At 41.9% G+C, this 57,518-nt stretch carries 57 protein-coding genes and 1 tRNA gene (2 of these 58 only partly in view); 33 read left to right on the top strand and 25 right to left on the bottom strand.

From position 1 onward, the window contains the following. On the top strand, window positions 1-429 hold the 3' portion of the coding sequence (locus tag OCU77_RS21745; RefSeq protein WP_048897547.1) for an oligopeptide:H+ symporter. It extends 1,068 nt beyond the left edge of the window; the window shows 429 of its 1,497 coding nt (coding positions 1,069-1,497); its start codon lies off the left edge, out of view; the stop codon is at window positions 427-429. A gap of 113 nt (window positions 430-542) precedes the next feature. On the opposite strand, the gene OCU77_RS21740 is transcribed toward OCU77_RS21745, so the two are convergent. The 6 genes from OCU77_RS21740 to rbsD all read right to left on the bottom strand — a co-directional run bounded on the left by OCU77_RS21740 (window position 543) and on the right by rbsD (window position 6,672). Then, on the bottom strand, window positions 543-1,550 hold the full coding sequence (locus tag OCU77_RS21740) for a substrate-binding domain-containing protein (RefSeq protein ID WP_107302597.1): 1,008 nt from the start codon (window positions 1,548-1,550) through the stop codon (window positions 543-545). A gap of 54 nt (window positions 1,551-1,604) precedes the next feature. Then, a complete protein-coding gene (gene rbsK / locus OCU77_RS21735) occupies window positions 1,605-2,525 on the bottom strand; it encodes a ribokinase (RefSeq protein WP_107302598.1) in 921 nt (306 codons plus the stop codon). Between the two features lie 186 nt (window positions 2,526-2,711). Next, a complete protein-coding gene (gene rbsB / locus OCU77_RS21730) occupies window positions 2,712-3,590 on the bottom strand; it encodes a ribose ABC transporter substrate-binding protein RbsB (RefSeq protein WP_107302599.1) in 879 nt (292 codons plus the stop codon). A gap of 96 nt (window positions 3,591-3,686) precedes the next feature. Next, complete coding sequence (gene rbsC / locus OCU77_RS21725) at window positions 3,687-4,679, bottom strand: ribose ABC transporter permease (protein ID WP_048897548.1); 993 nt, start codon at window positions 4,677-4,679, stop codon at window positions 3,687-3,689. Further along, window positions 4,676-6,190 carry a ribose ABC transporter ATP-binding protein RbsA gene (rbsA, locus tag OCU77_RS21720; RefSeq protein ID WP_107302600.1) on the bottom strand — a complete coding sequence of 505 codons (1,515 nt, stop codon included), beginning with the start codon at window positions 6,188-6,190 and terminating at the stop codon, window positions 4,676-4,678. Before rbsA ends, rbsC begins: the two co-directional genes overlap by 4 nt. A 62-nt stretch (window positions 6,191-6,252) precedes the next feature. Continuing rightward, window positions 6,253-6,672, bottom strand: a complete 420-nt coding sequence (rbsD, locus tag OCU77_RS21715; protein ID WP_048897549.1) for a D-ribose pyranase — start codon at window positions 6,670-6,672, stop codon at window positions 6,253-6,255. Between the two features lie 450 nt (window positions 6,673-7,122). Between rbsD and OCU77_RS21710 the strand changes: the two genes are divergently transcribed. Further along, entirely contained in the window at window positions 7,123-7,383 is a 261-nt protein-coding gene (locus OCU77_RS21710; RefSeq protein ID WP_048897550.1) for a hypothetical protein, read from the top strand. A 687-nt stretch (window positions 7,384-8,070) separates the two neighbouring features. On the opposite strand, the gene OCU77_RS21705 is transcribed toward OCU77_RS21710, so the two are convergent. After that, window positions 8,071-8,862 (bottom strand): TOBE domain-containing protein, encoded by a 792-nt coding sequence (locus OCU77_RS21705; protein ID WP_107302601.1) that lies wholly within the window; start codon window positions 8,860-8,862, stop codon window positions 8,071-8,073. 236 nt (window positions 8,863-9,098) lie between these two features. On the opposite strand from OCU77_RS21705, the gene OCU77_RS21700 reads away from it, so the two are divergent. The 4 genes from OCU77_RS21700 (at window position 9,099) to OCU77_RS21685 (ending at window position 13,357) form a co-directional block, all read left to right on the top strand. Continuing rightward, window positions 9,099-10,814, top strand: a complete 1,716-nt coding sequence (locus OCU77_RS21700; protein ID WP_048897551.1) for an NAD-dependent malic enzyme — start codon at window positions 9,099-9,101, stop codon at window positions 10,812-10,814. Between the two features lie 138 nt (window positions 10,815-10,952). Beyond that, the gene (gene arfB / locus OCU77_RS21695) at window positions 10,953-11,366 is read left to right on the top strand and encodes an alternative ribosome rescue aminoacyl-tRNA hydrolase ArfB (protein ID WP_048897552.1); all 414 of its coding nucleotides are present in this window, start codon (window positions 10,953-10,955) and stop codon (window positions 11,364-11,366) included. Between the two features lie 188 nt (window positions 11,367-11,554). Continuing rightward, window positions 11,555-12,526 carry a DUF4382 domain-containing protein gene (locus OCU77_RS21690; RefSeq protein WP_048897553.1) on the top strand — a complete coding sequence of 324 codons (972 nt, stop codon included), beginning with the start codon at window positions 11,555-11,557 and terminating at the stop codon, window positions 12,524-12,526. A gap of 138 nt (window positions 12,527-12,664) precedes the next feature. After that, entirely contained in the window at window positions 12,665-13,357 is a 693-nt protein-coding gene (locus OCU77_RS21685) for a DNA alkylation repair protein (RefSeq protein ID WP_048897554.1), read from the top strand. Window positions 13,358-13,494: 137 nt separating this feature from the next. On the opposite strand, the gene OCU77_RS21680 is transcribed toward OCU77_RS21685, so the two are convergent. Then, the gene (locus OCU77_RS21680) at window positions 13,495-13,866 is read right to left on the bottom strand and encodes a YybH family protein (protein ID WP_048897555.1); all 372 of its coding nucleotides are present in this window, start codon (window positions 13,864-13,866) and stop codon (window positions 13,495-13,497) included. A 100-nt stretch (window positions 13,867-13,966) separates the two neighbouring features. On the opposite strand from OCU77_RS21680, the gene OCU77_RS21675 reads away from it, so the two are divergent. Together OCU77_RS21675 and OCU77_RS21670 are read left to right on the top strand one after the other, a co-directional pair. Further along, entirely contained in the window at window positions 13,967-14,860 is an 894-nt protein-coding gene (locus tag OCU77_RS21675) for a LysR family transcriptional regulator (protein ID WP_048897556.1), read from the top strand. A gap of 227 nt (window positions 14,861-15,087) precedes the next feature. Then, window positions 15,088-15,894, top strand: coding sequence for a DUF4349 domain-containing protein (locus OCU77_RS21670; protein WP_048897557.1), 807 nt, complete (start codon window positions 15,088-15,090; stop codon window positions 15,892-15,894). A gap of 62 nt (window positions 15,895-15,956) precedes the next feature. Here the strand turns inward: OCU77_RS21670 and OCU77_RS21665 are convergent, their stop codons facing one another. Further along, complete coding sequence (locus OCU77_RS21665) at window positions 15,957-16,652, bottom strand: MaoC family dehydratase (RefSeq protein ID WP_048897558.1); 696 nt, start codon at window positions 16,650-16,652, stop codon at window positions 15,957-15,959. A gap of 444 nt (window positions 16,653-17,096) precedes the next feature. On the opposite strand from OCU77_RS21665, the gene OCU77_RS21660 reads away from it, so the two are divergent. Genes OCU77_RS21660 through OCU77_RS21645 form a run of 4 tightly spaced genes read left to right on the top strand, consistent with a single transcriptional unit; the run spans window position 17,097 to window position 20,572 of the window. Further along, window positions 17,097-18,257 carry a serine hydrolase domain-containing protein gene (locus OCU77_RS21660; protein WP_239685841.1) on the top strand — a complete coding sequence of 387 codons (1,161 nt, stop codon included), beginning with the start codon at window positions 17,097-17,099 and terminating at the stop codon, window positions 18,255-18,257. Between the two features lie 37 nt (window positions 18,258-18,294). After that, window positions 18,295-18,558: an alternative ribosome-rescue factor A gene (locus OCU77_RS21655; protein WP_084711699.1), complete on the top strand. Its 264-nt coding sequence runs from the start codon at window positions 18,295-18,297 to the stop codon at window positions 18,556-18,558. A 57-nt stretch (window positions 18,559-18,615) separates the two neighbouring features. After that, window positions 18,616-19,617, top strand: a complete 1,002-nt coding sequence (locus tag OCU77_RS21650) for a phosphotransferase (RefSeq protein ID WP_107302602.1) — start codon at window positions 18,616-18,618, stop codon at window positions 19,615-19,617. 1 nt (window position 19,618) lies between these two features. Further along, a complete protein-coding gene (locus OCU77_RS21645) occupies window positions 19,619-20,572 on the top strand; it encodes a 3'(2'),5'-bisphosphate nucleotidase CysQ family protein (RefSeq protein WP_048897559.1) in 954 nt (317 codons plus the stop codon). Here OCU77_RS21645 and OCU77_RS21640 read toward each other — a convergent pair. Together OCU77_RS21640 and OCU77_RS21635 are read right to left on the bottom strand one after the other, a co-directional pair. Then, window positions 20,546-21,031, bottom strand: a complete 486-nt coding sequence (locus tag OCU77_RS21640) for a hypothetical protein (protein WP_048897560.1) — start codon at window positions 21,029-21,031, stop codon at window positions 20,546-20,548. The genes OCU77_RS21645 and OCU77_RS21640 overlap by 27 nt on opposite strands. Then, on the bottom strand, window positions 21,015-21,839 hold the full coding sequence (locus OCU77_RS21635; RefSeq protein WP_048897561.1) for a winged helix-turn-helix domain-containing protein: 825 nt from the start codon (window positions 21,837-21,839) through the stop codon (window positions 21,015-21,017). The genes OCU77_RS21640 and OCU77_RS21635 overlap by 17 nt, the downstream gene beginning before the upstream one ends. An 896-nt stretch (window positions 21,840-22,735) precedes the next feature. Here OCU77_RS21635 and exaC point away from each other — a divergent pair. The 3 genes from exaC to tpx are packed head-to-tail and all read left to right on the top strand — an operon-like array spanning window position 22,736 to window position 25,097. After that, complete coding sequence (exaC, locus tag OCU77_RS21630; protein ID WP_048897562.1) at window positions 22,736-24,241, top strand: acetaldehyde dehydrogenase ExaC; 1,506 nt, start codon at window positions 22,736-22,738, stop codon at window positions 24,239-24,241. Window positions 24,242-24,301: 60 nt separating this feature from the next. Continuing rightward, on the top strand, window positions 24,302-24,577 hold the full coding sequence (locus tag OCU77_RS21625) for a hypothetical protein (protein WP_048897563.1): 276 nt from the start codon (window positions 24,302-24,304) through the stop codon (window positions 24,575-24,577). A 19-nt stretch (window positions 24,578-24,596) separates the two neighbouring features. After that, window positions 24,597-25,097 (top strand): thiol peroxidase, encoded by a 501-nt coding sequence (tpx, locus tag OCU77_RS21620; RefSeq protein WP_107302603.1) that lies wholly within the window; start codon window positions 24,597-24,599, stop codon window positions 25,095-25,097. Between the two features lie 149 nt (window positions 25,098-25,246). On the opposite strand, the gene OCU77_RS21615 is transcribed toward tpx, so the two are convergent. Then, entirely contained in the window at window positions 25,247-26,770 is a 1,524-nt protein-coding gene (locus OCU77_RS21615; protein ID WP_084711701.1) for a phosphoethanolamine transferase, read from the bottom strand. A gap of 265 nt (window positions 26,771-27,035) precedes the next feature. Here OCU77_RS21615 and OCU77_RS21610 point away from each other — a divergent pair, with 265 nt between their 5' ends. The 4 genes from OCU77_RS21610 (at window position 27,036) to modC (ending at window position 30,405) form a co-directional block, all read left to right on the top strand. Next, on the top strand, window positions 27,036-27,746 hold the full coding sequence (locus OCU77_RS21610) for a CerR family C-terminal domain-containing protein (RefSeq protein WP_144414882.1): 711 nt from the start codon (window positions 27,036-27,038) through the stop codon (window positions 27,744-27,746). A gap of 127 nt (window positions 27,747-27,873) precedes the next feature. After that, on the top strand, window positions 27,874-28,647 hold the full coding sequence (modA, locus tag OCU77_RS21605; RefSeq protein ID WP_239685858.1) for a molybdate ABC transporter substrate-binding protein: 774 nt from the start codon (window positions 27,874-27,876) through the stop codon (window positions 28,645-28,647). Further along, entirely contained in the window at window positions 28,637-29,329 is a 693-nt protein-coding gene (gene modB, locus OCU77_RS21600; RefSeq protein WP_048897567.1) for a molybdate ABC transporter permease subunit, read from the top strand. The genes modA and modB overlap by 11 nt, the downstream gene beginning before the upstream one ends. Next, the gene (gene modC / locus OCU77_RS21595; protein WP_048897568.1) at window positions 29,323-30,405 is read left to right on the top strand and encodes a molybdenum ABC transporter ATP-binding protein ModC; all 1,083 of its coding nucleotides are present in this window, start codon (window positions 29,323-29,325) and stop codon (window positions 30,403-30,405) included. The genes modB and modC overlap by 7 nt, the downstream gene beginning before the upstream one ends. 67 nt (window positions 30,406-30,472) lie before the next feature. On the opposite strand, the gene OCU77_RS21590 is transcribed toward modC, so the two are convergent. After that, a complete protein-coding gene (locus OCU77_RS21590; protein ID WP_048897569.1) occupies window positions 30,473-31,522 on the bottom strand; it encodes a hypothetical protein in 1,050 nt (349 codons plus the stop codon). Window positions 31,523-31,946: 424 nt separating this feature from the next. On the opposite strand from OCU77_RS21590, the gene OCU77_RS21585 reads away from it, so the two are divergent. Further along, window positions 31,947-32,588 (top strand): CAP domain-containing protein, encoded by a 642-nt coding sequence (locus tag OCU77_RS21585; RefSeq protein ID WP_048897570.1) that lies wholly within the window; start codon window positions 31,947-31,949, stop codon window positions 32,586-32,588. Here OCU77_RS21585 and OCU77_RS21580 read toward each other — a convergent pair. Together OCU77_RS21580 and OCU77_RS21575 are read right to left on the bottom strand one after the other, a co-directional pair. Beyond that, window positions 32,555-33,877, bottom strand: coding sequence for an LssY C-terminal domain-containing protein (locus OCU77_RS21580; RefSeq protein ID WP_048897571.1), 1,323 nt, complete (start codon window positions 33,875-33,877; stop codon window positions 32,555-32,557). The two genes, OCU77_RS21585 and OCU77_RS21580, sit on opposite strands and share 34 nt — an antisense overlap. Window positions 33,878-33,900: 23 nt before the next feature. Continuing rightward, a complete protein-coding gene (locus OCU77_RS21575) occupies window positions 33,901-34,629 on the bottom strand; it encodes a glycosyltransferase family 2 protein (RefSeq protein WP_048897572.1) in 729 nt (242 codons plus the stop codon). A 450-nt stretch (window positions 34,630-35,079) separates the two neighbouring features. On the opposite strand from OCU77_RS21575, the gene OCU77_RS21570 reads away from it, so the two are divergent. Then, on the top strand, window positions 35,080-35,316 hold the full coding sequence (locus OCU77_RS21570; protein WP_048897573.1) for a PH domain-containing protein: 237 nt from the start codon (window positions 35,080-35,082) through the stop codon (window positions 35,314-35,316). Between the two features lie 56 nt (window positions 35,317-35,372). Here OCU77_RS21570 and OCU77_RS21565 read toward each other — a convergent pair whose 3' ends face one another. Together OCU77_RS21565 and nadS are read right to left on the bottom strand one after the other, a co-directional pair. Next, entirely contained in the window at window positions 35,373-36,863 is a 1,491-nt protein-coding gene (locus OCU77_RS21565; RefSeq protein WP_048897574.1) for a SulP family inorganic anion transporter, read from the bottom strand. Between the two features lie 316 nt (window positions 36,864-37,179). Next, on the bottom strand, window positions 37,180-37,380 hold the full coding sequence (gene nadS, locus OCU77_RS21560; RefSeq protein ID WP_084711714.1) for a NadS family protein: 201 nt from the start codon (window positions 37,378-37,380) through the stop codon (window positions 37,180-37,182). A gap of 225 nt (window positions 37,381-37,605) precedes the next feature. Between nadS and OCU77_RS21555 the strand changes: the two genes are divergently transcribed. Beyond that, complete coding sequence (locus OCU77_RS21555) at window positions 37,606-37,851, top strand: hypothetical protein (RefSeq protein ID WP_048897576.1); 246 nt, start codon at window positions 37,606-37,608, stop codon at window positions 37,849-37,851. Beyond that, window positions 37,841-38,128, top strand: a complete 288-nt coding sequence (locus OCU77_RS21550; protein WP_048897577.1) for a helix-turn-helix domain-containing protein — start codon at window positions 37,841-37,843, stop codon at window positions 38,126-38,128. The genes OCU77_RS21555 and OCU77_RS21550 overlap by 11 nt, the downstream gene beginning before the upstream one ends. A gap of 128 nt (window positions 38,129-38,256) precedes the next feature. On the opposite strand, the gene OCU77_RS21545 is transcribed toward OCU77_RS21550, so the two are convergent. The 5 genes from OCU77_RS21545 to OCU77_RS21525 form a co-directional block, all read right to left on the bottom strand. Next, window positions 38,257-38,526, bottom strand: a complete 270-nt coding sequence (locus OCU77_RS21545; protein ID WP_048897578.1) for a hypothetical protein — start codon at window positions 38,524-38,526, stop codon at window positions 38,257-38,259. Between the two features lie 228 nt (window positions 38,527-38,754). Then, on the bottom strand, window positions 38,755-39,834 hold the full coding sequence (selD, locus tag OCU77_RS21540) for a selenide, water dikinase SelD (RefSeq protein WP_084711702.1): 1,080 nt from the start codon (window positions 39,832-39,834) through the stop codon (window positions 38,755-38,757). Window positions 39,835-39,857: 23 nt separating this feature from the next. After that, the gene (selB, locus tag OCU77_RS21535; RefSeq protein WP_048897579.1) at window positions 39,858-41,666 is read right to left on the bottom strand and encodes a selenocysteine-specific translation elongation factor; all 1,809 of its coding nucleotides are present in this window, start codon (window positions 41,664-41,666) and stop codon (window positions 39,858-39,860) included. Beyond that, on the bottom strand, window positions 41,663-43,030 hold the full coding sequence (gene selA, locus OCU77_RS21530) for an L-seryl-tRNA(Sec) selenium transferase (RefSeq protein WP_048897580.1): 1,368 nt from the start codon (window positions 43,028-43,030) through the stop codon (window positions 41,663-41,665). The genes selB and selA overlap by 4 nt, the downstream gene beginning before the upstream one ends. 230 nt (window positions 43,031-43,260) lie before the next feature. Further along, window positions 43,261-43,352 (bottom strand) — tRNA-Sec (locus OCU77_RS21525). Window positions 43,353-44,207: 855 nt separating this feature from the next. On the opposite strand from OCU77_RS21525, the gene selD (OCU77_RS21520) reads away from it, so the two are divergent. The 3 genes from selD (OCU77_RS21520) (at window position 44,208) to grdB (ending at window position 47,961) form a co-directional block, all read left to right on the top strand. After that, window positions 44,208-45,251 (top strand): selenide, water dikinase SelD, encoded by a 1,044-nt coding sequence (selD, locus tag OCU77_RS21520; RefSeq protein WP_084711703.1) that lies wholly within the window; start codon window positions 44,208-44,210, stop codon window positions 45,249-45,251. Window positions 45,252-45,358: 107 nt separating this feature from the next. Next, window positions 45,359-46,651, top strand: coding sequence for a glycine/sarcosine/betaine reductase component B subunit (locus tag OCU77_RS21515; RefSeq protein ID WP_048897582.1), 1,293 nt, complete (start codon window positions 45,359-45,361; stop codon window positions 46,649-46,651). Between the two features lie 14 nt (window positions 46,652-46,665). Further along, window positions 46,666-47,961, top strand: a complete 1,296-nt coding sequence (gene grdB / locus OCU77_RS21510) for a glycine reductase complex selenoprotein B (RefSeq protein ID WP_084711704.1) — start codon at window positions 46,666-46,668, stop codon at window positions 47,959-47,961. Window positions 47,962-48,094: 133 nt separating this feature from the next. Here the strand turns inward: grdB and OCU77_RS21505 are convergent, their stop codons facing one another. After that, complete coding sequence (locus tag OCU77_RS21505) at window positions 48,095-48,511, bottom strand: GrdX family protein (protein WP_048897585.1); 417 nt, start codon at window positions 48,509-48,511, stop codon at window positions 48,095-48,097. A gap of 308 nt (window positions 48,512-48,819) precedes the next feature. Here OCU77_RS21505 and OCU77_RS21500 point away from each other — a divergent pair, with 308 nt between their 5' ends. Further along, window positions 48,820-49,182: a DsrE/DsrF/TusD sulfur relay family protein gene (locus OCU77_RS21500; protein ID WP_048897586.1), complete on the top strand. Its 363-nt coding sequence runs from the start codon at window positions 48,820-48,822 to the stop codon at window positions 49,180-49,182. A gap of 130 nt (window positions 49,183-49,312) precedes the next feature. Here the strand turns inward: OCU77_RS21500 and OCU77_RS21495 are convergent, their stop codons facing one another. Both OCU77_RS21495 and OCU77_RS21490 read right to left on the bottom strand, forming a co-directional pair. Further along, window positions 49,313-50,794, bottom strand: coding sequence for an oligopeptide:H+ symporter (locus tag OCU77_RS21495; protein ID WP_107302604.1), 1,482 nt, complete (start codon window positions 50,792-50,794; stop codon window positions 49,313-49,315). Window positions 50,795-50,818: 24 nt separating this feature from the next. After that, a complete protein-coding gene (locus tag OCU77_RS21490; protein WP_048897587.1) occupies window positions 50,819-52,216 on the bottom strand; it encodes an aminopeptidase in 1,398 nt (465 codons plus the stop codon). Between the two features lie 916 nt (window positions 52,217-53,132). Here OCU77_RS21490 and trxB point away from each other — a divergent pair. The 6 genes from trxB to grdD form a co-directional block, all read left to right on the top strand. Then, complete coding sequence (trxB, locus tag OCU77_RS21485) at window positions 53,133-54,344, top strand: thioredoxin-disulfide reductase (RefSeq protein ID WP_048897588.1); 1,212 nt, start codon at window positions 53,133-53,135, stop codon at window positions 54,342-54,344. A 10-nt stretch (window positions 54,345-54,354) separates the two neighbouring features. Continuing rightward, window positions 54,355-54,681 carry a thioredoxin TrxA gene (gene trxA, locus OCU77_RS21480; protein WP_048897589.1) on the top strand — a complete coding sequence of 109 codons (327 nt, stop codon included), beginning with the start codon at window positions 54,355-54,357 and terminating at the stop codon, window positions 54,679-54,681. A 214-nt stretch (window positions 54,682-54,895) separates the two neighbouring features. Continuing rightward, window positions 54,896-55,363, top strand: coding sequence for a glycine/sarcosine/betaine reductase complex selenoprotein A (gene grdA, locus OCU77_RS21475; protein ID WP_084711705.1), 468 nt, complete (start codon window positions 54,896-54,898; stop codon window positions 55,361-55,363). 14 nt (window positions 55,364-55,377) lie between these two features. Then, window positions 55,378-55,842, top strand: a complete 465-nt coding sequence (gene grdA / locus OCU77_RS21470) for a glycine/sarcosine/betaine reductase complex selenoprotein A (RefSeq protein WP_244915165.1) — start codon at window positions 55,378-55,380, stop codon at window positions 55,840-55,842. Window positions 55,843-55,920: 78 nt separating this feature from the next. Next, window positions 55,921-57,462, top strand: coding sequence for a glycine/sarcosine/betaine reductase complex component C subunit beta (gene grdC / locus OCU77_RS21465; RefSeq protein ID WP_048897592.1), 1,542 nt, complete (start codon window positions 55,921-55,923; stop codon window positions 57,460-57,462). A 12-nt stretch (window positions 57,463-57,474) separates the two neighbouring features. Beyond that, window positions 57,475-57,518, top strand: partial view of a glycine/sarcosine/betaine reductase complex component C subunit alpha gene (gene grdD / locus OCU77_RS21460; RefSeq protein WP_048897593.1) — the start only. The gene runs 1,120 nt beyond the window's last position; only the first 44 of its 1,164 coding nucleotides appear in the window; its start codon is at window positions 57,475-57,477; its stop codon lies off the right edge, out of view.

Below are 57,518 nucleotides of genomic sequence, written 5' to 3'. Positions count from 1 at the left end.
GCATTTTTGTGTCTATCTTATGGCGCAAGCTTCATGGCTGATGAAGCGGGTCGAGTTTCAGCATTTTGGCTGATCTTAACGCACTTATTCCAAGGATTAGGGGAACTACTGATCAGTGCGTTGGGTATTTCGGTATTGGCGCAACTAGTACCTAATCACATGATTGGCTTCACACTTGGGTTTAGAACCTTAACATTGGGGATTTCGGCAATAATTGCGGCAAACCTTGCGGTGTATATTGCAGTACCTGAATCATCAGGCAGTGTGGATTCGTTACAAACTTTACCGGTTTATGCCAGTTACTTTCTGAAGGTTGGTATAGGGGCGTTGATCATGGCGGTATTGATGTTAGTCACGGCGAAAAAATTGAATAACCTGATTACTGATAGTGACGCTGAAGACAAAGAGCAGGTTGAGGCGACGAGTTAATATCGCAAGGAGTTCAATCGTTGATCTGATCTAGAAGAAAAGCGTTGATGTGTCATTCAAAAGAGCCCGAGATACCTGAACTGGGCTCTTTTGCTTGAAAGGCATTGCTTTGATTAGCTAATTAAACTTTTGACACTGTCACGCTCGACCAAAGTTGGTTCAAGTTGAATCACTTTATTCGAGGTGGTTTTGTGATTAATTTTATCTAGTAGTGTATCAACCGCTTGCTGACCTAAACGATGCTTGGGCTGATGAATCGTCGTTAGCGATGGTGTGATGTATTTTGCTAGCTTAATGTCATCGTAACCCACAATTGAAAGATCGTCAGGTACAGAGATACCTTTTTTATGGGCGGTATTAATAACTCCCATGGCCATCATGTCATTACAGACGAATAGCGCTGTTGGTAATTCTCCATTTCGGCAAATGGCGTTAAAGGCTTGTTCACCCCCTTCACACTCAAAGTTGCCTGAAGCAATCCAGTCTTTGTTGATGGTTAAGCCTGACTCTTCCATAGCTTGTACAAAACCGGATAGTCGCTGTTGAGCGGGCAGCTTATCAAGCGGCCCTGTTAAACATCCAATTTTTGTATGACCTTGGGCAATCAAATGCTTGGTGGCTAAATACCCGCCGTGATGAGAGTTGTCTTGGATTTTGTCACTCGGAAAATCAATCGGGCCCCAATCCATTACGACAGTTGGTACGGGTTGGTGACGGGAGAATAAATCAAAGGCGTTGGTTTCGACTTCACTGCACATCAATAAAAGGCCATCGACACGCTTTTGTAAAAGCATATCGAGGTTGGAATGCATGCGCTCTAGGTCGCCTTCTGTATTGCATAAAATAAGGTTGTAACCTTGTTCGTAACAGCGGCGTTCAACGCCTTTTACAACTTCACCAAAGAAGGGGTTGGTCGAAGTGGTCACCAGCATGCCGAAAGTGCGTGTGTGATTAACCTTAAGGCTGCGTGCTAATGCTGATGGGGCGTAGCTGAGTTCTTCAACGGCTGCACGAACACGCGTAGAAATATCTTCACTGACAAATCGTGTTTTATTGAGTACGTGGCTGACGGTGGAGGTAGATACTCCTGCATGTTTTGCAACATCTTTAATGGTCGCCATACGATGTCCCTGTATGTGTTTTAGCCCTGCGGTAACACAGGGCTAGGGGATGAATTAACTGTGTTCAAGTAAGAAACGTTTTACTTCATGACGGTGTGGTATTGATGTTTGAGCGCCTAAACGGGTAACCGAAATAGCGGCCGCGGCATGTGCAAAGCGAATTGCATCATTTAAGCTTTTACCTTCTTGTAGGCCTGTTAACAGTGCGCCATTGAAAGTATCACCTGCTGCTGTAGTGTCTTTCGCATCGACACGAAAGCCTGTAACTTGCTCACCTTGACCGTTTTGGCTGATCCACACACCTTGGCTACCCAATGTGATCATCACGGTCGGGATACCTTTGTTGTGTAGAACGTCTGCCGCCTGTTGTGCAGAGGCCATATCAACCACTTTTACGCCAGTTAATAATTCAGCCTCAGTTTCGTTGGGCGTAATCATATCAACAAGTTGCAATAAGTCATCACTTAATGTTTGCGCGGGAGCAGGATTGAGCACCACCTTGGTGTTGGCTTCTTTGGCAACACGAGCCGCTGCAGTAATAGTTTCAACCGGTGTTTCAAGCTGCATTAGCAGGGTGTCGGCATGGGTGATTAGCGTATGATGCGGTGCGAGACGGGCTGGTGTTAAACATGCATTTGCTTCTGCTGAAATACAAATGCTGTTCTCACCTGTGGCTGCAACTTGGATCATTGCGATCCCTGTTGGTGTGTTTTCTTCAACTAATACCGCATCAGTATTAATGCCATCGTTAGCAAAGGCTTCACGGATATTAAGGCCAAAGCTGTCGTCACCCACGCAAGCAATAAAAGCGATATCAGCCCCTAAACGTGCTGCTGCAACGGCTTGGTTTGCGCCTTTACCACCAGGAATAACCGAGTAACTGTGGCCGTGTAGCGTTTCACCAGGGCGAGGAAAAGATGCCACTTGAAGAACATGATCAGCGTTAACGCTACCTAGAACAACTAACTTATTCATATCGAGACCTTTTTGTTTCTACTTGAGCCAATAGTGTTATGGCGGTCAAAATGCATGGGTTAACGGAGACGTTAAACAATGAACTTTGTCGGGAATTACAACTGGCAACGTGAAGAATGCCTGGGGTGAGTGCTCGGACATTGAGGAGAAGCGCTTAAGCCCTTCTCCTCAAATAGCGACAGGTGATTACTTAGTCACAACCTTTAGGTCAACAGGAATATAAGCATCCACTTTTTCACCTTTAAGCACTTTCGCAGCCGTTTCTACGCCTAGTGCACCAATTAGATCTGGCTGTTGTGCGATAGTCGCCCCAAGGATGCCACGCTTAACAGCGGCAACACCATCCTCTGTACCGTCGAAACCAACAATCAGCACGTCTTTACCAGATGCTTGTACAGCACGCAGCGCACCTAATGCCATTTCGTCGTTTTGGGCAAATACGGCTTGAACATCTGGGTTCGCCGCTAGCATGTTTTCCATCACGTTAAGGCCTTTCGTACGGTCAAAATCAGCAGGTTGGCTAGCAAGTAGATCCATGCCTCCACCGTTAACAGCCTTCATGAAACCTTCGCCACGCTCGCGTGCCGCAGAAGTACCAGCAATACCTTCAAGTTGGATAACGCGTGCTTTTTCGCCCACTTTTTCCATGATGAATTTACCCGCCATTTCACCACCGGCAACGTTGTCTGATGCAATGTGACTTACGACTTCACCACGGCTAGCGCCACGGTCTAGTGTAAGGACTGGGATTTTAGAGCGGTTTGCCATGCGGATGGCGTTAGAAACAGCGTCTGAATCTGTAGGGTTAATCAGAATTGCTTTCACGCCACGAACAGTAAGGTCTTCAATGTTAGAAAGCTCTTTACTTGGATCGTTTTGAGAATCAAGAACAATGAGTTCATAACCTAGCTCTTTGGCTTTTGCTTCAGCACCTTCTTTCATTGTTACGAAGAATGGGTTGTTCAGCGTAGAAACGACCATTGCCATGGTGTCTTGTGCTGATGCTGTAGTGCTGAATGACGCTGACAGCACTGCCGCTGAGATTAGGGTTGCTAACTTTTTCATTCTGTATTCCTTTTAGTTTCAGGTCAGGGTACCGAGCGGCGACATCAGGGGGAACACCGCTCGGTGTTTCAGTCAAAGATTAAAAAGATTCAAGTGTTACTTATTTTTGTTATCGACCAGTACTGCCAGCAAGATAACCACTGCTTTAGCAATCATTTGGTAGTACGAAGACACGTCTAACAGGTTTAGTGCGTTGTTAAGGAAGCCGATGATCAGTGCACCAATTAAGGTACCCATGATTCGACCTTTACCACCGGCAAGGCTAGTACCGCCAAGTACAACAGCTGCAATCGCATCCAGTTCGTACCCCATACCTGCAGTAGGTTGAGCCGAAGACAAACGAGATGTGACGATAATGCCTGCTAGTGCTGCCAATAGGCCGCAGATTGCGTAGACGCCAATCTTGACGCGATCTACGTTGATGCCTGAAAGGCGAGTTGCTGATTCGTTGCCACCTAGTGCGTAGATGTAACGACCAAAGCGGGTGTGGTTGAGTAGGTACCAGACAGAAGCAAATACGATAACCATTAACCAGATTGGAACAGGGATACCCATAGCGTAGCCTGTACCAAACCATGCAAATGAGTCTGCAACGTCTGTAAAGCCTGTAGAGATAGGGCGGCCATCGGTGTAAACCATGGTTACACCACGCAGTAATGTCATAGTTACTAGGGTGGCGATAAAGGCTTGAACCTTACCTTTTGCGATAATCATACCGCTGATAGCCCCTAGCGCGGCACCGGCAAGTAAGGCTGTTGGTACTGCCACGATAACGGGCATTTCCATGCCAATCATGGTGGCGGCAAAGGCGCCACAAAGTGCTAATACGGAACCTACGCTTAAATCAATCCCCGCCGTTAAGATAACCAGCGTCATACCCACCGCAATGATGGCATTCACTGAGGTTTGGCGCAGAATGTTTAAAATATTGTCGACAGTAAAAAAGTTTGGATTCAAAAATGATACGACAACGATCAGTAAGATCAGTGCGATCAGTGATTTTTGCTCAATTAACCACTCTTTGGTGAACAGCTTGTTTGCTGAGCCTGTGGTTGGTGTTTGTTCTTTGTTCATCGCCTTGCTGCTCATGCTGTTACCTCATCGTTCTGCGCAATAGTTTTACCAACAGCGCAGGCCAGTAATTTTTCTTGATCGGCATCTTTCGCCATAAATTCACCGCTAATGCGGCCTTCGTGCATAACCATAATGCGGTCACTCATGCCGAGAACCTCTGGCATTTCTGATGACACTAAAATGATGCTCATGCCTTCAGCTTTAAATTGGTTAATAAGCTGATAAATCTCTTTTTTCGCACCTACATCAACACCTCGAGTTGGCTCATCAAGGATCAGCACTTTTGGACGAGTCATTAAGCCTTTAGCAATGGCGACTTTTTGTTGGTTACCACCAGATAGGTTGCCAATGATTTGATCGCGAGTCGGCGTTTTGATATTGAATAGGCGGATGAAATCTTCTACTGCGGTGACTTCATCATAGTGATTCAGTTGGATACCCTTCGACAGTTGCTCTAGTGAGCACAACGACATGTTTTCTTTCACCGATAAGCCAAGGACTAAACCGTCACCTTTACGGTCTTCTGAAATATAAGCGATGCCGTTTGCTAAGCCATCTTGGGGGCTGATTGGGTTGATTTTTTTACCATCAAGTTTAATCTCACCGGACTCACTTTGTAGCGCGCCGTAAATCACTTTCATCAGCTCGGTACGGCCAGCCCCCATCAAGCCTGAAACACCGAGGATTTCACCACGATCTAGTTTGAAGGAAACGTCGTGAACACCCGAGCCAGTTAAGTTTTTGACTTCCAGGCACGTTGTACCGTGTGTGACGTCAATGCGTGGGTATTGTTCGTCTAAACGACGGCCTACCATCATTTCAATCAAACCATCTTCGTTGGTTTCTGCCACTACACATTGACCAATGAATTTACCGTCGCGAAGGACAGTAATGTCGTCACAAATTTCAAAGATTTCTTTTAGGCGGTGAGAGATGTAAACAATGCCACAGCCTTCGTTACGTAACTCATTAATCACTTTAAATAGCGACTCAGTTTCCGTATCAGTGAGGGCATCGGTTGGTTCATCCATGATGATGACTTGCGATTTAAACGATAGTGCTTTGGCTATCTCAACCATTTGCTGTTCACCCAAACTCAGCTCACCGAGCAGCTGGCGAGAATGGTGTTTTACGTTCAAACGTTTTAGCAGAGCATCGGCTTCACGGTACATTTCTGCCCATTTAATGCCACCAAACGCATTGGTTTGCTCACGGCCAAGAAAGATGTTTTCAGCAATAGTCAGCTCAGGGATGAGGTTCAGTTCTTGGTGAATAATACTGATGCCAGCTTCTTGAGAGTGGCGAGGCCCATTGAAGTTGACAGGTTTACCTTGGTAGCGAATTTCACCGCTATCCATGGCATAAATACCTGTTAGCACCTTCATCAGTGTCGATTTTCCTGCACCATTTTCACCCATCAGCGCCATGACTTTTCCGGGATAGACATTAAGGCAAGCATGATCCAAGGCTTTTACGCCTGGGAAGGCTTTCTCAATGCCCTGTAGTTCGAGGATTGGCTGATTCATGTTTATTCCTTACGATTTCAATTTAGCTGCTTAGCAAATAAGTGGCTTAAAAAGCTGGCGACTTAAAAGACAACGCCGGATTGGAAAATCACGTTGGCATAAGGGGTGCATTCACCAGTACGAACTACAGCCTTACTGTTTTGCGTGTGCACTTTGAATGCTTCGTGTGGAATGTAGTTGATCGCGATAGTTTTGCCACATAACACTTGTTCGTGTTGAATCAGCTCAATGAGAGCAGCATGGTGTTCTGGGCTTACTGTTTTGAATTCTTCAGCAATGATGACGCCTTCGATTTGCATTTCACCTAATACGGCTTTCACTGTGGCGATAAAGGTCGGAACACCCGGAATTAAAGCTAAGTCGATGCGTTGTGCTTCATCTGGGATGGGTAAACCAGCATCGCAAATCGTGATTTCATCAGTGTGACCAAGCGTTGCAATTACGTATGACAACTCGGCATTGATGAGTGCGTTTTTTTTCATGGGGTGCACCTTAATTATAAATAGTGGTGATGCTCTAACATGTTTTCTAGGAATATTGTGTAACACGTCAAATTGAATTTTAGCCCATCGAAACGTTTACGCAAACGTTTCGATGGCTGAAATGTAGTGATAAAAGAGCTGATTTGCACTTAATTTGGTAACGAAATGTGAGATCGATCGGGTTTGAAATGCTTGCAAGCAATAAAAAGCGATAAGGCTCACAGCCAGCTATAATCCTGTTTGGATGTTGATGTGCAGCAGGGTTAATATCGGTTTGATAATGGGTTGTTGAGGAAGATTTAGTGCGGATCTTTTGTCAGAGTAGTGTAAAGCTTTGAAAATATCTGATTCAATCTTTGCTTGTTGCAGTAAAAAGCGATTATTATTCTGCTTCTGAATGAACGTTTGTTCATTACTTATAGTTCATGATTTAAATTTGGTCATAAAAACGTGTCGATTCTCGCTTTAACTGTCAATGTGTGGGTCATTGCACTAACTGTTGCGCCTGTTTCTATGGTGGCGTTAGTGTATGGAATGAAAAAGAAAATTTCGTGGCTGTCAGTCGGTGCTGTAATAGGCTTATTATTATCCGTTCTACTATTGATTTTGTCTCAGTACACAGATTATAAAAAGTTTGAGCAATGCTTAATGCGTGGAGAAGGCTACAGCCCTTTTTCAGGTTTATGCGTAAAGTCAGGCCAACGAGATTAACTGTTTTTATTGATGGCTCAACCTACCTCACATGAATAAACGCGCCTTGCTAACACTAGGCAAACTTGAACTTCCTGATTTAATCTTTGTTTCTTGCTTACTATTTCACCTACCTTATGTCGTAAAAATGCTTCTAACTTGCCTGTTGCCGGTCATAAATACATGATCGATCAGTCGGCTCGTCTTGTGTGGGTGATTTTTGACTGGTATCTGCACCGTGAAAACCATGAATGTGTCAATAGTTACCCTTCTTGAATTATTTCAAAACGTGAATTAATTCAGTAGATTACATTATTTTGATTCGGGTCAAGTTAGGCACTTTGCATACTGTAGTTATGCGGCTAATTGTGTAAGCTATTAATAGCTTAGCGTTCTTATTGTGCGCGGCTCAATTATAAATAAGTTGGAAATAGGTTGTAATTAGCGGTATGTGCAAGAAATGTGACTGTAACAATGTACAAAAGGTAAAGCGGCACTGGTGGGAAAAACTATTTTGTAATGCAAAGTATCAATGTCGGGAGTGTTTGCGAATTATTCGCTTGTAAATAATAAACGACATATTAAGTTAACAATGACAGTAAAAGCGCTTCATTTTTGAAAATAAGCATGATGGGATTTATTTACTCTTTATCGATGGCAAGATGAACAGTGTGAATTCAGATGAATCATCGGCCATTGAAGCGTATTTTAATTCAGTGTCGCAAGGATCACTTGGTTTGAATGAAAGTGCGCAAACCAAGTGGCACCTACAATATTTGAGTTACTCCGAGCGTCGTCAGCATGCTCATTGATCGCACATAAGCTATCGCCTCCTGCCAACGTCAGTTGATACTCTGAAGCATGCTTTTCATGCAGTACAGAGCTAACTGTACCTGAAAGAATATTATCGTAATATTCGCTGGTAGATTCAGATGAAAGGGTAACAGCAGGGCCTTTCACGAGCGCAACAACATCTTTGCCTTCAACTAGCCCTAAACGTTCAGTGCTGCCGTGCGTAATTGTGGCGAGCAGGGTTTGCTGGCCTTTTAATTCAACGCTGATGATATCGTGTAGTGCATGGTTTTCGATTTTTGTTATTCTGCCGAAAAGCTGGTTGCGGGCACTGGTTTGTAATGAGAACTTACTCATCACCCCCAGTAAACTGTGTAGCGGAGCGTCTTCATCATTTAAGGCCTTTAGCCCCATATCTTGTATTTGGTCAAGTAACTCATACATTTGTACTAATCGCTTACCTGTGTGGGTGAGGGTTGCACCACCACCACCTTTCCCACCTTTTTCACTGGCAATCACTGGATGTTCAGCACGGCTATTCATATCTTTAATGGCATCGTGTGCAGCTTTGTAGCTGATCTCAGCAAGTTTTGCAGCTTGGCTGATCGAACCTGTTTGAGAGATGGCTTTTAGTAATGCGATTCGGCGAGGGTTCACATACATTTTTTCATTGTCTAAAAGCGTTAGCTGCGCGTCGAAGTTCATCATAAATATGAATTAAATCAGTACGATTAAAGGTGAAGTCAGTGTATAGCTTAATGGCTAAGATTACTAATCTTTGCAACCTCGCGATGATATTCATTTGTTTGCTTTTAAGATCACGTTAGTCCCTTTTCATCATAGGTAACCTTGCTAACTCGTTATGACGTCACGTTTTTCATGCTGCCATAGGCATAAGATGATGGCTTCTTAACCACAAGTCGTTAATCGCGCGGAGGGATACCATGACCATAGGCAAATACCTAAGGTGGAAAGATGAGAACGGCAACGAATTTCGCCCAGTTTCACTCACAGGCACCGAGTTACTAAATGATAGAACATTAAATAAAAGCACGGCATTTAGCTATGAAGAGCGTGAAGATTTCCAACTCACGGGACTGTTACCGCCAAAAGTGCAAACGTTCGATGATCAGCTGAACCGTGTTTATGATGGTTTTCGTAATGCTTCGACAGATATTGAAAAGTATTTGTTCTTACGTGCGTTGCAAGATCGTAATGAAACCTTGTTCTATGCTTTAGTGTCTCGCCATGTTGAGGAAATGACGCCAATTATTTATACCCCAACGGTGGGTAAAGCCTGCCAAGAGTTTAGTCACCGTTATCAAAAAGCGCGGGGCTTGTATGTTACCCAAGATAACGTTGAGCAGATGAGTGATCTTGCCCGTCACTTTCAAGGTAAAGACATTAAAATTATCGTGGTCACGGATAGTCAGGGCATTCTTGGACTTGGCGATCAAGGTGTTGGTGGTATGGGAATCCCGATTGGTAAGCTGTCACTTTATACCTTAGGGGCTGGTATTCATCCTGCGCATTGTTTACCGATAGCGCTTGATGTAGGTACTGATAATCAAGATCTGCTCGATGATCCTATGTATTTGGGTGTGCCGAGAAGACGAATGCGCGGCGAAGAGTACAAGCAGTTTATTCAGAAGTTTGTTCATGAAGTGAAGCGTAATTTTCCTAAGGCAGTTTTACAGTGGGAAGACTTCAGTAAGTCGAACGCCTTTGACAATTTGACTGAGTACGAAGAGTATTTGCCATCTTTTAATGATGATATTCAAGGCACTGGTTCGGTTGTACTAGCGGGTATCTTAGGGGCCGTGAAAATTAAGCAAGAAACACTGGTGGATCAAACTTATGTCGTTTATGGCGCAGGTGCGGGTGGTGTAGGGGTTGCTGACCAAATATTTGCAGGGCTATTAAAAGAGGGCTGCTCCCATAGTGCAGCACGTGACAAAATATTTGTACTCGACTCACAAGGACTTGTCTTTGATGATCGTGAAGGCTTAGATGACTATAAAAAACGGTATGCTAAGCCAAGAGCTTTGGCGCAAGGTTGGCAGAGCGAGCATGAAACCAAGGTGTCATTAACCGAGTTGATTAACAACCATCCTGTGACTGTATTGTTAGGGACAAGTGGCATTGGTGGTGCATTCAAAGCTGAACATGTTCAAAAAATGATGGAATACACCAAACGACCTATGGTGTTCCCACTCTCTAATCCAACCGCAAACTGTGAAGCTCTACCTGAAGACATTTATCAATGGAGCGACGGCCAAGCGATTGTTGCTACAGGCAGCCCTTTTGACAATGTAAATTACAATGGTTGCGAATACCGTATTGGCCAAGGTAATAATGTGTTTATTTTCCCTGGGGTTGGCTTAGCATCGATTGTGGCACAATCACAAAAAATCACCATGGATATGTTTACTACTGCGTCTTATGCGCTGGCTGATGCTGTTTCCCAAGAGGATCTTGATAAAGGATGTGTTTATCCAAGGATCAGCGAACTCAGGAATGTGTCAATTACCGTCGCTAAACGTATTCTTGCGAATATTCAGGCGACCGACCCTCATCATCAATTAGGGGAAGTCGATGTAGAGCAGGCATTGGCTCACCATATTTGGGAGCCAGTGTATTTACCTTATCGCCGAGTGTAGGTGACATTCACATCATGAAATAGAGGTTGTAACCTCAATGAGAATACAAGCGGCTACTAAGGCCGCTTTTTCTGACGCGAATTCTGGCGATTAATCACTTATAATGCAGGGGTACACTCGTTTTTAAATGGCATCTTCATGTTAATAATCTCTAACACTGTTCAACTGGCTGATTGGGAAATTGAACTCACAGCGATTCGTGCGCAAGGCGCGGGTGGACAGAACGTCAATAAAGTTTCTAGTGCTATTCACCTTCGCTTTGACATTAACCGCTCAACGCTACCTGCGTTTTATAAAGAACGTTTGTTGAAATTGTCTGATAGCCGGATTACCAAAGAGGGGGTAGTCATTATCAAAGCGCAGCAGTTCCGTACGCAAGACATGAATAGGGAAGATGCGCTTAATCGCTTAAAAGAGCTTATATTATCGGCTACTGTGGTGCAAAAAAACCGCCGTGCCACTAAGCCTACGCGTAACTCACAAAAGCGTCGTATGGATAAAAAAACACAACGCGGACAAACTAAATCGTTGAGAGGAAAAATCAACGTTTAAGCTTTTTATATGTGGGGGTTATCTCAGCACTACTATCTGTTTTTTTTAACTTAAATGTCTATTTTTCAATACGATAATTCATCCTTTTGTGAGTTTTATGTCAGGAATGATGCCTTTTAGATACAGCTACTATGCTTTGATTATGTATGCATTACTCTGTGTAGATTGATAGTTGTTAGGTAAATTTCATGAATAAAATGCTGATGGTAAGTGCTCTTGGACTCGCGCTTGCTGGTTGTGGTGGCTCAGACTCAAATACAAGCAACGAAGGTACTTTTTCATTGGCCTTCTCAGATGCTCCTGTTGATGGTTTAAATAAAGTTTGTGTCGCTTTTGATAAAATTACGGTAAAGCATAATAACGGTTCTGAATCGGCATGGAGTACGACATCGTTCGCAGCAGATCAAAGTTCACCGGGATGTATCCCAAATGGACTTGAAATTCCAAAAGATGCTGCAGGTAACCCGCTGTTTATGGTGATCGATCTGTTGGACTATCAAGGTGAGAATGCACTGCAAGTACTTAGTGATGAAAAACTAGAGGCGGGTCAATATAGCCAAATGCGCTTATCCGTACTGTCTACATGGAATGATAGCTCAGGTGTGTATACGGATGGTACGCCGTATTCTCATGTAGAAGAGATCGCAACAGGTGATAAGCTTGATATTCGCGTGCCTAGTGGTGAGCTTAAACTCGATGTTTTTGATGTAACAGCAAATGCCACTCAAGCGTACACGCTTGAGTTCGATTTACGTAAAAGTATGGTTTCTAATGCTCACGGTTATCAGTTAAAACCCCGTGGCTTACGTTTAGTAAAAAATGAGAATGTCGCCACGCTTCAAGGAATAGTTGCACAAGGTTCATGTGCTGCCGAAGGTGATCTCACTCAGGCATATGCGTATATCTATCAGCCAAGAACAGATGATAACTATGGTGATCTAGGGTCATCGACTGAACCTTATACGTCGGCTAAAATTGACTCAAGCACAGGCAAATACAGTGTTGGTTTCCTTCCATTAGGGCGCTACGATGTTGCGCTAGCATGTGATGGTGCTGCTGATGATCCAGTACAAGCTGGCGATGCCATTAACTTAATGAACCCTGTGGTTAAAGATCAGAATTTGACAGAAACAGGTTTAACCGTCGATCTTCAATATTAATTAAGTCAGCTATAGCATGCCTAAAAAAGCCAGTTTGATAAGGGAACTGGCTTTTTTACGCTTTAAAATTCTTTCCAAAATAGGCCGAAGCCATTTAATATAGCACCATAAAAACTATATAAAGTAGAAAGAAAGTCCATGTCTCTAATGATCCCTATGGTCATTTTCATGCAGCAGCGCTTAGTAGAAGTATCGGATAAAGATGATGCAATCGCCATGCAAGCATACATGAAAACCCAGCAGCCATTTTATGGTGTAAAAAGTCCCGCCCGAAAAGAAGTGTTTAAACAGGCCAGAGCGCATACAAAAGTTGAGGATTTTGCTAATTATCGTCGACTTGTGCTTTGGTTATGGTCTGGAACGCATCGCGAAGAGTTATATCTAGCGATGGATGTCGCTGAATACTATAAAAAATTCCATACTAAAGAAGCATTTGAAGTCTATGAAGAAATGTTAGAAACGGCTGATAACTGGGATACTGTAGATAAGCTTGCTTCAAACTTAATTGGTGGATTAGTGAAAGAGCACCGCGAGTTTGAAACTAAGCTGGTGGCTTGGCGTACCAGCAAAAATATGTGGTTGCGTCGAGCGTCTTTACTCGCGCACCTTAAGCACAAAGGCGATATCAATCTGCCCTTGCTTGAAGAAACAATTTTGATGTTAGCACATGAAAAAGAGTTTTTTATTCAAAAAGCAATTGGTTGGGTATTGCGTGAATACTCAAAAACAGACCCTGTTTATGTGAATACATTTATCCGTGAACATCATGCCGTGTTGGCGCCGTTGAGCCAGCGTGAGGCGCTAAAGATTGTTGCTCAAACCTCCTGTTAGTCACTCATGAGAGGTATCATAAACACCGTGCCCTGCATTGCTGGCTAGAAAATATATTTAGTCAAATGCAGCTAACGGTGTTTATGTCTATTTACTCAATACGCTAAGAGCGTTAGGTAAAGGCTGTTCTCGCGCTATTAACGTTCACCTTGTACTTCAAAGTCATCAGTGACTAAACGTGCTTTACCGTCCGCTTGAATTTGCCAATACTCACGGTGCACAGCACCAAATGCTTTATTCATTGTCCATTTTGCAGTGAGAATGAAGCCATCATCGCCCTCTGCCTCCCAAGTAACATCCGTGTAATCTACGTCTTTAAACCCTTGGTCCATGATGTTTTGCCAAAATGCTTGAATAGCCTCACGCCCTTCAAATCGACCGAATGGTCGTGCATCCATCACAGAATCTGGTGTGTATTGCTCGGCACAGCCAGCAGCATTTTGGCTGTTAAAGGCAACCTGCCAACGTAAAATAGCCGCGTTGCACTCGTTTAGAACTGAATTAGTCATGGTGTTTTCTCTTGTTTGTTCGTTTTAACTAACTTTAGCGTTAGTATTAGAATGGAAAAACAAAGTAATCAGAAAATACTGTTTGGGAAAATAGAACAATATGTCTCGATATCGTCAAATGGCTGTGTTTCAAGATATTGTTGAAACGGGCTCTATCACTAAAGCGGCCGATAGACTCGGGCTATCGAAATCTGTTGTGAGCCAGCATTTAAAGCAGTTGGAGTTGGACTTGGGTGTGACGCTTCTGACTCGAACAACACGCAAGCAGCATCTGACAGTAGCTGGTGATGCCTTTTTTCAGCAATGTTGTTTGATGCGCACGATTGTTGATAATGCTTGGCTAGATGCACAAAATCAGCAACAAGTTCCAAAAGGAACCCTGACGGTGACAGCGTCTAACGCGATAATGGATTATCTTGTTATTCCTGCGCTGGCCGATTGCTTTCGTTCATTTCCAGCCGTTAAATTCAATCTACGTTCTGACGATGGCAAGACAGATCTAATCCAAGAAGGGATTGATTTAGCCATTAGAGTAGGGGAGTCACCAAGCAGTAATTTAAAGCAAAGAAAGATAGGACAATTTCGTGACGTGTTATGCGGGCACAAAACGTTACCTGAAGGACCTATCGAGTTACAGCCGTACATTGCTCATCATTGGCAACAGGATAAAATACATCATTTTGCAATGCGCAAAGCAGATACTGACCTTAGAAAGGTGGCTGAGCCAACCCTGTCGTATGACTTTATCGCCACGCATCGAACGAATAACTATCATGCGTGTTTGGGGCTATTGAAACAAAGTGTTGGTATAGGGATCCTGCCTGAGTTTATCTTTCAACTGCATCAAGCGGACTTAGTTGATCTGCTACCCCATTATCAACTCGCGCAAAGTAATGTGTATGCGCTACATGCGTATCATGGCGGGATGCCTGTCGCTGTTCGCATGGCACTTGATGCAATAATGGAACGTTTATCACTTTTGTCATCATCATAAAACGCCTTCAGGTAGGGAAACCTAGTATCAAATCAAACCTGCTTCTTGTGAGAGAGAATATTTGCGTTGGATGAGGGAGTATATCTTTCCTTTCATATGCATGCTAACATCAATTATACACTGTTCAATATATTCAAATGTTGAATAAAGCTGATTAGATTGATAACGGCATAGCTGGCTATAACAGGGCTATCTATAAGCCGACTAGCTAAAGGGAAGCGATAAAAATGAAGAAATCAGTATGGGTTGTTTTAGGTCTTTCTTTGCTAAGTTTGATGGGATGTGGGGATGAAAGCCAGCCATACCAGTCAACAACGCCTCAAGTATATAGTGAACAAGGTGACGCGGCAGATGATTCAACACTTGCTTATTACCACAGTGTCTCGGTTGAGCTTGAAAGGAAAGATGTTGAGCCACGTTATCAAGACTTGCTGGATAAATGCCAACAAGTGACTGAGTATCAATGCACACTAACAAGTAGTTACTTAAATACAGATCGCTATATACAAGCCAACGTTGAAGTCAGAATTTTACCAGCTGGCGTAAATGACTTTTTGGCGCTCGCTTCCTTAGAAGGTGAAACTAAAAACCTTTCTACAACGAGCGAAGATTTGACGGGGGCGATTGTCGATAATGATCAACGTTTAGTGATGTTGATGGACTATAAAAAAGAATTGCTCGACCTAAAAAAAATATCAGGACAAGATGTGAGTGCACTTGTCCAAATCGCGAGTGAACTTGCGCAAGTACAGTCACAGATAGAAACGGCGCAAGGTGAGCAGGCAAAGTTAAAGCAGCGGGTTAATTTAGATGTTGTGTCGGTAAGTTTATATTCGTATGAACCGACATCATTTATGACTCCGATAAAAGATGCAGGTAATGGTTTTATTACTAATCTATCAGAAAGTATTGGGCAAGCGATTACAGCGGTGGCTTATCTTTTGCCTTGGTTACCTATTCTTGCCATTTTTGTTTATGTATTGCGTAAAGCTTGGTTTTTTGCACGTCGCGGAAAGCAAAAAGAAAATAGTTAAAGGTATGAAAATGACAAAGCCGAGATGATATCTCGGCTTTTTAGTTTGGTGCGATTCAGTGCTTAGAAGTATAGGCGAATCACGGATTCAGCTACACAGCCAGGGCGACGACAACCTTCGATTTCGACTTTGATTTCTTGAACAATCTCGAGACCGCGTTTAATCGGCGTAACAGACTGAATCGAAGTGCGAGCACGTACGCGTACACCCGCTTTTACTGGGTATGGAAAACGAACTTTGTTCAAACCAAAGTTAACTGTCATTTTAGCAGATGGAAATGTCTGCTTCGTTGGATCAACACTGTCAGTTAGAACAGACAATAAAGACAGGGTTAGAAAACCATGTGCGATGGTTGTTTTAAAAGGTGATTCTTCCGCTGCACGTTCAGGGTCGGTGTGAATCCACTGGTGATCTTCAGTGACTGCGGCAAACTGGTTAATACGGTCTTGATCAACAATAAGCCAATCGCCTACGTGAATTTCTTCACCCAAGTTTGCTTCAATCTCTTCTTTCACACGTTGAGCTTCTTCAGACAGCTCGATTGGTGCCGGCTGCTTGATCTCTGGTTCTGGTGCAATCGCATCATTAGATGCTGCAATTCTTTGATCACGCCCCCAAGCAACAAGTTGGCTGTTGTTTGCTTTATCTAGGAACTCGCTCCAATAATCACGGATAGATGGAGATAGCCAGTCTTTAAGTTCAAACGGATTGTGCGCTAGAGCTTCACGCTTTTGCTTAAGAAAATCGACTACTTTCATGAATATGAACCTTGTTAGAAATCATGTCACCTCGACAGAGCCGGGTATTATAATGGCTTACAATCAATATCAAAAACCATTTTGTGCGTTAGATCTCATTTAAAAGCTCATCGGATGAGTGATAACCTTTTAATATCAGTGTGATAGATAATGTTAAATATTTGACTGAAAATGATGAGTATTATTGGTTTAGTCAATTTGTAGCCATTTTCAGCGTACACTTGTGAGTCGAATAAAGCACTGTTCACTAAATTCATATTAGAACTTATCAGCAATATTAGCCATAAAAACTGTCGTTAAATTGGTACTTTTTTGTCTCGCGTTATGCCCTTCGATGAGTAAGTAATAGTGCTGGGTTGCAATATTAAGACAGCTGATGCCTCGGTAAAAATCGATTAACACCTAAACTTTCTACTGCACATTGTGTCGTTGTAGGAGTGTGTGGTGCAAAGCTTAAAATGTGTTCGCTTTGGGATCATTTTATTAGTGATGATGCTCGTCTCGGGCCCTGCTGCGAGTGCACCAAAAGATGAAATCGTCTATGCGCTTGATGATTGGGTAAAGCAGGCCGTTCGTACCTCCATTCCTGGCGCATCTCTAGCTGTCGTAGTAAACGGGCAAATACGTTTACTACGGGGCTATGGTGTCGCAAAGGTAGGGGCTAAGCAGAGGGTAACGTCTTCGACACGTTTTCCGTTGGCATCTATCTCTAAAACCTTTGCATCGGCTGCAACATCGTTATTAGTTGATAAGCAATTAATCGATTGGGATACTCATGTTGTTCCTTACTTGGAACACATTGAATTTAGTGATCCCCAGCAGGGAAGCGCAGTTACGTTACGCCATTTGCTATCCCATACTTCAGGGCTTGTCCCCCAAGCCTATTCTGATTTGCTTGAAGATAATGTTAGCTATACCCGTATTGTACAGATGATAAAACGCATAAATTTTGTTTGTGAACCAGGGGATTGTTATGGCTATCAGAATATTATTTATAACTTATCCGCAGAGATGGTCGCGCATGCCGCAGGGCAAGATTATCCTACTTTTGTGAAAGAGCAGCTTTTCATTCCGTTAGAGATGGATCATGCAACCTTTGGTATTGATGGTTTTACTAGCCATGAAGATAGGGTTGCTCCGCATGTAAAAACAAAATCTGGTTGCGCGGCCGTTAAACCACAAGAGGCCTATTATCAAGTACCCGCAGCAGCGGGGGTGAATGCGAGTGCGCAAGATCTCGCCAAGTGGATGCTGGCGCAATTTGGCCATCAACCTACGGTGCTTAACCCTGCTTTACTGTCGATAATGCATAAGCCGCATATTCGGGCGAACCAGATGCGTTATAAAGCTAAATTAAGTAACGTTTATTATGGTCTCGGCTGGCGTACGTTTGATTATCAAGGGCTGTCTGGCTTTATTCACCATGGCGGTTGGGTTAAGGGGATCCGCACTGAAATGCTTTTTAATACGGTGACCCAGACAGGCGTGGTGTTTCTTATTAATTGTGAGCAAAACAATGTTGCTAGAGGCATGGTGCTCGAGTTTTTAAAATTATATAAAAAGTATATGGTGGATAAGGTACAATTGGTTACACCTGAGTCTTAACCTCAGGCTGAATTTTCCTTTATAAAGAGGCAATAACATGGTGTCTAAAAAGCGTAAAGTGAAGCTGCAAGCGCGTAATAGCCAAGAGGCTGATTTGGTGCAATTACCAACATCAGTGAACAATACAGCAATAGAATTAGGGCGTGGAACGATTCAGGACAATGCACTGAAAGCTGCGGTAACAAGTAAACTTTTCACCACTCGCGTTGTGAAAGCGAAGAAAGGTAAGGGTAGCTTTAGCCGAAAAGATAAATTTAAAGGCCGAGAGCCTTATTCAATGGTATTCGCTGTCGCAGCATAATGTCATTGAATAAGGTTCTTTTTTAATTCGTTCTTGTTTTCTTGTTAGCCATTGTCCATGCCAGTTTCTCCGCAACTTTTGTCATCCATAGCTCAGTTCACTCAAGCGAGCAGTGTTTCTCGTACTCATGTTATCCAAACATTATGGGGAGGCTACGGTACGTTATTTCGTGCATACTTGAATGATGCAGAGGTTCCTTCTGTGGTGGTTAAGTACATCGCATTACCTCAACCTAAAAAGCACCCCAAAGGATGGAATACTGTCACCTCGCATCAACGAAAACTAGACTCATATCAGGTTGAGGTGAATTGGTATCAATATTTTGCCAATAACAGTCATAACGAATGTTTTGTTCCGCATTGTGTATATGTGGAGCGGCTAGATGATGCGATTTTATTAATTTTAGATGATCTCTCTCCCGCAGGTTATAGCGAAGTGGTGACTTCGGTACGCCAGGTACATATTGAATCTTGCTTGTCGTGGCTCGCCTTCTTTCATGCACAATACCTTCATACTAATTGCTCAAGCTCAGCAATATATAACGGACTTTGGCCATCGGGAACGTATTGGCACTTAGCAACGCGACCTGATGAGCTTGATGCATTAGAAGATCTGCGATTGAAAAATGCAGCTGACTTGATTGATCAAACGTTAAATGATGCTCAGTATCAGACCCTTGTTCACGGTGATGCTAAGTTGGCTAATTTTTGTTTTACACCAGAAGGCACTAAGGCTGCAGCGGTGGATTTTCAGTATGTAGGGCAAGGCTGCGGTATGAAAGATGTCATTTTGTTGCTAAGCAGTGTGCTCGATTTTTCGAAGGCGGCAGATCAAGCACCAGTGTACCTAGACTATTATTTTGCGCAATTATCAACAGCGCTTGCCACGCTTCAGCCGCAGCTGAATGCACATAGCGTAGAACAAGAATGGCGTAATTTATATCCTATTGCTTGGGCTGATTTTCAACGTTTTGTTAAAGGCTGGAGCCCAGAACATTGGAAAATCAATGATTATACCGAAGCGCTGACGGTGCAGGCACTAGAACAACTGGGGGCTTAATGTGCAGTTAAATCGTGCGGATTTAGAAGAATTATTACAGTTAGCCACGCAAGCAGCCCTTGCTGCTGGTGAATATATTACCCAGTTTGATCGCACGCAGCTTGAAGTGGAGAGCAAACATGTTGGATCCAGCCTGAGTGCTCAAGTGGTCACGCAAGTTGACCTCGATAGCCAAGCCGTGATTCTGTCGGTACTAGCGTCAAGTATTACACAGTACAACTTGGGTGTATTGAGTGAAGAGAATGCCGATGAAGCACAAGCTGCGCATCATGAAAGGTTAACGAGTGAATATTTTTGGTGCATAGATCCGTTGGATGGAACATTACCTTTTATCGAGAATACGTCAGGGTATGCTGTTTCTATAGCATTAGTGTCTCAGTCGGGGAAGCCAGTGTTAGGTGTTGTTTTTAATCCGCCGTCAGGAGATTTGTACCAAGCAATTAGCGATGGCAATAACAGCAAAGTTATTAAAAATGGCCAACCTTGGTTAACTCAAGTATCTGACACTTTGCTGGAACAAAAAGGCAAAGTGCCTGCAGCCTCATCTGCTGTTTTCACACTTTTTATCGACCGTAGCTTTCATCAAGATCCTCGTTATAACCCCTTACTTGAAGCTATAGCGGAACAGCTAACATTGGTGGGTATACATGAGCTGGAAATTATCAATACATCAGGCGCAGTGATGAATGCTATTGGTGTACTTGAAAGTGCACCCGCTGCGTATATTAAGTTGCCTAAACCTCAAAAGGGTGGAGGTAGTCTTTGGGATTTCAGTGCGACAGCTGCAATTTTTGAAGCATTAACACAGCAAGGTTTGCCTGTTGTTGTCTCGAATATCCATGGCGCACCACTTGATTTAAACCGTCAAGATTCTTACTACATGAATCATGAAGGTATATTTTATAGTGCGTACTTAATACGTATGCCTTTAATAGATCGTTTTACTACAATTTAAAAAATTCGTGTTTAAGCTTGTGCTGCACATTATTTTCCCTTTGTTATAAACAACCTGAAAGTATTCTTCATGAAAATACTCCTCAAGATAGGCTTGGGATGAGCTGTGATCGTCTGCTTTCTTATTATCTAGCTTGTTATCTTGTAATTGGATCGAGAATAATTTATCACTCCAAATATTAAGAGAGTAACGGCTATTGTAGCGCTCACCCGAAAGACCATTAGTGACGCTGGAGTTTATGGTATAAAAGCCAAGTGCATTAGTATCTATGACCGAAGATTGCTTAATATTTTCATATCCTTTGTCGTGAATAACAATTCTTTGGCTAAAAAAGGTTTGATTATTTTTATCTTTAATTAAAGCTTCATTACATGCTTTATTAGAGTAAAAGGTGTAAATAAAAGCAAAAATCGAGCTTAGTATATAAATTAATAAGCTATATTTAACGGCAATTCTCATTGATCAAACCTTTCATTTGGTCGAATGGATATTTTATGGGAAGTGTGAAGTCTAGAGTCAAATCTTCACCTAGTTTATCTGATGTATAAATACATGAAAGGTAAAGTTGCTGTGGATTAGATGAAATAAATATATTACTGATATTATCCGCTATCTTGACTTTTTTATCTTCGAAGAAGGCTAAAATAACACTGCTTCTAGGGTCGTTTTTCAGATGGACACTGGTATTGTTAATGATTGTTTTTGACCATGTTTTTTTCTCGACTGTATTCTTTTTTAAGAATACAGAGTAAGTCCAGAAATTCACGAGGGTAACGCTGATTACGATGAGGCTGATGGCCGCATATAACGCTATTTTATGGTTTGAAAAGTACGAATAAAATGCTTTAAGGTTACTTTTGCGTGTGGTGACTTGTGACGGTATTTCGATTGACTTTAGATCTTCTTGATGAAGTTCTTTTGATGGTTTGAACTCTTCTGTTGTAGTGAGAACGGCTTTTAAAGGTACAAGCTGTACCAAATGCGGTAATATCATGTAGCCCTTTCTGGGTAGGGTTTTGATGACTCTTTGTTCTTTTCCACTATCACCTAGCATTAAACGTAACTGAGCGATCGATTGTGTGAGGCTAGATTCAGATACAATACGTCCTTCCCAAACGCTAGACATAATGTCTTCTTTGGATACCGCTTTACCTTCATTTTTGATAAGCAATTCTAAAATTTGGCAATCGGTTGATTTTAATTTTTTGTGAATGCCAGCTTCATAGTTTGATAATTGCGAGCGTTTTAGCGGATTTAGTAACCACATTTATTTACCCATCTATTAACACAAATGTGTGAACCTTATTTAAGGGCAAAGAATTATACACTTGAGGTATAAAAAAACCATGTATAACTTTACATGTATATTTTTTGCTTGTTATTTCATAAGAATGAAAACCATTGCATTTATAGTATTTCTTTCATTGTGTTTAATGTTTTTTCATTTGTATTTAGTAACTTATCAACAGTTAAGGTAAACATGTATGTTTCCATTGGGGGATTCAGTGTTGATGCTGGTGTCTAATTGATTGTATGAAAAAGAAGACACTTTGCTTGTTTTTAACACAAAGTAACGGTCGAGCAGACTGAAGTGATCATGTGAAAAAATGATCTCTGTAATAAATGTGAGCATAATCGGTTCTTAGCATGCGGCCCTTGATATATATAATATTTATCTGAAGCAAAGAAGCTGCGGGTCAGTGAGTCTTTTTCTTGGGTATTCGCTTAGCTTCATATTGGGTTCGTGCTTTTATTGGACCATTACAGTGTCTGTGTATGCTTACTAAATTCTTTATGCCTCATCCCTTTTGCTGTCTTTCTTGCGCCTTATTATCGCCATTCTAGGGGGTATTAGTCGCTTTTGATGGCTGGATGTACAGTTGTTAGAGTAATTACTTTGATGTAAATAATTGGTTTTTAATGGATTTATTTATTCAGTAAACTTCATTTCTTATTTTTCGCACTTGTCGTTATATTTTTGTCTCATTTGAAAGTTGAAATAAAACTACTTACTTAATGACTTTAATTAGGGATGGTATCGAGTCGTTAATGCCATAAAAGAGTTCATTGAGTTTTACTGCTTTTTGATTAAGGACACTAATTTTGACAAATAGATGTTCACAAAACAGACAAGTGCAAGAAATAGAGTTAGAAGAGGTTTCCATGTTATATCCCGTTCCTGGTAGTGAGTGTTCAAGCGTGCACTTTAAACCTAAATACGAAAACTATATTAATGGTTGTTGGGTTGCACCGCTAAATGGTGAATATTTTGAAAATCATTCACCTGTTGATGATTCGTTAATTTGTCTTATTCCACGGTCTACCTCAGATGATATCGAACTTGCACTTGATGCGGCTCATGATGCAAAAAAAGCATGGGCAGCAAGCAGTGTAACAGAACGATCCAACTTGCTTTTAAAAATAGCCGATCGTATTGAGTTGCATAGTGAAAATTTAGCTGTTGCTGAAAGTTGGGATAATGGTAAACCTGTTCGTGAGACATTGGCTGCGGATTTACCGTTAGTAATTGATCATTTTCGATACTTCGCTGGTTGCATTCGTGCTCAAGAAGGGTCTGCTTCTGAATTGGATAGCACTACTGCGTCTTATCATTTTCCTGAGCCTGTTGGTGTTGTCGGTCAAATCATCCCGTGGAACTTCCCATTATTGATGGCTGCTTGGAAACTGGCACCAGCACTAGCTGCGGGTTGCTGTGTTGTTCTTAAACCAGCAGAACAAACTCCAGCCTCAATTTTGTTATTGGCAGAAGTGATCGGTGATCTTATTCCTGCTGGTGTACTAAATATTGTGAACGGTTATGGTCAAGAAGCAGGGCACGCGCTTGCTACAAGTCCTCGCCTCAATAAACTAGCTTTCACAGGTTCAACGGAGGTGGGTAACCATATTCTTAAATGTGCTGCTGATAACTTAATCCCTTCGACAGTTGAGCTAGGCGGTAAGTCACCGAATATTTTCTTTGAAGATATTTTTGCAGACGATGATAATTACTTGGACAAATGTATTGAAGGGGTATTACTTGCCTTCTTCAACCAGGGGGAAGTGTGTACTTGTCCATCTCGTCTGCTGATTCAAGAATCAATTTACGAGAAATTTATCGAGCGTTTACTTGAGCGTATGAAGACGATTAAACAAGGTAATCCTCTGGACGTAAATACTCAGGTTGGCGCCCAAGTTTCAAAAGAGCAGTTCGATAAGATCCTTTCTTATATCGAGTTGGGTAAGTCTGAAGGTGCGGAAGTTCTTGTAGGTGGTGAAGCTGCAGAGAAAGAAGGCTTCTACATTAAGCCGACTATCCTTAAAGGCCATAACAAGATGCGTATCTTTCAAGAAGAGATATTTGGCCCTGTAGTATCAGTAACAACTTTCTGCGATGAAGAGGAAGCACTTGAAATTGCAAACGATACTGAGTTTGGTCTAGGTGCGGGTGTATGGACACGCAATGCTAACCGTGCATACCGTATGGGACGTGCAATTGAAGCTGGTCGCGTATGGATTAACTGTTACCACGCTTACCCAGCGCATGCAGCATTTGGTGGTTATAAGAAATCTGGCATTGGACGTGAAACACATAAAATGATGCTAGAACATTATCAAAATACCAAAAATATGTTAGTGAGCTATTCAGATCGCCCATTAGGGTTCTTCTAATCTGACCCTATTATTAGGGCTGTTATCTTATAGTGAATAGCAGCCCTTAACAGGCCAACCATGATAATTTTTGATATTAATTCAATTAACCATTTAATCCCTATACTTATAGGTAATGCGGCTTCCTTTCGTAACGAACTCTTTTTTAATCAAGATAGCAAACTGTATGAAGTGCTTCAGTTTATCGAGCATACGGCCACTATTGAAGAAAATGGAAGTTTTATAAATGAAGTGACAGGCTACAGTATGCGGTTAAGTGAATTTCAAGAAGTGCGATTGAAAGTCAATGGTACTGAGTTAGTTGTTATTTCAAATACGTTATCTCATTCATCATAATAAAATTAAGTAGACAACGATGAATACGATTCAATTTCAGCAACAATCGATACCTGTTCTGGGCGCTTTTTTAAAAAAAGGGGATAAAGCCCGTAAGTTTGAATTATTGACCGATAACCTATCGCCGATTACGAATGATAACTTTATGGGTAAAAATGTTATCCTAAACATATTTTTAAGTATTGATACACAGCTATGTGCTAACAGTGTTCGTGAATTTAACCGATTAGTCGCGAGAGTACCGAATACAGAAGTACTTTGTATTTCGATTGATACACCGTTTGCAATGGTGCGTTTTTGCGAGATGGAAGGGCTTGATTACGTCACAACGGCCTCCTGTTTTCGCTCTCCTTCTTTTCAATTTGATTATGGTGTTCAATTATCAGACTCAATTTTAGAGGGGTTTACGGCTAGGGCTGTGGTTTGTTTAAATACTGTAGGTGTTGTCGTTCACAGTGAACTAGCCCATGATTTAGCGGCTCCCATTGATTACCAAAAAGCCATTCAATGCTTTAAATAATGCCGATAAAGTGAAGGTGTTTGCCTCTAAATCCTTCACTTTATTCAGAAGTTAAGTATTTGTGATGTATAAATCAACATTACATGTAAATTCATTATTTGAAAATTTAGAGTAAGGAAGCCTTACTTAGCAGGCTTCCTTTATCATACTTAGATATGGTTTCTTTTATCGTAATTATAATTTTGTACTTTGTTTTTCACATCAAGCACAGTAGGTTGTGTTGTCGATAATTGTGAAACATCTAAATCATATCCAAACTTAGACATCATAAATTCCATAACTCGCTCAGTGTTAAATAGATTGTTTGCTCGCATAGCCTCTATTTGTTCAAGGTTGTTGTTTTTTTGTGAGTCATAGATGAAGAAAGGTATTTCATATTGCTCTGGAGACATCTCTGGTAATCCATGTCCAACATTTACTTCTTCACCATGGTCTGAAAAGTAAATCACAAGTGATTTTTTATCTTCAAATGATTTTTCTATAACGCTTTTTATGACTCGATCTGTTTTTAATATTGTAGCATCATATTCAGGTGTCTTTGACCCCATTTTAATTGCGTTATCCAAATCACCATCTGAGAAGTTATTGTAAGGTAGGTGTGAACCCGCGAGGTGTAATATGAAAAGCTGCTTGGCTTCAGAACGATAATTTTTATTAACCAAGTCAATTAATGTTTCATCATTGCTGTTATTAAAAATACTAATGTCAGATGATTGCCCAATTCGCCCAATTAAAGAACTATGTATCCCTTGGTTAGTTTGAGAAGATAGCCAATGTGTATTAAATCCTTTTTCTTTTGCAGCATTAACAATATTGATATATTTGTTATAACCTGTTTTATCCTCGACAGTAGAGAAGCTTAAGTTTCTTTTTAATGACTCTCTAGTGATCGGAGTTGGAGATATAGTATTATGTACTAGATTAAATTTTGGGTCGTTACTTAATGAATCAATGTAAGGTGTGGTTTCGATATTGTAGCCATAAGCTGATAAGTGGTTACGGTATGCACTTTCACCAATAATAACATAGACTTTATTGTACTCACTGTCTTTCCCATTATCAATAATGTGAGATGGAAGATTGTAGTTATCTGGTGCTAATAATAGTCTTTGTTCGTCTTTATATGTTGCAAAGTTAAAAATAGGATTAAGTAAGGTATAATAGTAAAGATCATTTATTTTAATATATGGTTCAGATACAAACTCTCCAAATGATTTGCTGCCAGAAATAGCCCAGCGTATTGGATGGATAAATAACAGTATTATTAGCAATAACACTTTATGTTTTATTTTTATGTTGATTGTTATTTTTGATGAAATAAAAAAGAATATGCTAGAAATTAAAAGAGACACAAATATCCAAGAATAACCAAACTCAGATAGAAAGCCGTATGCTTCATTTGAATTGGTTTCCATTATAGAGGAAAAAGCACCATAAGTGAGGAATGAGTTATAGTAAAGCACTGAGTTTAGTTGAATGAAGAGAAGAATACTGACAAAACCCTTCAAAATATTACTGACAAAATTGCTCTTACATGAGCAACAAAGCGTGATAAGGATAATGTTGATTAAAGGTGTGCCGTGACCTAAATTTGAGCTTCCTGTTGTTGAAATTAAATGGAAATATGGTAGTAAACTGATCAGTATCAACCCAAAGAAGTATGTTTTTTTCATAAATTACATTCTATTTTTTACTATTAATAAATTTATTTAGACTGATTATTTATAATACACTAGTTTTATTTCTTATGAAATTAGCGCATAAGGTTGCTTTCGTTCTTGGTACTCACTTAACTGGGTTTTGATTGGATATCATACGATGACTTGAGGTGGTTTATAAGGATCACAATAGCGGTTTCGTTATGCACTATAATGAATAGAGGAAAGAAAGGGGAGTAATAAATAAAGGCGGCTTGCTTTGGCTTTCGATGAGGTAGTGATGGACGATAAATCTTCAATTCCTAACAAACAGACCAAGAAAAAGTTGCAGAGTAAAACGGATGCGACTCGGTTAACACTGATTCGGGCGGGTGTGAGTGTCTTTAGCCGTAAAGGGTATGATGGGGCTAGTAACCGGTTATTGGCAAAAAAAGCAGGAGTTAACTTAGCGCTGATTAGCTACCATTTTGGCGGGAAACGCGGGCTATATTTTGCTGTTATAAGGCATGTTAGCCATAAGCTTGCGGTGAGGTTTGCACCTGCAATAAAAAAGTTGGAGAGTGATTTTTCTCATCTTGATCAAATTGGCACACTGAAACAGCAGCGTAGTGCTTGCCTGGCTATGATTAAAGCGCTGCTCATTGCGAATCTAGAGCTGCTTCTTAATCGGCAAACCGCTTCATGGGCGATGTTAGTTTATCGTGAACAGCAACTCCCCAGTAAAGCCTTTTCACTTTTATATAATGAGTCTTTGGTGGCTATACTCACAGCGCTTGAAAAGCCAATAGCCTTTGCCACGCAACGCTCTGAATCGGATCCAGCAGTAAAACTCCTTGCCTTAAGTCTACTCGCTCAAGTACAGCTGGTTCGTTCAGCAAGACATATGTTGTTGCAGCATATGGAGTGGGAGACACTTTCCGATTCTGAAGTTTGTCTATTGAAAAAACACCTTTCAGCTCAGGTGGATACATTACTATCATTACCTCAATGATCGCGTATAAAAGCCCCCTTTTGAGTCATACATTCTTTATTCGCACTATGTTTTACTAACAGTGGTTAATATTTCGATGTATACTTGGCTATATATCGATTAAAGAATGATGAGTCTGATAATAATGATGAAGAAAAATCTTGCTTGGTTGGTCTGTGGGGTCAGTTTGATCGCGAGCCAGTACACATACGCTGCAGAGTCGGTAACTATTTTTGCCGCGTCGTCTTTGACTAATGCTGTGACCGAACTTTCTGAACGTTACCAACAGCAGAGTGACGTCAATAGTCGCCTTTCATTTGCGTCTTCATCGGCATTGGCTCGTCAAATTTCTCAGGGAGCGCCTGCTGACATCTATATTTCAGCTAATGTTAAATGGATGGATTATTTACAAACACAACAAGTGATTGAAAATGAAAGCAGAAAGCCATTACTGAAAAACAGCTTGGTTATGGTTGCTCCTCTGTCGTATCCCAAAGATACCGTGACGCCATCTGCGTCTTGGAATCTTGCTGCTGCCCTTATGGATACGCGAATGGCTGTGGGGGATCCTAACCATGTGCCAGCAGGACGCTATGCTAAACAGGCGTTAGAAAACTTAGGGATATGGCAAGCCGCGAAATCACATTTAGCGCGAGCGAATAATGTACGCTCAGCTTTGGTATTGGTAGAACGTGGTGAATCCAATCTTGGCGTTGTGTATAAAACTGATGCCAAAATTTCAAATAAAGTGAAAATTGTAGCTGAATTGCCCGATAGTAGTCATACGCCGATCCGTTACCCAATGGCGATTGTGAAGGGAAAAGCGACTCCTGCTGTACAAGATTATTATGTGTTTTTACAATCAGAAGAAGCCAAGACAGTGTTTGAAAAGTATGGTTTTGAGGTCGTAAGTGCTAACTGAGTACGAGATTCAAGCGCTATTACTGAGTTTGAAAATATCAGGGGTGGCCGTGCTTTTTAGCCTGCCATTCGGCATTTTATGTGCGTGGTTGCTAGCCCGTTGTCAGTTTATTGGTAAATCTATGCTAGATGGCTTAGTGCATCTACCGTTAGTGTTGCCGCCTGTTGTTATCGGTTACTTATTGTTGGTTGGCATGGGGCGGCAAGGTATTGTTGGTCGCTGGCTTTATGACTGGTTCGGTGTCTCATTCAGCTTTAGTTGGCAAGGAGCTGCATTGGCCGTGTCTGTTGTCGCATTTCCATTGATGGTTCGCTCAATACGTTTATCACTTGAAAGTGTCGACAATAAGTTAGAGCAAGCAGCAAGAACATTGGGAGCAAGCCCTCTTCGTGTCTTTATGACCATTACGCTACCGCTAACAATTCCTGGTATTTTAACGGGCATCATTTTAGCGTTTGCAAGAGCGTTGGGTGAATTTGGTGCCACAATTACCTTTGTCTCAAATATTCCCGGTGAAACTCAAACGATTCCACTGGCGATGTATTCATTTATTGAAACTCCTGGCGCAGAAAGCCAAGCTGCACGCTTATGTGTCATTGCGATTGCGATTGCTTTGTCTTCGTTACTTGCATCTGAGTGGCTATCTCGAGCCGCACGTAGACGCTTGGAGGCACCATGCTAACCATTAATATGTCACAGCAACTTGGTGATCTTTCATTGGATGTCGATGTGTCGTTACCCATGCAAGGGATCACGGCTATATTTGGGCGCTCAGGGGCAGGTAAAACATCATTCATCAATCTGTTGAGTGGCTTAACAGTACCCGATGCTGGCTGTATTACCCTTGGCGAGCATGTTTTGTTTGATAGTGCGACTAAGACTCTTGTACCGCCAGAACGTCGAGGTATTGGTTATGTTTTTCAAGATGCGCGTTTATTTCCTCATTATCGCGTAAAAGGCAACTTACTTTATGGGTGCCCTGAAAAAGATGATCAACATTTTAATGATGTTGTTCACTTGCTGGGGATTGAAGCACTCCTCGATCGTTTTCCTGCTTCGTTATCGGGCGGTGAAAAGCAGCGAGTGGCGATTGGCCGTGCTTTGTTAACTAAGCCAAAGATGTTATTGATGGACGAGCCATTAGCGTCGTTGGATGTACCTCGCAAACAAGAGTTGCTGCCTTATTTGGAGCGGCTTGCGAAAGAAATCAGTATCCCGATTGTTTATGTCACTCACAGCTTGGATGAAATCTTGCGTCTTGCTGATCATATGGTGATGTTGCATCAAGGCAAAGTTGTTGCGTCAGGGCACGTTAATAGTGTGTGGGGCTCGCCAGAGATGCGGCCGTGGTTACCAGCAAAAGAACAAAGTTCACTCTTGAGTGCACGTGTGAATTTCGATCACCCTGACTATGCATTAACCCAAGTAATGCTTAGTCAAAGTGATTTTTTATGGGTGAATCGGTTAGAAAAAACACGGGGTGAGTGGATACGTGTACGTATTTTCTCGAATGATGTTTCGTTGACTCGAGAGCAACCTAAACAAACCAGTATCCGTAATATTTTACGGGCGCGTATTGATAAAATTCAACGCGATACAGCTAACGAGCGTGTTGAAGTACGGCTTCGTATTGGTGAAACTCAACTCTGGGCAAATATCACGTTATGGGCAGCGGATGAGCTTAATTTGCTAGTCGGTGACTCTGTTTATGCACAAGTTAAAGGTGTCAGCGTAACGCGTGATGATCTCGTTGCATAGACCCAATGAGAGGTGGATGAGCTAAGGTTCCGCCTCTCATTAATGTATGCTCCCGAAGAAAACAGACTTAAATATGAGGACCATATTGTCGTTTTAGCTGAGTGATAACGGATGGCAACTCTTGCTGTATCAGCGCATGTATTAATATATTCCTATCTTCTACATTTATTCCCCAATTTCCTTCGTATTTATACCGCTCTAACAGAGATAAAGCGGTACTTTTGATTTTTCTATCCTGATGGCTGCTTGCATATTCCAATACCATCCAAGGCCCTACTTTTAGTGATAAGGCATATAAAATGTCACTATTTTCATAGATAACCCAATCAATATTGGTTGTATTAGCAAGAGTAGGTGAGGCGACTTTTTGGATCGGGTGAACATTTTGGTTAAAAAAACGTTTTGCGGCTTGAATACCTAGCAGTTCAGGCGTTCCTTGGTCACACAGCCACTGCGTCAGTGTCGCTATGCCTTCGTAATAACAATTCGCTAATACGGTGTCGAGTGTCCATTGTTGTGTGTATTCATCGCTAGGATCAAATTGTGCCCAAGTGAGTGTCATCACTTTAGTGGTACGTTTAGGTACTACTTGCCTTATTGGCTGGTTATTTTGGTGATGAAGTTGTCGAGCAATAACGAAGTGAACTAACTGATTGAGCCATACAGAGTAAAGAGTTTGCTGAATAGGGTTTAATCGCTGTACTTGGTAACGTTGGCAAACTGCATTTAAAAGCAAATGTGAAGAAAGAGATAAGTTAACTTCATTACCGTGATCGGACAGATCCCTTAAGCTGGCTAAACGTTGTGGAATATCATGGCTGAGATCATTACTGATCCCAATTCTAAAAGTAATGTTTTGATCAATCAGTTCGGGGGCAATGGCTTTGGTGGTGTTAAGCGCGGCACGAAAATCAAGCTCAACAATATTGGTGAGGCAATAATCATCATCAGAGAAGCAATGTTGGGGCAATTGATGGCGTAATGCTTTTAGTTCATTGATCAAATACTTTCGTGTCATTGGAGAATGGCATCGAATATCAATGTTAGGTAATGCTTTTGAAGGCAGAAGCTCATCGGGTGTTACCTGATCATGTAGATTTGAATATGTATTGACCATAATCACTTTCCTGCATATTAGTGTCGCACAATTGAAGCATAGCCGACTTTTTGGACGTTTAGGTCGACAAATATAGGTTTGTGATTTGCAACAAAGCGTTAGGTAATTTTATTTGTTCGTACAATTGCATATTTGTACTGAAAGTTAGTCTATGATGTTATAAAAAGTATATTTTCTATTGTATGTTATTGTTTTCTAATGACTATGTGCTGGCTGGTTTATGTCTTCTTTGTCAGTGTTTTGTCAAATAACAACAGAGTTAGTGTCTAAATATTGCATCATTAGCATGACCATTTATAGTGATTCGCACAAAAGATAGACAGCTTTTCACCATTAATGAGTCGAAATATTGCTGATTTAGTAGTCGCAATTACTATGTATTGGCTGATTAGTGGTTAAATTCATTATTATATTGGATGTACCCATGCGAATATTTTCATTGTTATTGCTTACCGTGTTTTTTGTTTCTGGTTGTGGCGGCTCAGGTGGTTCATCTGATAATAGCGGCAGCTCAAATAGCGGTAATTCCGGCCAAGTAGGCGGCGGTGATAATGGTGGTGGTTCTGGCGGTGGGTCAGGTGATAATGGTGAAGGTAGCGGTGGTGGTTCAGTAACTCCTGATCCAAACCCAAATCCAGACCCAGAAGGGACTTTCGCTGATCAAATGCTAACAGCAGTCAATGCAGCACGTGCTGTAGGGCGTAACTGTGGCTCAACGTTTTACCCTGCAGCAGCACCATTGACTTGGGATGCTAAGTTGCAATCAGCGGCGCAGGTGCATTCGACCAATATGGCAAACTATAATTTCTTCAGCCATACAGGGTTAGACGGAAAAAGTGCGAGCAACCGTGTCACAGATCAAGGATACGCATGGCGTTCAGTGGCTGAAAATATAGCAGCTGGCCAAAAAGACATTGATACTGTGATGACAACTTGGCTAAACAGCCCCGGTCATTGTAAAAACATTATGGGCAGTAACTACACGCAAATGGGAGCTGCTTATGATATGAACTCAGGCTCTCAATACAATATTTACTGGACGCAAGTGTTCGCCACACCACAGTAAGCGTGAATGATGGCAACTTTCCCATCACTAAAATAGTGGTTATTTTTAGAGAAAGCCTGTGGTATCAGCAGGCTTTCTTTTGTTACATGCCAACCTGCCTTTAAGCTGTTAGTTGCTAGACGATCGCGTTCTTCGTCAACATCTGGATCGATGGCATGAAGAATCGTAATGATCCCTTTATAATGGGCAATCTTCAGGTTATTGTCGTAACTGACAGCACCAACCCAGAATGGCTGCTGACTTTGCTTATCAATTCCGCCATACCACCAACGTACGTGGCTGCGCTTCAATAAATCACCAGCTAATTGGTACGCAGACCACTGTGGTTGTTGATTCCAATATAAATCTGAAATAGGCGGTTGTTTTTGCTGAATTAAGTCAAAATAATGAGTTAATGAAATATTGTCGTTAGAAAATGTTTTATTCTTTTTCCAGCCAAGCTGTTGCATCAAAGTGTCTGGGTTCGCGCCGAGATAAATCAAATTAATGGGTTGTGCTTGGTAAACAGGAGCTAATCCTGGATAGACTTCAAAATTTAGCTGGGCGTAGCGGTCAATTTTGGCTCCCTGAAGCTCAGTGGTGTCGTTAACGGTTGTTTGTGCATAACTGGTTTTTATCAACGCAAAGTCAATGTTGTTGCTATTAATGAAAAAGTGGACGTAATTCATTAGCAGTAAACTGATGATCCAAGTGCTGACTATATTGCGCCATTTACCTTGTTGGCGACGATAAAAGATCAGGGTTGTGATAAAGCCAAAAGCACAAGTCAGGATTAATAACCAATGTTCTTGTAAGAACAGCAATAGGGTAGCGATACTGGGTAACATGCTAAGTCCATGTCCCATGAGTGCACCTGCAAGCAGAAATTGGCCAACGCCTAGCGTGATACCAATGACAGAGCACAGGCTGAATTTCCACCATGGCATGCGATAACTCCCAGCAAGAAATGGCATGACCCAGGCAATAGGACCAAGTAAGCGAGCGGCGATAACAATGATGAAGCCATAGCGTGTTAGTGCTAGTTTGGCTTTGGCAGTGGCTCGACGTGTCTTAGGGAAGCGACGGCGCAGTTTTCGCTGCCCTTGTCCGCCCATTTTATGACCAATAGCAAAGCTTAACTGATCTCCTAACAATGCGCCGAATAAGACGGCTATAGCGCCTGTCAATAATCCCTGATTCAGTTGGTACCCAGCAGCAAGGAAAAAAGGTTCGCCAGGTACGAATAAGTTAGGGCCTATCAGGGCATCAAAAAAACTGCCCCCAAATAGCCACCACCAAGAAAAGTCCATATTTCACCTACCTTTATTTGTCATTAAGATTGACGGTAATGATCAAATTGATAGTTCATCTCGTTATTGCGCATTTCACCCAGAAAAAATCGGCGCACATTGGCTTTTAGGTACGTTAGCCCCATGGTGAAGAAACCATCTTGCTCTAAACGGCGAGGATCGAACCAAAAGCTGACGGATAACATGCGGTAGCGCCATGTTTGGGCGGCTCGGCGAACGTAGTCACAGTCTTCACATAGGGTGATGCTTTCGTCAAACCCTTCAATTTCTTGGTGGGCTCGTTTAGTTGAAAAAATACATGCACCAACTGCGGTCGGAAAAAAGAATGATGTAGCCCAAAGCCCAGCGTTAAATGCGCCATAACCTAAGCGATAGGTGAGCGAGAGATCATCTGCTCCCATGTAGACACCAGCCACTTCGAGTTTGTTTTTTTCTAACTTATGCAATGCATCTGTTAAAAAGGTTGGTGCTAAACGAACATCTGCATCTAGAAACAATAAGCGTTCATGTTGCGCCAACTTGGCGCCTGTATTTCGGCCTAAGCTTGTGCCACGGTTTTCCATTTTATGAACGGTTAACTGGGGGAGGGCTTTTTCATAACCGTGGGCTATGGTACGTGTGTTGTCATCGCTGTTTGAATCGACCACGATAACTTCGAAATTTTGGTGGGTTTGTTTGCTTAGATCATCTAATAGACGACCAATGCGTTTCTCTTCATTCAGTGTAATGACAACAATGCTGATCGGGCTCATAACATACTCCTGACTTGACCGTGTTAGGAAGGAAGGTGTCGGACAAGTTAGAAGTAGTTTGAACCCTGTGGATTGAATATAGTGTGAGGGCTTAATTCATATAGCGTTCATTTTTGCGTGTTATTAAAAAAATGCCCTGTAGCAGCAGGGCAAATAAGGATTTCAAGAATGATATTTTTAGTTTTTCAAACGCAGATATCTTATTACTTCACTCTTCTATTTCAATATTTACGCGCCTTGTTATATTAATCTATTTTTGTTTATTAAAATGCCCATTTATTAACTGAATTAAAAAATATACGTTATTAACTGTTTAAGCCTTCTGAAGCTAAGTGTTAGGTTAAATATTGGACAGAAAGGAATATAATGAGTGAATCAATCAAACGAAGTTTTCAGCTTCAGTGCCTTCTAAACTTCAAGATTTCATTTTTCTTTATTGAAAGGAATGTCATGAATTATATCGAATTTAACGATGATACGTACGCTTATAACCCTATTCGCTACTTACCAATGAATGAAGTTGAATTTAAGCATTCATTCAGAGTTGCGATTGAAAATAAAGGCATATCAAAAATCATCACAATCGGGCAGCTTGTATATGGTTTTATTCTTGGTGGGGTATTGTATATGAGCCCTGATGAAAGTGATGAGATAAAGGTTAATATTATTACGCTTTCTAAAAAATAGAAAAAAGGGGGCTATCCCCCCTTTTCATTACTGAACACTATTGTGTTATTGCTAGTTTAGTGTCCGATTGTTCGACTGGCTAAAAGGTCAGGTTTATCAAATATTGCAAATTTACTGATTAGCTGATCTGACTCTTCATTCATTCCTATAATTTCAACATCGGATCCTGCGTCCATGAACTTAATAACGACTTTATCTAGAGCACCTACTGCTGTGATGTCCCAAAAGTGAGCATCGGTTAAGTCGATAGTCACATACTTAGTTGGATGATTAAAATTAAACATATCAATGAAGTTGTAAGCGGAAGCAAAGAAAATCTGACCGTGTACTTTGTGAATCGTATGCTCATTATGAATGACGACATCATCAGTAACTTTCATGATTTTACGGCTATGATTTGCATAGAATACTGTTGAAATCACAACGCCAATAATAACGCCAATCGCTAAGTTATGTGTCATAACGACGGAAATAACAGTCGCTATCATGATCACGTTAGAGTTTAATGGGTGATGGCGAATATCAAGAATAGACTTCCAAGAAAATGTACTAATAGAAACCATGATCATGACAGCAACTAGGGCTGCCATAGGGATCTGCTTAAGATAATCTCCAAGGAATACAACCATGATTAATAGAAAAACGCCTGAAGACAATGTTGATAATCGCGTTCTTCCTCCTGAACTCATATTGATCATGGATTGGCCTATCATTGCACACCCAGCCATACCACCAAAGAAGCCTGAAACTATGTTGGCAATGCCTTGGCCTTTACATTCATCGTTGTTGTTACTTGGCGTATCTGTAATGTCATCAATGATTTTTGCTGTCATTAATGATTCAAGCACGCCCACGACAGCAAGCGCAAGTGAATACGGGAATATTATCTGCAAAGTTTCAAATGATAATGGTACGTTAGGTAGCAAGAAAATCGGTAACGAATCAGGTAACGCCCCCATATCCCCAACGGTACGTACATCAACGTTGAAAATGACTGAGAAGATAGTGATTGCGACAATACACACCAGTGGAGAGGGAAGTAGTTTGCCAATCTTAGGTACATACGGGAACAAATAAATGATGCCTAACCCACACGCTGTGAGCGCATAAACGTGCCAGGTCACATTCGTTAACTCAGGTAATTGAGCCATAAATATTAATATTGCTAAGGCGTTAACGAAACCAGTAACGATGGACCGAGAGATAAATCTCATTAAATCACCGAGTTTCAATAGCCCAATACCGTATTGAAGAACGCCTGTAAATACAGATGCGGCTAATAGGTATTCGACGCCGTGTTGTTTGACTAAGGTTGTCATCAGTAAGGCCATTGCGCCTGTTGATGCTGAAATCATTCCTGATCGTGAGCCTGTAAAAGCGATAACAACACAAATTGAAAATGAGGCGTACAGGCCAACTTTTGGATCAAGACCTGCAATAATTGAAAAGGCGATAGCTTCTGGTATGAGAGCGAGTGCAACAACAATTCCTGATAACAAATCCCCTTTAATATTGTTAAACCATGATTCTTTGTAAAATGTAAGCATAATATCTCTTTTTAGTTAATTCATTTAAGTTTGTAATTAAGAGATATATTTCTAAGGCGGCGTGATAAATATTGTCTTATCCTCCAATTAGTACATGAAAAAGTTAAGTATTAATAACAAAACGAAGTAAATAAAAATGTTTAAGTATTTGAATTCAATAAAGCTTTCGTCAACTTCAAAGTCGAAGTCTTTGTTAATACCATCAAGGTGTTCAAAATACTCATCGAGATCGTTTCTTTCCCTCAAAATAAATCGCCTATGCTCATGTGATAACCAATAGCATCTACAGCGGGTGTAGGTGCTATTGGTGATGGCATCAGTTATTTTTGAATTTTATATAGAGTGATGGATACTGCTCGATCAAGCGCAATATTTTCCTTGCTAACCCTGTAGGGTTCCTTCTGCCTTGCTCCCAGCTTTTTATGGTATCTAAACTTAATTCAAGGTCGTTTGCCAGTTCCTTTTGGCTAATATTTAGGTTTGCTCTTAGTGACCTAATATCTACTTCATTAGTCATAATTGCCTCGTTATTATTGGCGTACACTGTACTCCATGTGTTAATTAATAGAACGCTGTAAAATAGGTAAATAACATTTCATTTTTGATCGGTTGTAATGTCAGTGTCTTTTGCGCAACATACCGTGAAATTTAATCGATAAAGGATTGTCATTACTACGATTTTAATACGTTTATCATATTTAAATGAATTAAGTAAATAAGCAAGAATATTACAAGGGGGATCATGATTTTTAGTTTTGAAATTTTAATATACGATGAAAAAAAGAGAACTGCCGACAGCATTGCTATTTCAATAATTTGTGATGTCGGCCGGACAGGAGTTGTCGTCAAAGAGAAAGAAGACGGCATGTATGCTTCGGTGGCAATTGAGGGAGAGTCTTTCATTAAGTCGGCATTTGATATTATTGATGACATTAATACTGTCGATGGCCTGACGTGCGTAATGGTGAATAGTCTAGATGATAATTAGTGGATTTATTTTACGAGCACACAGACTCGACAAGGGCGTTAGCTGCAAATCATGTGCAGACTATCTAGATATTACAACAACTTATTTATCATTAATTGAAACTGGTAAGAATAAACCATCAAAGAAAGTGTTAAAGAAAGCGGCCGTACTGTTTGACCTTGATGAGGGATATTTTTTAAGCCTTCCTGATTCCTTGCTACCTGCGCTAGATGCGGCGAAAACCTTAACGAACGTTGAGAAAAATATATTATCTTCTTTGCTTGCGTCTAAAATGTAAAACCCAGCACAAATATGACTGATTTCTGATATGCCCCTTGATTGATCTTTGGAAGGAGTATGTTGATCAACCAAGGAGCAGTTCGAACGCTGAGGTCTAAATGTAGTGAAGATCTTGTGGTAATTCAGTTATTGGTTCTTCGCTGAATTTAATCGAAAATCATCAGTAGCTATGACCCAAGCTGGTTTGTTGATGTACTTGCCAAGAAAAAAAGCAGGTAAAATACAAAGCATTAATGGAATAGCTTCTTTGATATAAGTCGCAGCCATTGCTTCTTCGTGGCTGATGTAGTTAAGCGCTGCGAGTATACTGAATAATGTTCCTAGTACAGTCATCACAGATAAGATAATTAGTCCTAAACCTAATATATCGCGTAAGTAGATTTTGGAAGCGTCCACGGTTACATCCTCGTAAATACGTGAAAGAAAAAATAACAGTCAGGATAATACGCCTTTGAGTCATTGCTTGGTAAAAGGGTTATAACACCTTGTTCTGACTGAGTTAACAGCATTACTATACTCTTAGTGGCATAGTGAATTTTGATATACATCATACAAATAAAAAAGAAAACGACTGCACAGGAATGCAGCCGCTTGGGTGAAATATGTGCTAGACGCTAGGTGTGGCTAATCCGTAACTTTGATGCCTTGGCCGTTTAGTGCTTGGCCAATAATCCAGCATTGCTCATCGTGCTCAGCAAAGGTATTCAGGAGGGATGTAAGCTGATCTTCTGGTACTGCAATCAGTAATCCGCCAGAAGTCTCTGGGCTACATAACTTATAGCGCCATACTTGTTCTAAATCGGGAGCAAATTGGATTTGACTCTCAAAAGCATCTAAATTACGTTTTGCCGCACAAGGGTAGATGTCGTCACGAGCGTAATCTTGTGCTTCGGGGAGAAATGGAATTTGAGTTGCATTGAGATGTAGACAGCATTGGCTCTTATTTGCCATTTCGAGTGCGTGACCGAGTAATGAATAACCTGTTACATCGGTACAAGCTGTAATGGGATAGTGAGAGATGATTTCTGCTGCCTTTTTGTTGAGCTTCTTCATACTCTCTGTTGCGGCAGTACGTGCATCATAACTTGCATTACCTTGCTTTGCTGCCGTGGTGATTATCCCTGTACCAAGAGGCTTAGTTAACACCAGAATATCGCCGCTTTGCACATTGGATTTGGTCAATACCTTATCTGGATGAGTGATCCCCATGACAGATAAACCAAATTTAGGTTCGCTATCTTCTACTGTATGCCCGCCAACCAATACCGCACCCGCCTCACGCACTTTTTCTGCACCTCCTGTCAGGATTTGACCCACAATCTCTTGGGGTAAATCGGGTGGTACACAGAAAATATTCATCGCTAGGGTTGCTTGTCCGCCCATCGCGTAAACATCGCTAAGGGCGTTGGCTGCTGCAATGGCACCAAAATCATATGGGTCATCCACGATTGGCGTGAAAAAATCTAAGGTTTGAATAACGGCGACATCATCGTTGATTTTATAAACGGCTGCATCATCGCTAACGGCTAGCCCGACCATAAGATCAGGGTTTGCCTGCGCTGGGAACATAGGGGTTAACGCAGCAAGCAATTGATCCATCACCTTAGGGCCAATTTTTGCGGCACAGCCTGACTTCGAGGTCATCTGTGTAAGTGGCGTGTGCTCGTTTTTTTTACAACTGCTCTTTATCGAGTGTTCTGTCATAATTTTTCCTACTTTGCACACCGCTAAGCGATTTCTGATTCAATGGTTTTTAGCACAAGGCGATCGTTGTCTATTCGCTTAATCCAGCCATCAAGTTCCATGCGGTTTAGTAGTGGAATCATGTATTTTCGTGATAAACCTGTACGGTCTTTAGCGTCTGAAATAGTAAAACGATCGTTTACAGCGTGCCCTTGCATTATCTCTATAACAAGTTGATCGTACAGGCTCTTTTCGTAGTAAATTTTACCTTCAAGTGGAATAGCGAAGCCTAAGCGCACCAGATTACGCAGTTCTTTTTGCGCGCCAGGGATTTTTTCTTTTTCAGCTTCATAACCTTGCTTGCCTGCGTGGTTCATCTTCGTCAGGATTTGTTTGGCAATCGGAGAGAGCTGCGCTTCACTTCGCCCTGTTCCTAACGAGAATAATTCGCCGGCTTGGCGGAGTTTTCCTTTGCCTGTGAAGTGTTCGAGTAGGGCCGATAGTGCATTGACTGGAATGTGAAGTTTGCTGCTGAGCTCATTCGCAGATAAATCGATGTGCTCTTGATTAAAGATAGCTTCGATTTGTTTGAAGGTATTGGTGGTGAATTCTTCGGTGAAAAGCCAATCTTGGGATTCGAGGTAACCAAATTCGTTTTGATCGTCTTGGCCGCGCTTCGCATAACCGTATAAGGACATGTTAAGCATGACGTAATCTTCCCAAGATGGATGTTCAGGCATAGCGATCAGGAGATCATACAACTTGGCTCGGTGTTGTTTGATAACAGGCCCACACCAAACGATAGCGCCACAATTAAGGATTTGGCTGCCACCATGCTGGATCAGCAAAGCGCGTTGATTCCAAAAACAACATGCAGGTTCATTTAACCGTAAGCGTGCTAAATTAGTACCCTTGAACACAAAGATTTTAGCCAAGCAATTGAAGGTACCAAATGCGACTTCGACTTCACTGTTATTTCGGCATTTGTTTTCAAACAAAAGGCTATCTAAACGAACAATGAGATCATTGGTGACAAAGCCTGCCTCAGTGCTATCGGTTAGGCAAAAACCACGTTCAACATCTTTCTTTTTCACCCCTTTTAGCGCAATCGCAACGCGCGAGACGGGTTCAGCCAGATCGATATTTTTGTGATAGGACTGCAAGCTTTTCACTTGTACCTTTTCACCTGAAGGTTGCAGTGTGAGTTTTTGTCCAACTTGGAACTTACCGCCACATAAACTACCTGTTACCGTTGTGCCTAAGCCGTTAACGGTAAAAATCCTATCTATATATAAGTGCGCTTGTTGCTGGTGGGTATCAAATGTCAGTTCTGCGTTTTCTGCTTTATTATCTAACTGACGACAAATATGCTGGCGAAGATTTTCAATCCCTGTTTGTGTATGAGATGAAACAACGAGCGAATCAGGAATAAAGCCGGCAATTTCAAGAAACTGTTCTAAAGCTTCTTCTTCCACCATCGCGAGCATATCTGCGTCAACCAGATCGGCTTTTGATATCACCAAAGTCACGTTCTCTATGCCCATAGAGGCAATCACTTTTAGGTGATCGGTCGACATTTGCATCCAGCCTTCATCAGCAGCAACCACAAAGAGCACCATATCTAGGCTCCACACGCCAGCCACCATGTTGCGGATAAAACGCTCGTGCCCAGGGACATCAATAACCCCAATGGGTGTACCGTCATTGTGATTAAAAAAAGCAAAGCCGAGATCGATTGTCATACCGCGCTTTTTCTCTTGCGGTAAATGAGCGGTATCTATGCCTGTCAGTGCTTTAATTAGCGCAGATTTTCCATGATCGACGTGTCCTGCTGTACCAACGACATAGCTCATTGTAATACCTCGGTAAGTTGGGTGCGAAGATAAGTCATTTCTGATTCATCAATAGTGGCGAGATTGAGCTGCACTTTGTCATGCTTAATGACCCCAATGACGGGCAATGGCCAGCTTCGCATCAGTTTAAGCAATTGTTCTGGTGAGCGTGCCAGTTTGGGATCTTTCGGAGAAAGCTCAACAGACCAAGATGGGGTCGATTGATCGGGTAATGATCCGCCGCCGACTGTCATGTCTGAACGTACGACTTGGATAAAGGGAGCAAGTCCTTCAGCTAGGCGTTCTGCACTGTGCTTAAGGGCTGTTTCTGCAATAGTGCTTTTTGTCTCTGCAACCCCCGCGCCACTATCAAGCTGATTGAGTTTGCGTACTGCAAGCTCTTCAAGTAAAGAATACACAATGCGACTTGGGCGAAATGCTCGCATCATAGGGTTTTTCTCTAGGCGTTGAATCAAGGACTGTTCGCCAGTGATCATGCCAGCTTGTGGTCCACCTAAAATTTTATCTCCCGAGAAACACACTAAGTCAGCACCCGCATTAATATAGCTGGCCACCGTTGGTTCATCTGGCATGTCTTCGACTGTCGTTCCAGAGCCTTGATCTACCGCTAAAATAACGTGTGGCGGCAATTCTTTGGCGAGTTCTTTGATATCAGCCGATTCGGTGAAACCCCTAATCTTAAAATTAGAGGTGTGGATCATCAAAACCATGGCAGTATTTTCAGTGATGGCATCAAGATAGTCTTGGTTAGTCGTGATATTGGTTGTGCCGACTTCAACCAGCTTGGCCCCTGATAGTGCTAAAATATCAGGGATGCGAAAACCACCACCAATTTGGATTTGTTCACCGCGTGACACGATCACTTCTTTACCTTGGGTGAGCTCATGCAACATAAGGTAAACAGAAGAGGCGTTGTTGTTAACGACTAACGTATCTTCACCTTTCACTAGGTGTGTCATCAGTGTTTGAATGATCCCTTTTCGTTTGCCTCGTTTTCCGGTCGACAAATCTATTTCAAGGTTGTTGTAGTGCGTGTTTACGTCAGTCACGCTTTGCCACAGTTCGGCATTGATAGGGGAGCGACCAAGGTTAGTATGTACTATGACGCCAGTGCCATTGACCACTCGTTGAAGGCGCTGCTGGTTCATCATCCAGCAAGCGTGTTTGATATTGTTGTAAAGCTTATCGAGTGAAACGTCCGTATTATTCTTGTCACTAAGGATATATTTTTTAAATGCTGATACTTCACTTCGAATAATATCCGTCACAATAGGGCGACTTAATCGTTCAATATAAGGTGAAATAAAGGCTTGCTGGAGGATTTTTTCTATTTGTGGGATGGAAGATAAGATACTGACTGTCATATATAACCTCAGCGATAACTAAGTTTACATTAGGCGGTCATTTTATACAGTTCATTAATTTGACAGCCTAATAAATTGTTCCAATTGGGATATGTATATAGAGGCTGGTTAAATGAAACTAATATGACAAAGCAATAAGAATCATACCGCTACCAACATTATTTATTTTATATCTTGGTATAAATAAATCTAATCCAAATGGTGTAATAGATTCAAGGCTCTAAATTGATTGGCGGAAGGAGCAGGAATCGAACCTACCAAAGCCTATTCAGCTCACATCGGTTTTGAAGACCGGGAGGGCCACCAGACCCCATCCACTTCCGCGTTTTGATGCGTCAATATAATCAAATAATTTAATGAGTTAAAAGTAGTTTACTAGTGTTTTGTGATGTTTTCTGCAAACTGACAAACTTATGCAACTAAATTGGTAATAGCGTGTTTAGTTAACATATTTTTTAACTCTAAAGGAGTATATGACGGTGTTTAATATGAGAGAGGTATACGCCACAATGGATAAGTATCATTGTGGGTGATGTTGAGGTAAAGAATAGCAGGTATTATTGGTTTATTGTTAAATTTTTATGGTTATCTTCATTTACCGTTAACATTAATGGTGGTTTCTTAACGATATCGAGCTGTTTTTGAGCGATGAGTTGTCTTTTAAAAAATTAAATACTGGTTATTCCCTGTTTCAGATTTAGATCACAATATTTAATTCTTCGGTATTTATAATCAATTTCATGTTGAGGCCAGAAATAATATTTAATTAAGACTTTAATATTATTAAGTTTTTAATTCTTCAACATATACTCACTGTTTAGTGTAATTAAAGTGCTTTTAACTAAACGAAGCAATTTTTTGATTTTTTAGTTAAAAGCTATTGATTATATGACTCTATTTATAGAGACCTTGGATCGAATAGCTGCATGAAGGTCACAAATGATTCATCGTTGTGTACCTGGGTGCCGTTTTTAACTTGATAAGCAGATGGAATGTAATGGTGTAATACACTGCTATATACAGAGGTAGATCAAGTTGAAAACAAAAAGATCTGAAGAGATCCTCATGGCTGGGTAGGTCGATGCCTATCACTTATACCATGATGCTGTTCAGAGATAGCGCGAGCACAATATAGATATGAATTGTGCTTTTACCGTCCACTGTTAAGGATCTAGAGATGACAGAAGAGATACGTCTGACGCAGATGACCAAAAAAGCGGGGTGAGCAGCAAAAATCGGCCCTAAGGCCATGGCGCAGGTTCTGCAGTCCATTTCACCCCTATTTCCCGAACAAGCGTATCCCAATTTGATGGTTGGGTTGACGGTAAGTGATGACGCTGCCGTTTATAAAATCAACGATGATGTTGCTGTTATTCAAACGTTGGACTTTTTTACTCCAATCGTGGATGACCCGTATGATTTTGGCGCAATTGCTGCTGCGAATGCGCTCAGCGATGTGTACGCCATGGGCGGACAAGTAACATTGGCGATGAATATATTTTGTGTTCCACCAGATCTTCCACAAGAAGTGGTAGGCCAAATCCTCAAAGGCGGTGCGGAAAAAGTCCGTGAAGCTGGTGCGGTATTAGTTGGCGGCCACACTGTAGAAGACAGCGAGCCTAAATTTGGCTTGTCTGTGATGGGCACAATACATCCTTCAAAAGTACAAACCAAATCTGCCGTTGAAAGCGGTGATGTTTTGGTACTAACCAAACCAATTGGTACAGGTTTAATTTCGACAGCGGCAAAACGTGGTAAAGCCAGTCAGGCGGCAATTAAAACCTCCACTGACAACATGAAAAAGCTAAACCGTAAAGCTGCAGAAATTTTTGCTAACTATCCAGTGCGAGCATGTACAGATGTGACAGGTTATTCCTTATTGGGTCATGCCCATGAGATGGCCGAAAAAAGTAACATTTGTATGCACTTCAAGGCTGAACAGGTTCCTTTCTTGCCTGAAGCCGAAGATTACGCAGCCCAAGGACTATTTCCTGGTGGCGCTGGCCGTAATCTTGAGGCTTACCGCGATGAAATCAACTTTGCAGAGGCACTTGATGAAAGCTGGCAACGTAAGTTGTGCTGCCCAGAAACATCTGGTGGTCTGCTTGCTGCCGTACCAAAAGATTGTTTGGATGCGTTACTAACAGAATTTAGCTGTAATGAAGAACCCTGTTGGGTTGTCGGGTTTGCCGAAGAAGGAACTGGCTTAAAGGTTAGTTAGGATTCGGTTTAATCAGGTGGACCAGCTTCGGCTGAAGCTGGTTACCTTGCTAAATCGTTCACCTTCCTAGAAAAATCCTCCCAACTGACGCTTGTTTGGAGAAACACATGAAACTCGAACTAGGCAACATCCATGTTCGTGATCTGGCCTTTGGCCCAGTAAGCGAAGTGAAAGAAAACACAGTGGTCGTTGATCAGCAGGCTTTAATCGGCCATTTGTCTGAATTGGATCACCGTATCCGCTCTATCGAGCTGTCTATCGCTAAACCTGGCGATAGTATTCGTATCATGCCGGTAAAGGACGCCATCGAGCCACGCGTAAAAGTAAGCGGCGGCGGTAACATTTTCCCTGGGCGACATTTGGGTGAAGAAGAGATGGTTGGCGAAGGCCGTACCCATGTCTTAAAAGGAATGGCTGTTGTTACAACGGGTGAAATCGTTGGCTTCCAAGAAGGTATTGTTGATATGAGTGGCCCGGGTGCAGATTACACCCCATTCTCATCAACTTTGAACCTTGTGATTCAATGTGAAGTCGATGAAAGCTGCAACCAGTACGATCATGAAGGCATTGTCCGTATGGTTGGCCTAGAAGCTGGTCGTTGGATTGGTGAATTGGCGCGTGATATTGAACCTGACGAGATTCAAACTTACGAAACTAAACCACTGCTAGAGCAAGCAGCAGAGTACCCTAACTTACCAAAAGTAGGTTACGTGTACATGCTACAAAGCCAAGGTTTATTACACGACACCTACTACTACGGTGTCGATGTTAAAGGCATGCTACCTACGCTAATGTACCCAACAGAAGTTATGGATGGGGCAATTATTAGCGGTAACTGTGTATCTGCATGTGATAAGAACACCAGTTATATCCACCAAAATAGCCCTGTTATTTACGACTTATACCGCCACCACGGTTCTAAATACAACTTCATGGGCGTTATTGTGACGAATGAAAACGTCACGCTACGCGATAAAGAGCGTTCATCTAACTTTGTTGTGAAACTTGCACAGCAAATGGGTTGGGATGCCGCGATCGTGAGTGAAGAAGGCTTTGGTAACCCAGACGCTGACTTAATCATGAACTGTGCAAAACTTGAAGCTGCGGGCATTCAAACTGTCTTACTGACAGATGAATACGCAGGCCAAAACGGTGAAAGTCAATCGCTAGCGGATTCTCATAAGAGTGCAGACGCTGTAGTTACCAATGGTAATGCTAACCAGTTAGTAACGTTACCAGCGATGGATAAAGTGATCGGTTACGACCGCTACGCAGATGTTGTTGCGGGTGGTTTCAACGGCAGCTTGCATGAAGATGGTTCAATTACAGTTGAACTTCAAGCCATCATAGGCGCAACTTGTGAGCTTGGTTTCCACAAACTCACTACCAAAGCAAGCTAAGCGAGGATACACACATGACATTGAAAGTCGTTTATTATCTCAACCAGTTCTTTGCCCAAAAAGGCGGTGAAGAAATGGCCCACATTCCAATGGAAGTTGTGGAAGGTCCTGTTGGTGTTGGTGCGCAATTTGGCACTATGCTAAAAGACAGAGCTGAGATCTCTCATACCATCATTTGTGGTGATTCATATTTCAACGAAAATGAAAGCCTATGCTGTCATAGCTTGCAAGAGATCCTTGCACAAGTGAAGCCTGATCTTGTGATTGCAGGTCCTGCATTTAACGCCGGCCGCTATGGTATGGCTTGTGGTACTGTGGCCAAAGTGGCACATGAAATGGGAATTGCTACCATTTCTGGTATGTACGTTGAAAACCCAGGCTATGAACTATTCCGTCAATACGCTTACATGGTAGAGACAGGCAATAGCGCAGCAAGTATGCGTAAAGCTGTACCTGCGATGGTGAGCTTGGTTAACCGTTTCATTGACACGAATGGCGATGTTGGTTCTCCAGAAGAAGCGGGTTACATGCCACGCGGCATCCGTGTGAACTTCTTTGCTGACAAGCGTGGTTCAGAACGTGCTGTAGACTTGCTGATTAACAAATTATCAGGTGAGTTTACAACTGAATATCCAATGCCAGTGTTCGACCGTGTTGATCCTCAACCACCTGTTGAGATGATGAGCACAGCGAAGATTGCGCTAGTGACTTCTGGCGGTGTTGTACCAAAAGGCAACCCAGACCATATCGAATCATCAAGCGCATCTAAGTATGGTGAATACAGCATTGAAGGGCTAGATGCACTTACTGAAGCAAGCCATGAAACTGCACACGGTGGTTACGACCCAGTGGCCTGTAACCAAGATCCAAACCGCGTATTGCCAGTAGATGTATTACGCGACATGGAGCGCGAAGGCATAATCGGTAGCCTGCATGACATGTTCTACACCACAGTAGGTAATGGTACTGCGGTAGCGAAAGCGAAAGAATATGGTGCAGAAATCGCGATGAAACTACAGAAAGCTGGGGTAACAGCAGCGATATTCACTTCCACTTGAGGCACTTGCACACGTTGCGGCGCAACGATGGTTAAAGAAATCGAAAAAGTGATGCCTGTAGTTCATATGGCGACAGTGGTTCCTATCTCTAAAACAGTAGGTGCAAACCGTATTATTCCTACCATTGCGATCCCTCATCCATTGGGCGATCCTAAAATGCAGCCACGAGAAGAGAAATTTACTCGTCGTCAATTGGTAGAAAAAGCGCTAAGCGCACTACAAACTAAGATTGATGAACAAACTGTATTTTAATCACTAATACGATTAATTAAATAAATAAAAGCCAGCCGTTAGCGGTTGGCTTTTTTATTGGTGTTTATGAACGCATATAAAAATACCCAAGCGTATGTTACTAACTTGGGTATGAAAGTCGTATTGCTATTTTTTATAAACTGGCATTAATCGCACTAAGACAGGATTTTATTAATTGACTATCGATGAATTGAAAATCTGAACGTTGTTTGTTAGGAAAGTCTTTTTCAATATCTTCACCGGTAAGATTGAGAAATTCAGGTTTGGCCTTACAGAGTACTTGGTATCTTTCCATTGTTTGCTCAATGGTATTTAGTGAATCCATGTCTAAACTGTCATCACGATAAATCACAATACTTCGATAAGGTGTTTCATGTGGTTTTACACTGCCAGCAAGAGGGTGTGAAATAACTTTATACCCGAGGTGAACTTGATCTCGAGTAAACGTCAAAACATCATTAACTGTATTTTTTCGAATGATTGTTATCGCACTGTTATCAACGTTAATACTTGGGTTGTTAGTGATGATCTCTAATCTATCAGCTCTCATGATGCTCCTTGATAATATTTAATCTTTGCAATATCACACCTTAATTATAATCCTTATAAAGCTGATTTTTTATGGCTTACCTCGTATTTTACAATGATAAACACCTCTTGGTTAAATAGATGGGTAGAGGAGAAATGAACACGCATATTAAAGTGAGTTAAGACGTTTTTTGTCATTATAATGTTTATTTTAATCCCTTTGATGCTATGCAGGTTTCATTACCCACGATACGGGTACAATAGTGGGTAGTAGTGCTTTTTAGATATTTAATCTCAACAAGATGTGCATTCAAGAAGGACTTTAAAATAATGGGAAATGAACAAACTTTACTGTTTATATTAAATGATGCACCGTATGGTTCGGAGCGTTCTTTCAATGGTTTAAGGCTGGCCATTAATCTTAATGAGCAAGAAATCAAGACCAATATTATGGTTTTTTTGATGTCTGATGCGGTGAGTTGTGCCTTACCAAAGCAGACGCCAGGTGAGGGGTATCACGTCCAACAAATGCTAGAAATATTACTTGCACAAGGTGCAAAAGTGAAGCTATGCAAGACGTGTTGCAATGCCAGAGGAATGAGTGAGCTTCCACTGATAGAGGGTGCTGAAATTGGTACACTGGATGACTTGTCGATGTGGACGTTACAGGCCGACAAAGTGGTTTGCTTTTAATTTATAGCTTATCAACCACTTAATACATACAAATAAGCCGCATAGGGTCACTATGCGGCTTTTATGTTGCTGTTTTTATTATATTTCCTTTGAAGGCTTAGACTCAATTTTCATTGAGCCCAAGTTTTAATTAGGATGCGGTTTGTGCATCTTTATGGTCGATATCGCCTTCAACATCGGTTTCAATCAACTTGTTAAGACGTGGTGCTAGGTATACACACACGACACCAACAACGGCAGAGGCAATCGCAAGCATGTAGAAGTAATTACCGTAAGACGCCAAGCTTTCTACTGGGGTCATTTCTACTTCACCGCTTGAAGACAAGCCTGCCACCCAAGCTCCAGCTACAGAGGCGAGAGCCAGTGTCATGTTCCACGCCCCGTAAATAAAGCCACGGATACGACTTGGGAATAGTTTAGCAATAGCCGATAGACCCAAGGCAGAAATCAACAACTCACCAATTGCGAACAAGAAGTGTGGTGCAGCAATCCAGAATGGATTGAGCATGCCATTCTCGTCGCCAAAGTATTGGGAGAAGCCAGCACAAGCAAAGGCTGCAGCACAAATCAGCATACCGAGTGCGAACTTACCAGGCATTGACAAGTCTTTGCCTTTCTCTCCCAAGGTTGTATAGATATGGGCGAGAATAGGGCTAAGGAAGATAACCCACATAGGGTTAAGTGATTGGTAAGAAACAGGGTTAACAGGTATACCAAATATCTCAGGCTCTACGTTGTTGATCGCAAAGAAATTAAGTGATGTTGGCATTTGATTGTAAAGTACAAAGAATGCCAGCGCTTGCACCATCAAGACCAAACCAACAATCATGCGTTTGCGGCTAGTCGGTTCTTCTTTCTTCATCTCTTTCATGATGAGGAACAAAATAACCATAGCGGCAATACCCAGTACCGCTTGTGCAAGTGGTAGGTTAGTTAGCAAGTAACTCGCAGTCGCAATAGTGAGTAGTACCCCAGCCAAGAACAAGCTGTTCGTTTTGAATGGTACAGCGTGTTGGTCGGCTTCGGTAGCTTCCTTGATTTTCTTATTGAATAACAAGTAGGTGACGACGTTGACTGTCATGCCCACGGCCGACAAGATGAAGGCTGAAGTCCAGCCAATGCTGTACGCCATGATAGGTGCGCCTAACTGTGCAATGAAAGCACCAATGTTATTCACCATGTAGAACAGGGTGTAGGCACCATCTAAGCGTGGATCGTTTTTCTCATACGATGCCGCAATAATGGTTGGTGGCGCCACACTACCGATACCACGACCTACAGCAACAGTACCCAAACCAATGAATACGAAGTGTGGTTGCGCAGTGATCGCAGAGTAAGCGATGATGAAATACCCTAAACCTTGGAAGAAGAACCCCCAAACTAAGGTACGTTTTGCCCCTAAGATTTTATCGGCTAGCCAACCACCGACAAACAGCATCGCAGCACCCAATGCAGCAAATGCACCAAAAGTAGCAAACGACGTTTTTTGGTCTATCCCCAGCTCATCGCCTAAGAAAACAGGCAAAATAGCCCATAGGCTATAGAAAGATAACGCCCACCAGAACTGGCATGAACAAAGAATATAAAAGGTTAACGGATGACGCTTTTTCATGATCGTATCTCCATGATGCTGAGGTTATAGCGCCTGCATGTAGAAAGCTTTGTAAGCACGGTAAAGTTCATGCACATCGAACTTAGAAGAGAGCTCGAACGGTGAGTGCATCGATAAGATCGCCGCCCCTGCATCAATTGTGTTAATACCGTAATGTGCTAGGTATTTCGCCACTGTACCGCCGCCCCCTTCGTCTACTTTGCCAAGCAAACCGGTTTGCCACTTAATTTCTGTATCATCGAAAATACGACGCAACGCAGCCACATATTCAGCATCAGCATCGTTTGAGGCGACTTTACCACCGTGCCCTGTGTACTTAGTAAGTACTAAGCCGTAACCCAGTTTTGAGGCATTTTGTGCATCATGAACAGATTCAAACAGTGGGTTAAGTCCAGCGTTGACATCAGAAGATAGGGCGTAAGATTGCCATAAACAGCGACGCAGCATTTGGTCGTTGTATTGGCCGCCAGCTTGACGCACCAGTAATTCACCCGTAAAGAATTCGAGGTAACGTGACTCTAGGCCTGTTGCACCTGTCGAGCCAATTTCTTCTTTATCGACCAAGAAGCACACCGCAGTTTGCTCTGGTGTATCGATATCGAAAATTGCTTCAAGTGAGGTGTAAGCACAGATACGGTCATCCTGGCCGTAAGCACCAATAATACCGTGATCTAAACCCACATCGCGTGCTTTACCAGCAGGCACTAACATCAACTCAGCAGAGATAAAATCAGGCTCACTAATTTCGTATTTTTCGAACAGCTTAGTTAATACGTGGTGTTTGACTGTGTCTTTGATTTTTTCATCATCAAAAGTCATCGGTACAGAGCCAACCACGATTTGAAGCTCTTCGCCTTTTAGTACTTCATCGGCTTTACGCTCACGCTGTACTTTGCGATCTAGGTGTGGAAGTAGGTCTGGGATAGTGAAAACTGGATCACTATCATCTTCACCAATCGCAATATCGACTTTGCGGCCAGACTTGGTAACGACAATGCCGTGCAGTGCGAGAGGGCGTGAGGCCCATTGGTATTTTTTGATGCCACCATAGTAGTGAGTTCGCATCAGCGCGAGTTCACATTTCTCGTAGACTGGTGATGGTTTTAAGTCTAATCTTGGTGAGTCAATGTGAGAAACGACGTAGCGAATTCCCTCGCTGATTGGACGTTGCCCGATAATAGCGAGGACAACATTCTTATGGCGGTTAATAAAGTACACTTTATCACCAGCAACTAATTGTTCAAATTCAGAAATAGGACGGAAACCGTGTTGTTCTGCTTGAGCAATTGAGACAGTCACGCACTGCCTTTCTGTTTTTCCTTGGTCTAAAAAGTGTTTGTAGCCTTCATTAAACAGGTTTATTTCATCAATTCTCTTTTTATCAAGATCGAGCCAACCATTTGTGAACTTAAGCGTTTCCATTGCCTTACTCCGCATTTATTAATGATGATTCGAGTCGGAGGTTATCATTCTGCATATGCAAGCGTTTGTGAGGATGATCTTCTTATAGATATAAAAATATCAAAATTAAACGCTGCTTTATTGAGTCATTTGTAAATTAATAAACCAACAGTTGTGTAATTGGCTTATTGGTAATAAAAGTTCAGTAAGGTGATTATTTAATGATATTTGTAATTAGAACTGACTGGTATCAATGGGATTCTAATAAATAGATGCATAAATAAAGTTAACCAAAGTAGGAAGGTTTATTTGATTCGAGGCAATAAAACACTAGTAATAGGTTACTCTGCTTAGAGTGAAAATAGAGGGAATAACAATAGAATAGATATTTTAAAGCCAGTCATTATTTTTCCTAATGTAATATATTTTGCCCGTTTTTAACCCAAAGTGAAAAAAGTAGTATTGCTTCCTTTACGTATTGTTAATTTTATATTAAGGGAGAAAGAATTTGGTGATTATAAGAGTCAATATTTCCAATGATAGTCAAAGTATAGTGCTTTATATTCAATTTTGTTCTTTTCATGATGAGTTACATAACTAATCGTATGGTTAGTTTATGATTTAAGTATCATATTTTTAGATCGTGAAGAATTTTATACTGTAATTAGGCTTTGCTCACAAAAAAATAAACATTACTATTTATAATCACTTACAAGTTAAAAGCAGAAGAGATTATATTTGGGTGGTATATAGCTATATTTTGCTATCCAGATTCCAATTAGCAGCTTATTAAAGTCTAAGTGATTTGGTTCACAGTTATTAATACTTGCCACCTTATTAGAGAAGCTGTCACAAAACTGATTTGTTTTGATATGTCCTTACTATTCCTTTCAGGATGAAAGGGCATGTAGTCGTGAAATAGCAATCGGTGAATTATATGTCTGAACTATACGATGTCATCATAATTGGTGGCGGTGCTGGTGGTATGTCAGCTGGGGTCTATGCCGCTCGTGGCAAAATGAAAACCCTAATCATTGAAGATAAGCGCAACACAGGCGGTCAAGCCGCGACAACCAGTGAAATGGAAAACTACCCAGGTATTGTGGAAGCAACAGGTCCGCAGTTGATGGATATGTTCCGTGAACACTGTAATAAGTTTGGTGTGGAGTTTGCTCGTGGACTCGTGTCTGATATCACTATTGCTGATGATGGCTTTATTAAGACGCTAACAACCAGTAAAGGTGAAACGTACCAAACCAAAAGTATCATAGTTGCAACAGGGGCTACCCCTCGCATTCTAGGTATTACGGGCGAATCTGAGTTCCGTGGTAAAGGTGTTTCATACTGTGCAACTTGTGATGCGGATTTCTACGAAGAGCTTGATGTCGTCGTAGTGGGGTCTGGAAACACTGCGGTTGAAGAATCTGTATTCCTGACCAAGTTTGTCAACAAAGTCACCATGATCGTACTGCATGATCAAGGCATTCTCGATGCGGATCGTACAGCGCAAGAACAAGCATTTGCGAACGATAAAATTGAATTTGTTTGGAACTCTGTAGTTGAAGAAATCTGTGGCGATGAGCTTGTTACTGGTGTGAAACTTAAGCACCTTAAAACAGGTGAGATCTCTGAGTTATCCACTGACGGTGTCTTTATGTTTGTTGGCACCGTGCCAAAAACAGACTTCATTAAAGGCCAAGTGGCACTAACGCCACAAGGCTATGTGATTACCAACGAAAAACAAGAAACTAATGTTCCTGGTATTTTTGCTGTTGGTGATGTAACAGATAAATTCCTTCGTCAAGTGGTTACCGCTGCGGGCGATGGTGCAGTCGCAGCAGTTGCAGCTGACCGTTATATCGAAGAAGAAGAAAACTGGCGCAAGTCTGTCTCTGAATTTGGTGGCACGGCAATGGTGGCGTTCTGGAACCCATTAAGCAAAGAAAGCTTAGCGGTGATTAACCAGCTAGAACAAGATTGCAAAGATAAGCCTGATCAGCGTGTTGTCACCATTGATACCTACAAGAGTCAAAATATTGCAAACCGCTTCTCGGTTTCTGAAGTGCCGGTTGTGATCCGATTTGACGCTGGGCAGGAAGCCAAGCGAGTGGATGTTAAGGATATTGCTGAGTTAGATACTCTGTATTAAGGGAAACGCAATGATCGAACTAAATAAAGATAACTTTGATGCTGAAGTGAAAGTCGATGGCATCGTGCTGGTAGATTTCTGGAGCGAAAGTTGTGGTCGCTGCATTGAATTGATGCCAGAAGTGATGGAATTGGCTGAGAAGTACGGTAATGAAATTAAGTTCTGCAAACTGAACATTCAGGGTAACCGTCGTTTAGCGATGGCGCAGAAAGTAATGGGCCTACCATCTTTCGTTTTCTACAAAAACGGTGAAAAAATTGAACACCTTTCTGGCGAAGAGTTAGAAATGGAAGATGTTGCAAGCAAAGTAGAAAGCTACATCGCGGAAACAGCATAAAGTATAACTAGGTGTAGCTGATTTACACCCAATGAATTTGTATTTAATAGGCAACGGCCTGTTGGCGCAAATATAAGCCTCGCTTTCTCTACATGGCTTTCGATGAAAGCAGGGTAGGAAAAAAAGTGCTTTATAAAATCCATGTGAACTCAGTATGTGGTGTTCCATAAGCTGATAAGCATGATCGTAGTAATCTGTACCCTTGGAGTGAACAATGCTCAAAGATAAGAAAGTTATTATCTTGGGAGACAGAGATGGTGTACCAGGACAAGCAATTGAAGCTTGTATTAAAACTGCTGGTGCGCATGTTCTTTTCTCTACAACTGAGTGTTTCGTCTGAACCAGCGCAGGTGCTATGGATCTGGAAAACCAGAAGAGGATCAAAGGTTTTGCTGAAGAGTTCGGCCCAGAGAATCTGGTAGTCGTACTTGGTGGTGCGGAAGCAGAAGCTTCTGGCCTAGCGTGTGAAACCGTTACAAACGGCGATCCTACTTTTGCCGGTCCATTAGCCGGAGTCCAGTTAGGACTCTCTTGTTATCATGTGGTTGAGCCGGAAATTAAAGACAATGTGGATGCTGACGTCTATGACGAACAGATAAGCATGATGGAAATGGTACTTGATGTCGATGCCATAGTGGCAGAGGTCAAAGAGTATCGTGAGCAATTCGGAAAGTATGTTTAATCGGGAGAAAGATTGTGTTCGCTAATAAAACAGTGATCATTCTTGGAGACCGCGATGGCGTACCTGGTCAGGCAATTGAAACTTGCATGAAGACCACAGGTGCTCACGTTGCTTTCTCTACTACAGAATGTTTCGTCTGAACAAGCGCTGGCGCAATGGATCTGGAAAATCAAAAGCGGATTAAAGCACTTGCTGAGGAAAAAGGCGCAGAGAATCTTGTTGTGATTCTTGGCGGCGCAGAAGCAGAAGCTTCTGGCCTAGCATGTGAAACTGTCACCACAGGTGATCCGACTTTTGCAGGACCATTGGCGGGAGTCCAGTTAGGACTTTCTTGTTATCACGTGGTGGAAGACGAAGTTAAAAATGCCGTTGATCCAGCTGTCTATGAAGAGCAAGTTGGAATGATGGAAATGGTACTTGATGTCGATGCTATCAAAGCGGAAATGCAACAATACCGCAGCGAAACTGCATTAGCATAAGTATATCTCAATGCTGGTTCGGATCTGTTTATTAAAGCGGGTTCGAACCTTTTATCCGGCTCGGATGCAGGAGTAACAATGGGATACGCAGTAATTAAAGGTGTGAGCTACGTGCTCGCCCATACACCAGATGTATTAATTCAACACGGTTCGGTACAAGTACAGTCAAGGGCAAAAGATCCTTCAGACCCGTACTTGAAGCAACTAAAAGATCACCTTCGCCCATTCGAAGACGTAGTATCTTACCCCGCTAACCAGTGTTACATCGGAAACCTAACCCCGCAGCAATTAGCAGATATCCCACAACCTTGGTTTGAAAATAAAGAGCACACAGCTCAGCAAGGTCAGTTCGGTGAAATCTACAACCAGCCTCAATTTTATGCCATGTTGAACCACGTAGACGTGTTCAATTTGGTGCAACTGACTCAAGAGTTTATCGACACATACCACGCGCAAGTGGCGCACCATCCTTTATACGGTGATGATGTTGATTTACTGGCGGGTCATCAGATCATCACTAAAGATGAAATTCTAGCACTGACAGAACATCACCAAGCTGAAGTATTGATGATGAATGGTGAGTTGGTAGGTTGTGTGAAAGCCGCGCACGATGAAGACGAAAACTTATCAGCGCATATCATGCTAGAAAACCTTTGCACGAAAGCATCAGGCGTTATGGCTGCGATGCATTTGAAACAGCAAGGTATTGAATTAGATAAAGTCGACTACTTGATCGAATGTTCAGAAGAAGCGTGTGGTGACATCAACCAACGTGGCGGCGGTAACTTCGCAAAAGCTATTGGTGAAGTGATCGGCTGTAACAGTGCAACCGGTTCTGATGTTCGTGGTTTCTGTGCGGCGCCTGCGCACGCAATGACATTAGCGGCTGCGTTAGTGAAATCTGGCATTTTCAAAAATGTCATGGTTGTTGCTGGTGGTGCTGTTGCCAAACTGGGTATGAATGGTCGTGACCATGTGAAACAAAATATGCCTGTGCTGGAAGATTGCCTAGCTGGTTTTGCGTGCATGGTAACGGAAAATGACGGTGTGAGCCCTGAGATTAATACAGACATCGTTGGTCGTCATCAAATTGGTACTGGCTCATCACCACAAGCTGTGATGACAGCTCTGATTGCCGCGCCGCTTAAAGCCGCTGGCATGAAGATGACAGACATCGACAAGTACTCAGTAGAAATGCAAAACCCTGAAATCACTAAGCCTGCAGGTGCAGGGAATGTGCCGGAATCAAACTACAAAATGATTGCAGCGCTAGCAGTGAAAGAAGGGCAGATGGAGCGTACACAATTACCTGCATTCGTTGAGAAACATGGCATGACAGGCTTTGCACCTACGCAAGGGCATATTCCATCGGGCGTTCCTTTCCTTGGTTTTGGCCGTGACATGATCCTCAATGATGAAATCAAAAACTTCATGATGGTAGGTAAAGGCAGCTTGTTCTTAGGTCGTATGACTAACTTGTTTGATGGTTTGAGCTTTGTGGTTCAAAAGAACAGCGGCAAGCAAGATGAAGTGTTCGATGAGAATCAAGTGAAACAGGTTGTGGCGCAAGCAATGCGCGATGTGGCTGAGAACTTGCTCAACGCGAAGAGCGAGAAGTAATCGGAGGTTGCGATGGCTAATATCAATCAACAACTGTCCGACACGTTTTCAGCAAT

Origin of the sequence: Photobacterium swingsii, assembly GCF_024346715.1 — a bacterium.
In the GTDB taxonomy this organism is placed as follows: Bacteria; Pseudomonadota; Gammaproteobacteria; order Enterobacterales; family Vibrionaceae; genus Photobacterium; species Photobacterium swingsii.
The sequence above is the reverse complement of the archived record's forward strand: the minus strand, read 5'-3'. Positions and strand labels throughout refer to the sequence as shown.

What these genes read in the sequence shown, in the direction of transcription:
- OCU77_RS21705 (WP_107302601.1), bottom strand. Translation starts at nt 8,862, where the DNA reads ATGATGAACTTCGACGCGCAGCTAACGCTTTTAGACAATGAAAAAATG.
- OCU77_RS21665 (WP_048897558.1), bottom strand. Translation starts at nt 16,652, where the DNA reads ATGAAAGTAGTCGATTTTCTTAAGCAAAAGCGTGAAGCTCTAGCGCAC.
- OCU77_RS21685 (WP_048897554.1), top strand. Translation starts at nt 12,665, where the DNA reads ATGTCTCTAATGATCCCTATGGTCATTTTCATGCAGCAGCGCTTAGTA.
- OCU77_RS21615 (WP_084711701.1), bottom strand. Translation starts at nt 26,770, where the DNA reads ATGAAAAAAACATACTTCTTTGGGTTGATACTGATCAGTTTACTACCA.
- selA (WP_048897580.1), bottom strand. Translation starts at nt 43,030, where the DNA reads ATGACAGTCAGTATCTTATCTTCCATCCCACAAATAGAAAAAATCCTC.
- rbsB (WP_107302599.1), bottom strand. Translation starts at nt 3,590, where the DNA reads ATGAAAAAGTTAGCAACCCTAATCTCAGCGGCAGTGCTGTCAGCGTCA.
- modC (WP_048897568.1), top strand. Translation starts at nt 29,323, where the DNA reads ATGCTAACCATTAATATGTCACAGCAACTTGGTGATCTTTCATTGGAT.
- exaC (WP_048897562.1), top strand. Translation starts at nt 22,736, where the DNA reads ATGTTATATCCCGTTCCTGGTAGTGAGTGTTCAAGCGTGCACTTTAAA.
- OCU77_RS21670 (WP_048897557.1), top strand. Translation starts at nt 15,088, where the DNA reads ATGAAGAAATCAGTATGGGTTGTTTTAGGTCTTTCTTTGCTAAGTTTG.
- OCU77_RS21515 (WP_048897582.1), top strand. Translation starts at nt 45,359, where the DNA reads ATGAAACTCGAACTAGGCAACATCCATGTTCGTGATCTGGCCTTTGGC.
- trxB (WP_048897588.1), top strand. Translation starts at nt 53,133, where the DNA reads ATGTCTGAACTATACGATGTCATCATAATTGGTGGCGGTGCTGGTGGT.
- arfB (WP_048897552.1), top strand. Translation starts at nt 10,953, where the DNA reads ATGTTAATAATCTCTAACACTGTTCAACTGGCTGATTGGGAAATTGAA.
- OCU77_RS21490 (WP_048897587.1), bottom strand. Translation starts at nt 52,216, where the DNA reads ATGGAAACGCTTAAGTTCACAAATGGTTGGCTCGATCTTGATAAAAAG.
- modA (WP_239685858.1), top strand. Translation starts at nt 27,874, where the DNA reads ATGAAGAAAAATCTTGCTTGGTTGGTCTGTGGGGTCAGTTTGATCGCG.
- OCU77_RS21675 (WP_048897556.1), top strand. Translation starts at nt 13,967, where the DNA reads ATGTCTCGATATCGTCAAATGGCTGTGTTTCAAGATATTGTTGAAACG.
- OCU77_RS21625 (WP_048897563.1), top strand. Translation starts at nt 24,302, where the DNA reads ATGATAATTTTTGATATTAATTCAATTAACCATTTAATCCCTATACTT.
- OCU77_RS21740 (WP_107302597.1), bottom strand. Translation starts at nt 1,550, where the DNA reads ATGGCGACCATTAAAGATGTTGCAAAACATGCAGGAGTATCTACCTCC.
- nadS (WP_084711714.1), bottom strand. Translation starts at nt 37,380, where the DNA reads ATGACTAATGAAGTAGATATTAGGTCACTAAGAGCAAACCTAAATATT.
- OCU77_RS21500 (WP_048897586.1), top strand. Translation starts at nt 48,820, where the DNA reads ATGGGAAATGAACAAACTTTACTGTTTATATTAAATGATGCACCGTAT.
- rbsD (WP_048897549.1), bottom strand. Translation starts at nt 6,672, where the DNA reads ATGAAAAAAAACGCACTCATCAATGCCGAGTTGTCATACGTAATTGCA.
- OCU77_RS21565 (WP_048897574.1), bottom strand. Translation starts at nt 36,863, where the DNA reads ATGCTTACATTTTACAAAGAATCATGGTTTAACAATATTAAAGGGGAT.
- tpx (WP_107302603.1), top strand. Translation starts at nt 24,597, where the DNA reads ATGAATACGATTCAATTTCAGCAACAATCGATACCTGTTCTGGGCGCT.
- OCU77_RS21690 (WP_048897553.1), top strand. Translation starts at nt 11,555, where the DNA reads ATGAATAAAATGCTGATGGTAAGTGCTCTTGGACTCGCGCTTGCTGGT.
- rbsC (WP_048897548.1), bottom strand. Translation starts at nt 4,679, where the DNA reads ATGAGCAGCAAGGCGATGAACAAAGAACAAACACCAACCACAGGCTCA.
- OCU77_RS21640 (WP_048897560.1), bottom strand. Translation starts at nt 21,031, where the DNA reads ATGAGAATTGCCGTTAAATATAGCTTATTAATTTATATACTAAGCTCG.
- OCU77_RS21555 (WP_048897576.1), top strand. Translation starts at nt 37,606, where the DNA reads ATGATTTTTAGTTTTGAAATTTTAATATACGATGAAAAAAAGAGAACT.
- OCU77_RS21650 (WP_107302602.1), top strand. Translation starts at nt 18,616, where the DNA reads ATGCCAGTTTCTCCGCAACTTTTGTCATCCATAGCTCAGTTCACTCAA.
- OCU77_RS21590 (WP_048897569.1), bottom strand. Translation starts at nt 31,522, where the DNA reads ATGGTCAATACATATTCAAATCTACATGATCAGGTAACACCCGATGAG.
- OCU77_RS21580 (WP_048897571.1), bottom strand. Translation starts at nt 33,877, where the DNA reads ATGGACTTTTCTTGGTGGTGGCTATTTGGGGGCAGTTTTTTTGATGCC.
- selD (WP_084711702.1), bottom strand. Translation starts at nt 39,834, where the DNA reads ATGACAGAACACTCGATAAAGAGCAGTTGTAAAAAAAACGAGCACACG.
- OCU77_RS21505 (WP_048897585.1), bottom strand. Translation starts at nt 48,511, where the DNA reads ATGAGAGCTGATAGATTAGAGATCATCACTAACAACCCAAGTATTAAC.
- OCU77_RS21575 (WP_048897572.1), bottom strand. Translation starts at nt 34,629, where the DNA reads ATGAGCCCGATCAGCATTGTTGTCATTACACTGAATGAAGAGAAACGC.
- trxA (WP_048897589.1), top strand. Translation starts at nt 54,355, where the DNA reads ATGATCGAACTAAATAAAGATAACTTTGATGCTGAAGTGAAAGTCGAT.
- OCU77_RS21550 (WP_048897577.1), top strand. Translation starts at nt 37,841, where the DNA reads ATGATAATTAGTGGATTTATTTTACGAGCACACAGACTCGACAAGGGC.
- OCU77_RS21495 (WP_107302604.1), bottom strand. Translation starts at nt 50,794, where the DNA reads ATGAAAAAGCGTCATCCGTTAACCTTTTATATTCTTTGTTCATGCCAG.
- rbsA (WP_107302600.1), bottom strand. Translation starts at nt 6,190, where the DNA reads ATGAATCAGCCAATCCTCGAACTACAGGGCATTGAGAAAGCCTTCCCA.
- OCU77_RS21585 (WP_048897570.1), top strand. Translation starts at nt 31,947, where the DNA reads ATGCGAATATTTTCATTGTTATTGCTTACCGTGTTTTTTGTTTCTGGT.
- rbsK (WP_107302598.1), bottom strand. Translation starts at nt 2,525, where the DNA reads ATGAATAAGTTAGTTGTTCTAGGTAGCGTTAACGCTGATCATGTTCTT.
- grdC (WP_048897592.1), top strand. Translation starts at nt 55,921, where the DNA reads ATGGGATACGCAGTAATTAAAGGTGTGAGCTACGTGCTCGCCCATACA.
- OCU77_RS21680 (WP_048897555.1), bottom strand. Translation starts at nt 13,866, where the DNA reads ATGACTAATTCAGTTCTAAACGAGTGCAACGCGGCTATTTTACGTTGG.
- OCU77_RS21635 (WP_048897561.1), bottom strand. Translation starts at nt 21,839, where the DNA reads ATGTGGTTACTAAATCCGCTAAAACGCTCGCAATTATCAAACTATGAA.
- OCU77_RS21570 (WP_048897573.1), top strand. Translation starts at nt 35,080, where the DNA reads ATGAATTATATCGAATTTAACGATGATACGTACGCTTATAACCCTATT.
- OCU77_RS21700 (WP_048897551.1), top strand. Translation starts at nt 9,099, where the DNA reads ATGACCATAGGCAAATACCTAAGGTGGAAAGATGAGAACGGCAACGAA.
- selB (WP_048897579.1), bottom strand. Translation starts at nt 41,666, where the DNA reads ATGAGCTATGTCGTTGGTACAGCAGGACACGTCGATCATGGAAAATCT.
- OCU77_RS21655 (WP_084711699.1), top strand. Translation starts at nt 18,295, where the DNA reads ATGGTGTCTAAAAAGCGTAAAGTGAAGCTGCAAGCGCGTAATAGCCAA.
- OCU77_RS21610 (WP_144414882.1), top strand. Translation starts at nt 27,036, where the DNA reads ATGGACGATAAATCTTCAATTCCTAACAAACAGACCAAGAAAAAGTTG.